The organism is Streptomyces sp. BB1-1-1, from assembly GCF_031597775.1.
GTDB classification, from domain to species: Bacteria; Actinomycetota; Actinomycetes; order Streptomycetales; family Streptomycetaceae; genus Streptomyces; species Streptomyces thinghirensis.
The window spans coordinates 3,224,255-3,281,295 of record NZ_CP134203.1 but is presented as its reverse complement, the minus strand read 5'-3'; the positions used below and the strand labels follow the sequence as shown (position 1 = coordinate 3,281,295).

Here is a 57,041-nt window from a genome sequence, read left to right as displayed (position 1 = left end):
GGGTTCACGCGAGAGTCCGGCTTCCCGCAGAAGTCCCATCTCGCGACCGCCGAGAAGACGGCCATCGCCGACCTCGCCGCGGGCTTCGTCGAAGAAGGCGAGGCCATCGTGGTCGGGGCGGGTACCACAACGCAGGAGCTGGCGCGCCGGCTCGCGCGGGTGCCCGGGCTGACCGTCGTCACCAACTCGCTGCTGGTGGCCCAGGCCCTCGCCCATGCCAACCGGGTCGAGGTCGTGATGACCGGTGGCACCCTCCGGGGGTCCAACTACGCCCTCGTCGGGTCGGGTGCCGAGCAGTCCCTGCAAGGCTTGCGGGTCTCCAAGGCCTTCCTGTCCGGAAGCGGGCTGACGGCCGAGCGGGGCCTGTCCACGTCCAACATGCTGTCGGCGTCCGTCGACCGCGCGCTGGTGCAGGCGGCCGCCGAGGTCGTGGTCCTCGCCGACCACTCCAAGCTGGGCACGGACACCATGTTCCAGACCGTGCCCACGGACGTCATCACCCGCCTGGTCACGGACGAGCCGCCCGCCCACGACGACCGGGCCGCCACCGAGCTCCAGGCCCTGGCCGACCAGGGCGTGCAGATCGCCGTGACCGGCGCGTCGGGGGGTGCGACGACGACCGGCCCAGGGGGACCGGGGGCCTCCGGAAATGATGCCGTCCCGGCGCGTCAGCAGCGCCGGGACGTGCCGCTTCCGGGGCCGCGCCGTCAGGTCCCGGGCGCGGCGGCTGGCCTGCGCTCGGCCACGGCCCTGGGTGAGCAGAACGCCGGGGCGGAACGGGCGCGCGTCGCGGATCTGCGCCGACGCTGAGCCACCGCACGGTCCGTCGCGTCCCCGGCACCAAAAGCGGGGCGCCCGGCGGACCGTTGTGGTCCACCGGGCGCCCCGGACGTCGCGTGCGCTCGCTCAGTCCTTGATCTCGCAGATGGGGGCGCCGGAGGTGACGGAGGCGCCGACCTCGGCGCCCAGGCCCTTGATGGTGCCGGACTTGTGGGCGTTGAGGGGCTGTTCCATCTTCATGGCCTCCAGGACGACGATCAGGTCGCCTTCCTGGACTTCCTGGCCTTCCTCGACGGCGATCTTGACGATGGTGCCCTGCATCGGGGAGGCGAGGGTGTCGCCGGATGCGGCGGGGCCGGACTTCTTCGCCGCGCGGCGCTTGGGCTTGGCGCCGGCCGCGAGACCGGTGCGGGCCAGGCTCATGCCCAGGCTGGAGGGGAGGGAGACCTCCAGGCGCTTGCCGCCGACCTCGACGACGACGGTCTCCCGGCCGATCTCGTCGTCCGCCTCCGTGTCCGCGGGGGCGGTGAAGGGCTTGATGTCGTTGACGAACTCCGTCTCGATCCACCGGGTGTGGACCGTGAAGGGGTCGGTCGAGCCGGTCAGTTCCGGGGCGAAGGCCGGGTCCTGGACGACCGTGCGGTGGAAGGGGATGGCGGTGGCCATGCCCTCGACGGTGAATTCTTCCAGGGCGCGGGAGGCGCGCTGGAGGGCTTCGGCGCGGGTGCGGCCGGTGACGATGAGCTTGGCCAGCAGCGAGTCCCAGGCCGGGCCGATGACCGATCCGGACTCGACGCCGGCGTCCAGGCGGACGCCGGGGCCGGTGGGCGGGTCGAAGAGGGTGACGGTGCCGGGGGCGGGGAGGAAGCCCCGGCCGGGGTCCTCGCCGTTGATGCGGAACTCGAAGGAGTGGCCGCGCAGCTCCGGGTCGTCGTAGCCGAGTTCCTCGCCGTCGGCGATGCGGAACATCTCGCGGACCAGGTCGATGCCCGCGACTTCCTCGGTGACCGGGTGCTCGACCTGGAGGCGGGTGTTGACCTCCAGGAAGGAGATCGTGCCGTCGGTGCCGACCAGGAACTCCACCGTGCCGGCGCCGACGTAGCCGGCCTCCTTCAGGATGGCCTTGGAGGACGCGTACAGCTCGGCCAGCTGCTCCTGGGACAGGAACGGGGCGGGGGCCTCCTCCACCAGTTTCTGGTGGCGGCGCTGGAGGGAGCAGTCACGGGTGGAGACGACGACCACGTTGCCGTGGGTGTCGGCCAGGCACTGGGTCTCCACGTGGCGGGGCTTGTCGAGGTAGCGCTCGACGAAGCACTCGCCGCGGCCGAACGCGGCCACCGCCTCACGGACCGCCGAGTCGTAGAGCTCGGGGACCTCTTCCAGGGTCCGGGCGACCTTGAGGCCGCGGCCGCCGCCGCCGAAGGCGGCCTTGATCGCGATGGGCAGGCCGTGTTCCTTGGCGAAGGACACGACCTCCTCCGCGCCCGAGACCGGGTCCGGGGTGCCCGCGACCAGCGGGGCGCCGGCGCGCTGGGCGATGTGGCGGGCGGCGACCTTGTCGCCCAGGTCGCGGATGGCGTGCGGGGGCGGGCCGATCCAGATCAGACCCGCGTCCAGGACCGCCTGGGCGAACTCCGCGTTCTCGGAAAGGAATCCGTAGCCGGGGTGGATGGCGTCCGCGCCCGACTCGCGCGCGGCCTTGAGGACCTTGGCGATGTCCAGATAGCTGGTGCCGGGGGTGTCACCACCCAGGGCGAACGCCTCATCAGCGGCGCGGACATGCAGAGCGTCCCGGTCCGGGTCCGCGTAGACGGCCACGCTCGCGATCCCGGCGTCCCGGCAGGCCCGGGCCACACGGACAGCGATTTCGCCACGATTGGCGATGAGCACCTTGCGCACGATTGAGGCTCCCTCCTTGAAACAAGCCGAGTTTAGGGACTGCCGACACGGCACTTCGACCCGTCCCCAATGGTGAGCTTGCCCACACGGAGTGTGACTTGAGGCTCGCTCGACCCGCGAAATCCCTTGTCGTACCGCGATACGCAGGACTCCTCGGGGAAACCCTAGCCTCCCGATGTGGGCAAGGTCTCTGTAAGAGGGTGCTGCGGGCCACTCCGTTTCTTTGTGGAGTCCCTACGAATGGCCCAATGATTCTTTGCTCGCCGCAGACCCCTTGTCGCGAGGTTTACCCGTGAGTAGCGTTCTGGATGTCTCGAACGTACTTGGGGTAACAGCTGTCCTGTGCGGGCAGCGGTCGAAAGTGGGTGGGGACCGGTGACGGTGCGCAGGCCGGTGGCGTGGATCGTGGCGGTCGTGCTCTTCGCGGAGGCGGTCGGCGTCGCGGCGCTGAACTGGTTCCTCGGGATCGTCGTCGACCGGCAGGACATGTCCCTGGCCGGTCTCGACCCGGACATGATGTCCGTGTCCTCGAAGATCGGCGGTGTCGTCTTCGGGCTCTACTTCGCGCTGTGCGGGCTGGTGGCCCTGCTCGTGGCGTTGCGCGACCGGGCGCCCGTCGGCCTCGGCCGGGTCCTGCTGATCAGCGCGGCCGTGGTGCACGGGGTGCTGGGTGCCTTCACCTGGGGACTGGTCGGCTGGCACGTCTTCCTCTTCATGATCCTCGCCCTCGCCCTCATCGTGCTGCTGCTGATGACCTACGACGCCCGCGAGGAACCCGCGGCCGGGCAGCGGCCCGAGGAGGGCATGGGTGGCGAGGGCTCCCCGGTCAGTCCTCCGCCGGCGCCCACAACTCCGTGATGCCGACCCCGAGGTCGGCGAGCAGCCGGCGTACGAGGGGCAGGCTGATGCCGATCACGTTCCCGTGGTCGCCCTCGATGCCGTCGATGAACGGGGCCGAGCGGCCGTCCAGGGTGAACGCCCCGGCGACGTACAGGGGCTCGCCGGAGGCCACGTAGGCCGCGACCTCCTCGTCGGTCGGCTCGCCGAAGCGGACGACGGTGGAGGCGGTGGCCGAGACGTGGCGGCCGGAGGCGGTGTCCCAGACGCAGTGGCCGGTCTGCAACGTGCCCGCCCGGCCGCGCATCGCCTTCCAGCGGGCCGTGGCCTCCTCGGCGTCCGCCGGCTTGCCGAGCGCCTGGCCGTCCAGGTCGAGCACCGAGTCGCAGCCGATCACCAGGGCGCCGTGCACCTCGGGCTTCGCGGCCACGACGGACGCCTTGGCCTCGGCGAGGGCGAGGGCCAGCTCGGCGGGGGTGGGCGCGGTGACGGCGTCTTCGTCGACGCCGCTCACGAGCACCTCGGGGGCGAGCCCGGCCTGGCGGAGCAGGCCGAGCCGGGCCGGGGACTGGGAGGCGAGGACGAGCCGCCTGCGGGGCTGAGCAGTCATGGGATCAGGTTAGTCACCCGGGCGGGGGCGGATCACCTCAAGCCGATCACGATCATCGCGAGAACCATGGCCAGCGCCAGGAAAACGCTGAGCCGCCGCAGCATGTCCTGCATGTCGCGCAGTTCCTTGGGCGGCTCGTTCTCGGGGTCGGACCAGAGCATGCCACTAAGCGTGGGGCTTCAGCGGTGGGGGCGCCTGAGTAGAGGTACTCAAATAGGCGCCCCCCGTTGTCCCTCCGTGCGCGGTTCCCCGCGCCCCTGGGTTGGCTGCGCTCAGGCCGGCCAGTAAGTGCGGCCCCAGGACGCCGGGCCCGGGTGAGGGAGCCGGTGGGACGCGATGCGGGACGGGTCGGACCACGCGTCGTGCGGGGGCTCGGCGCCGGACGGCTCGGCGGCTGCCGTCGCGGCGCGGGCGCGGACCACCGCCAGGGCGGCGGCCAGCTCCTCGGGGGTGGGGTTGCCCCGTACCACCTTGATCGTCACAGCGGCTCCTTAGAGGGGGATGTTGCCGTGCTTCTTCGGGGGGAGGGATTCCCGCTTCGTACGCAGCTGACGCAGGCCGCGGACGATGTGGCGGCGGGTGTCGGACGGCATGATCACCGCGTCGACGTAGCCGCGTTCGGCCGCCGTGTAGGGGTTGAGGAGGGCGTCCTCGTACTCCTGGATCAGGCGGGCGCGGGTGGCCTCGGCGTCGTCACCGGCCTCGGTGATGGTGCGGCGGTGCAGGATGTTGACCGCGCCCTGGGCGCCCATGACGGCGATCTGGGCGGTGGGCCAGGCGAGGTTCAGGTCGGCGCCCAGGTGCTTGGAGCCCATGACGTCGTAGGCGCCGCCGAAGGCCTTGCGGGTGATGACCGTGATCAGGGGGACGGTGGCCTCGGCGTAGGCGAAGATCAGCTTGGCGCCGCGGCGGATGATGCCGTCGTGCTCCTGGTCGACGCCCGGGAGGAAACCGGGGACGTCCACGAAGGTGATGACCGGGACGTTGAAGGCGTCGCAGGTGCGCACGAAGCGGGCGGCCTTCTCGGACGCGGTGATGTCCAGGCAGCCGGCGAACTGCATCGGCTGGTTGGCGACGATGCCGACCGGGCGGCCCTCGACGCGGCCGAAGCCGGTGAGGATGTTCGGCGCGTACAGCGGCTGCGTCTCGAAGAACTCGGCGTCGTCGAGGACGTGCTCGATGACGTTGTGCATGTCGTACGGCTGGTTCGCCGAGTCCGGGACGATCACGTCCAGCTCGGCGTCCTCGTCCGTGACCGTGAGGTCGGCCTCCTCCGGGAAGGCGGGCGGGTCGGAGAGGTTGTTGGACGGCAGGTACGACAGCAGCTGCTTGACGTACTCGATGGCGTCCTTCTCGTCGCCGGCCATGTGGTGGGCCACGCCGGAGGTGGAGTTGTGGGTGCGGGCGCCGCCCAGCTCCTCGAAGCCGACGTCCTCGCCGGTGACGGTCTTGATGACGTCGGGGCCGGTGATGAACATGTGGCTGGTCTGGTCGACCATGACCGTGAAGTCGGTGATCGCGGGGGAGTAGACCGCGCCGCCCGCGCACGGGCCGACGACCAGGCTGATCTGCGGGATGACGCCGGAGGCGTGGGTGTTGCGGCGGAAGATCTCGCCGTAGGCGCCGAGGGAGGCCACGCCCTCCTGGATGCGGGCGCCGCCGGAGTCGTTGATGCCGATGACCGGGCAGCCGGTCTTCAGCGCGAAGTCCATGACCTTGACGATCTTCTGGCCGTAGACCTCGCCCAACGCGCCGCCGAAGACGGTGAAGTCCTGCGAGAAGACCGCGACGGGGCGGCCGTCGACGGTGCCGTAGCCGGTCACGACGCCGTCGCCGTAGGGGCGGTTGGCGTCGAGGCCGAAGTTGGTGGAGCGGTGCCGGGCGAACTCGTCCAGCTCGACGAAGGACCCCTCGTCGAGGAGGAGGTCGATGCGCTCACGGGCCGTCAGCTTGCCCTTGGCGTGCTGCTTCTCGACGGCGCGTTCCGAACCGGCGTGCGTCGCTTCCTCGATACGGCGCCTGAGATCCGCGAGCTTGCCCGCGGTCGTGTGGATGTCGGGCTGCTGCTCTTCCGGCTCGGACATCGGGATGCGGCTCCCTGCCTGCTCAAAAGGGGGGACGGTTACTCATCCGTAGAGTAGTAGGGGGCCTTCCGATCGGCAGTGCGGTGTTTCCCACACCTAGTGTGGGTTGCATGACGCCCCGAGATGCCTCTGACTCCCCGAACAACCGGTGGTCCGACCTGGACCGGCCGCCCCTCAACACCACGGCCCTGCGCCGGGGGCTGGTGCGGGAGGGAGGGCTGTGGCGGCAGGTGGACGTGGTGCAGCGCACCGGCTCCACCAACTCCGACCTCGTGGCCCGTGCCGCCGAGGGGGACCTGGACGAAGGGGCCGTCCTCGTCGCCGAGGAGCAGACCGCCGCGCGTGGCCGCCTTGACCGGCAGTGGACGGCACCGGCCCGCTCCGGGCTCTTCTTCTCCGTACTGCTGCGGCCCGCCGAGGTGCCGGTGACCCGCTGGGGCTGGCTGCCGCTGCTCACCGGCGTCGCGGTGGCGACGGGGCTCTCCCGGGCGGCGGGTGTCGATACGGCCCTGAAGTGGCCCAACGACCTGCTGGTGACGGTCGGCGACGAGGAGCGCAAGGCGGGCGGCATCCTCGCCGAGCGGGCCGGGGACGACGGGGTCGTCATCGGTGTGGGCATCAACGTCACCCTCCGGGCCGACGAACTCCCGGTGCCGCGGGCCGGGTCCCTGGCGCTGGCCGGGGCCGTGAACACCGACCGGGATCCGCTGCTGCGGGGAATACTGCGTTCGCTCGAGGACTGGTACGGGCGCTGGCGGGCGGCCGAGGGCGACCCGGCGGCCAGCGGGCTCCAGGAGACGTACGCGGCGGGGTGCGCGACGCTCGGCCGGGTGGTGCGGGCGGAGCTTCCGGGGGAGCGGTCCATCGTGGGGGAGGCGGTGGCCGTGGACGGGGACGGGAGGCTCGTGCTGGCCACCGAGGCGGGAGTGCAGGAGCCGGTGGGGGCGGGGGACATCGTGCACTTGCGGTTGGCTTGAACGCGCCCACCCGTGCGGCGGGCCGCGGCCGCACGCTCGCCGGGAGTGAGCTGGGGCACACCTGACGTAAAGTTGGGGCCGGTCGAACCTGACCGCAGCAGATCGGAAGGGCAGCAGGCGTGACCGTCGACGACACGGGCTCCGGCGCGGACGGGGGCGGCCGGGTGGACCCCGAGCCCGACCCGGAGTCCGCCGACTCCGGCGAGGACCCGCTCGCGCTGCGCCTCGAAGGGCTCATTCTGGGCGCCGAGCGCCGCTACACCCCCTTCCAGGCCGCCCGCAGCGCGGGCGTCTCCATGGAGCTGGCCTCCCGTTTCTGGCGGGCCATGGGCTTCGCCGACATCGGCCAGGCCAAGGCGCTCACCGAGGCGGACGTCCTCGCCCTGCGGCGCCTGGCCGGTCTGGTGGAGGCGGGGCTGCTCAGCGAGGCCATGGCCGTGCAGGTGGCGCGGTCCACGGGGCAGACCACCGCCCGGTTGGCCGAGTGGCAGATCGACTCCTTCCTGGAGGGTCTGACCGAGCCTCCGGAGCCCGGGATGACCCGCACCGAGGTGACGTATCCCATCGTCGAGCTGCTCCTGCCCGAGCTGCAGGAGTTCCTCGTCTACGTCTGGCGGCGCCAGCTCGCCGCCTCGGCCGGCCGGGTCGTCCAGGCCGGTGACGACGAGGAGATGGTGGACCGGCGTCTCGCGGTCGGCTTCGCGGACCTGGTCGGCTTCACCCGGCTGACCCGCCGGATGGAGGAGGAGGAGCTCGGCGAGCTGGTCGAGGCCTTCGAGACCACCTGCGCCGACCTGGTGGCCGCACGCGGCGGGCGGCTGATCAAGACCCTCGGCGACGAGGTGCTCTACGCCGCGGACGACGCCGGTACGGCCGCCGAGATCGCGCTGCGTCTCATCGAGACGATGGCGAACGACGAGACCATGCCGGAACTGCGCGTCGGCATCGCCTTCGGCACGGTGACCACCCGGATGGGCGATGTCTTCGGCACGACGGTCAACCTGGCCTCCCGGCTCACCTCGATAGCTCCCCGGGACGCCGTCCTCGTCGATGCCGCCCTCGCGGAGGAGCTGATCCGTACGCGCGACGCCCCGGCCTCGGAGGCGGCGGCCGCCGAGGAGGCCGCCGCGGCGGAGAAGGAGGGCGTGGAGCCGCCGGCGTACCGCTTCGCGCTCCAGCCGATGTGGCAGCGGCCGGTGCGCGGTCTCGGCGTGGTGGAGCCGTGGCTGCTCACGCGGCGGGGCGGCGGCGGGGAGTCGTAGGGCCTGCTGCGCGGCAGGGGGACGGCGGGACGGCGGGAGTCGCCGGGCCTGCCCGGTGTCCGTCAGCCGTCGCCGTCGAGCAGGTCCACGCACAGGCCGACGACCGGCACGCACAGACCCGGAGGGCCCGGCTCCGGCGTCGGCGCGGGCGGCGTGCCGCGGTCCGGGGGCGGGGTCGGCGCGGGGCGCGGTGCGGGGGTGTCCGGCCGCGGTGGCCGCGAAGATTCCGGAGGCCGTGGCGGCCGCGGGGCGTGAGCGGGCGGCGGAGCCTTGTCGTCCGTGTCCGGGGGGTCCGGGACGGCCGTCGCGGAGGGGAGCGCGGCCGAGGGGCCGCTCGCGAACGGCCCCGGCCCCGGTATGAGACCCGGTCCCGGGGTGCCGCTCAGACCGCCCATGGCCGAAGTCGCCGACGGGCTCACCCCGGGCGGACCGGCGGTGCTCGCGGCGGCGGGTGTCGTCGCCGGGTCCGGCGCGGTGCCCTGAACCCCGCCCGTGTCCACGCGCGGCCCGGCCTCGGCGCCGTACCCGTCCACGTCGCCGCCGCCGGGCCCGGGCAGCAGGCGTACGAGGCTCAGGGCGCCCGCCGCCAGTGCGAGGCCGCCGGCGGTGAGTACCGCCTTGCGGGGGCGGGGCCTGCGGTGCCGGCCACGATTTCCCCACGGGTGCTGCGGTTTCGCCGGTGTGCCGGTCGTGCCGCTCGTCGTCATGATCCCTCCCCGGTGCGCACGCGCCCCCCCTGCGCCGTGGCGGAGCGACGCTACGGGCTGCCGTGGGCCAGGACACGCCGGTCGGCCGGATGTCACCCGAACGGGTAAGCGGGGCGGGGTGGCGAGCGGGCGCGTCCGGCCTTTCGCCGCGGGGGTCCGCCTGCGATGATCGGGTGGTCGACTTGTTAACACGCGTTAACCGGAGGGTGTCATGAGCGAGGAGCGGTTCGGAGAGTTCGTCCTGGTGCGGCGGCACGGGGACGGACATGTCGCGGAGCTCGCGCTCGACCGGCCGAAGGCCATGAACGCCGTCTCGACCGCGATGGCCCGGTCCGTCGGCGCGGCGTGCGCGGCGCTGGGCGAGGACCGGAGCGTACGGGTGGTGGTGCTGACCTCGACCCACGAGCGCGCGTTCTGCGTCGGGGCCGACCTGAAGGAGCGCAACTCCTTCTCCGACGCCGACCTGCTGCGGCAGCGGCCGGTGACGCGGGGCGCCTACACCGCGGTGCTGGAGCTGCCGGTGCCGACGATCGCGGCCGTGCACGGGTTCGCGCTGGGCGGCGGGTTCGAGCTGGCGCTGTCGTGCGACGTGATCGTGGCCGACCCCACGGCGGTGGTGGGGCTGCCCGAGGTGTCGGTCGGGGTGATTCCGGGCGGCGGCGGTACGCAGCTGCTGCCGCGGCGGGTGGGGGCGGCGCGCGCCGCCGAGCTGGTGTTCACGGCGCGGCGGGTGGCGGCCGAGGAGGCGCGCGAGCTGGGGCTCGTGGACCAGCTGGTGGACGAGGGCCGGGACCGGGAGGAGGCGCTGGACCTCGCCTCCCGGATGGCCGCGAACTCGCCCGTGGGGCTGCGGGCGGCCAAGCGGGCGCTGCGGCTCGGGCACGGTCTTGACCTGCGGGCCGGGCTGGAGGTCGAGGACGCGGCGTGGCGGGCGGTGGCGTTCTCGGGGGACCGGGCCGAGGGGGTGGCGGCGTTCAACGAGAAGCGGGCGCCGCGGTGGCCGGGGGAGTAGGCCCGCTGGTGGCCGGGGGAGTAGCCCCGCTGGTCCGTCTCCCCGGCCGTCCGGTGTCCGCATCGCAGGTGGGCGCCCCGTTCGCCCCGCTTGAGTCCCGTTTCGACCCGAATCTCCCTAGCCTGGAGTGATGGGTGACGACAGGCGGCTCGCGGCCGTGGTGGCACTGGCGCAGGGCATGGCCGCCGCGCACAGCTCGCGCGAGGCGTGGCGGGCGGCGGCCCTCGGTGCCTGCCTGGCGCTCGGCGGCAGCTTCGCCGCGCTGTCGGTGTGGGAGCGCGAGCTGGGCCGGCTCCGGGTCCTCGTGAACGTCGGCCGGCGGGCCGAGGGCGAGGAGGAGTTCCCGGAGGACGAGTCCTACCCGGTGCACCAGTTCGCCGAGATCACCGAGTTCCTGCACGAGCGCTGGGCCGGCGGCGGTGAGCCCGACGCCTGGGTCGAGACGGCCGAGGGGCCCGCCGCCGGGCGTCCCGGCTACGTCCACCAGCGCGTCGCCGCGCTGCGGCGCCGGGGGCGCGGCTGCTGCGTGGTCGCGCCGATCGTGCTGCACGGCCGCGCCTGGGGCGAGCTGTACGTGGCCCGTCCGGTGGGGGAGCGGGTCTTCGAGCGGCCCGACGCCGACTTCGCCACCGTGCTGGCCTCGGTCGTCGCCGCCGGTATCGCCCAGACCGAGCGGCTTGAGGAGGTCCGGCGCCTCGCGTACACCGACGCGCTCACCGGGCTGGCCAACCGCCGCGCCGTCGACACGGCGCTGGACGAGGCCGTCGAGCGGCACCGCAGGGAGGACGTCGTCGTCAGTCTCGTCGTATGCGATCTGAACGGCCTCAAGCGGGTGAACGACACGCACGGGCACGCCGTCGGCGACCGGCTGCTGGAGCGTTTCGGGTCGGTGCTGTCGCTGTGCGGGGCGATGCTGCCGGGGGCGCTCGCGGCGCGGCTCGGCGGGGACGAGTTCTGTCTGCTCGCGGTCGGGCCGTCCGCCGACGAGGTGGTCAAGGCGGCCGAGGAGCTGTGCCGCCGCGCGGCCGAGCTGGAGCTGGGGGACGGCGTGGCCTGCGGGGTCGCGTCCACGGAGGACCCCGTCGGGCCGGTGCGCTCCGCCCGCAGGCTCTTCCGGCTCGCCGACGCCGCCCAGTACCGGGCCAAGGCCGAACGGTCCGCCGGGCCGGTCGTCGCCGGTCGCGAGGGGCCCGACGACCCCGTCGTGCGGCTCGCGGACGAGCCGTCGCGGGAGGAGGGCGGGGAGCGCCGGCGGTTCCGCGGGCGGCACTCGCCGTGACGCCGGCCCGGTAAGGGGCGCAAGCGGCGCGCATCCGTGACGTACCCCCTCGTGACATCATCGAATTCACTGCGTACGCTCCTGAATATGGATATGCACACTGTGGTGGTGGGGACGTCCGGGGTCACCGTGTCCGACGTCCTCGCCGTGGCGCGGGCCGGCGCCCGGGTCGAACTCTCCGACGAGGCGGTCGCCGCCCTGGCCGCGGCCCGCGGCATCGTGGACGCGCTGGCCGCCAAGCCCGACCCCGTGTACGGCGTGAGCACCGGTTTCGGCGCCCTGGCGACCCGGCACATCAGCCCCGACCTGCGGGCCCAGCTGCAGCGCAACATCGTCCGCTCGCACGCCGCCGGGATGGGCCCGCGCGTCGAGCGCGAGGTGGTCCGCGCGCTGATGTTCCTGCGGCTGAAGACCGTCTGCTCCGGGCACACCGGCGTCCGCCCCGAGGTCGCGCAGACCATGGCCGACGTGCTCAACGCCGGGATCACCCCGGTCGTCCACGAGTACGGCTCCCTCGGCTGCTCCGGCGACCTCGCGCCGCTCTCGCACTGCGCGCTCACCCTCATGGGCGAGGGCGACGCCGAGGGCCCCGACGGCACCGTGCGGCCGGCCGGCGAGCTGCTCGCCGAGCACGGGATCGCCCCCGTCGAGCTGCGCGAGAAGGAGGGCCTCGCCCTCCTCAACGGCACCGACGGCATGCTCGGCATGCTGGTCATGGCCCTCGCCGACCTCGACACCCTCTACAAGTCCGCCGACATCACCGCCGCGCTGACGATGGAGGCCCTGCTCGGCACCGACCGCGTGCTCGCCCCCGAGCTGCACGCCATCCGCCCGCACCCCGGGCAGGCCGCCAGCGCCGCCAACATGGCCGCCGTCCTCAAGGGCTCGGGCCTCACCGGTCACCACCAGGACGACGCCCCTCGCGTCCAGGACGCCTACTCGGTGCGCTGCGCCCCGCAGGTCGCCGGTGCCGGACGCGACACGATGGCCCACGCTGCTCTCGTCGCCGAGCGCGAGCTGGCCGCGGCCGTGGACAACCCGGTCGTCCTGCCCGACGGCCGCGTGGAGTCCAACGGCAACTTCCACGGCGCCCCGGTCGCCTACGTCCTCGACTTCCTCGCCGTCGCCGTCGCCGACCTCGGTTCCATCGCCGAGCGGCGCACCGACCGGCTCCTGGACAAGAACCGCAGCCACGGTCTGCCGCCGTTCCTCGCCGACGACGCCGGTGTCGACTCCGGTCTGATGATCGCCCAGTACACGCAGGCCGCCCTGGTCAGCGAGCTGAAGCGGCTCGCCGTACCGGCCTCGGCGGACTCGATCCCGTCCTCCGCGATGCAGGAGGACCACGTCTCCATGGGCTGGTCGGCGGCGCGCAAGCTGCGCACGGCCGTCGACAACCTCACCCGCGTGATCGCCGTCGAGCTGTACGCCGCCGCGCGCGCGATCCAGCTCCGCGAGGGACTCACCCCCGCCCCGGCCTCGCAGGCCGTCATCGACGCCGTACGGGCGGCCGGTGTCGAGGGTCCGGGACCGGACCGGTTCCTGGCGCCCGATCTCGCCGCGGCGGACGCCTTCGTGCGTGCCGGGCACCTGGTCACGGCCGCGGAGTCGGTCACCGGGCCGCTGCGCTAGCCGAGCCCGGCTAAGTCGGAGGGGCCCCGTCGGGAGGACGGGGCCCCGCTGCGCTGTCTTCGAAGGGCCTGCCGCCCTCGAACGGTCAAAAAAGCCAAAAGAACGTCAAGCGCTGTCAAAAATCAAGGCGTTCCCGGCGCACCGAATACCCGACGAACCCGGCGCCGAGACCGAGGCAGAGGGCGCCGCCGACGACGTACGGCGTGCTGTCGAAGCTGCCGGTGTCGGCCAGGCGGGCCGTGCCCTCACCGGTGGCCGCCGTGCCCGTGGAAGCGACTCTGGCCTGCTCGGTGACCTGCGGAGACGGGCTCGCGGAAGCGGACTTGAGCACCGGCGTGTCGGGAGTCGCGTTGGCGGACGGGACGAACCACATGGCGCACAGCAGGCCGCCTGCGGCGGCGGCGGTCAGCAACGGTCGGCGAGCGGATGACACGGAATATCGATCCCCTTGTGGCGCTGGCGAATTGGCCGTGTGGGCAGATGTTAGTGAAAGTCGCGGGTCACAGGAAAGTCACGGGAGCGGTCGGCCTTACGCTCCGGGCATGAGCACTCCAGAGACATCACGTTTTGTACGGATTCGCGTCGAGCTCGTTCTCGAGGTCGACGACGACGAGGCCGTCACCGGGGCCGCGCTGCAGGCGCTCGCCGAGGACGCCGACCTGCCCGACGCGGAAAGGGCGCACGCCGAGCGTGCTGTGACGGAGGACACCGCGGAGGCCCTGGCTCACCTCGTGGACCCGTTCGACCTGGTCAGCGCGGTGCCCGGCGTCGAGCTCCAACAGGCCTCCTGGAGCAGCGAGCAGATCGACTACGACCCCGATTCGCCCGAGTGGGACCTGGACGAGGAAGATGGCGACGAGAACGACCCGGAAGACGATGAAATGACGGTCGGCTGACGCAGTGTGGGGAAAAACGTGACCCCGGGCGGCAACCGTCGTCCGGGGTTTCGTCGTCTCAAGGGGCGCACCGGCCGGCCCCCGCGCCGCCCCCGCCTCCGCGGCAAACGTGGTATGCCCCACACCCGTGAGCGATGTGGAACGGGACGAACCGGTCGTAGCGTTGAAGTTCTTGACGGGGAATCTCGGGGTTTCCGGACTCGGCAACGATGGAGAAGCGTGTGATGACGGACGGTAAGCGGCGCAAGGGCCTGGCGGCCGCGTCCGCACTGCTCGGCGGTGTGCTGGTGCTCTCGGCATGTTCCAGTAGCGACGCCGACACCTCCGGGAGCGGGGACGGCAGGACCTCGCAGGCCGAGGCCGACGAGGCGGCGGCCAAGAAGTCGTCCGAGGCCCAGATCAAGATCACGCCCAAGGACAACTCGGACAACGCCTCCATCAACAACTCCGCCGGCGTCACCGTGAGCAAGGGCACGCTCACCGAGGTGAAGATGACCGCCACCGACGGCACCGAGGTCAGCGGCGAGATATCCGCCGACAAGACCAGCTGGAAGCCCAGCGGTCAGCTGGAGCGGGCCACCACCTACAAGCTGACGGCGACCGCGAAGGACTCCGAGGGCCGCGCCGCCCACGAGAACGCGTCGTTCACCACGGTCTCCCAGAAGAACAGCTTCATCGGCACCTTCACCCCGGACGACGGCAAGACCGTCGGCGTCGGCATGCCGGTGTCGATCAACTTCGACAAGGAGATCACCGACAAGGCCGCCGTCCAGAAGGGCATCACGGTCAACACCAGCAGCGGCCAGGAGGTCGCCTGCCACTGGTTCAGCACCCAGCGCATGGACTGCCGCCCGGAGAACTACTGGCAGGAGGGGTCGACCGTCACCCTCAAGCTGGCGCTCGACGGGGTCGAGGGCGCCGAGGGCGTCTACGGCGTCCAGCAGAAGTCGGTCACCTTCAAGATCGGCCGCAACCAGGTCTCGTACGTCGACGCGAAGACCAAGCAGATGAAGATCACGCAGGACGGCAAGACCGTCAAGACGATCCCGATCTCCGCCGGCTCCCCCGAGAACAAGACCTACGAAGGCCAGATGGTCATCTCCGAGAAGTTCAAGGAGACCCGGATGGACGGCTCGACGGTCGGCTTCACCGACGACGACGGCAAGGGTGAGTACGACATCAAGGACGTGCCCCACGCCATGCGCCTGAGCACCTCCGGCACCTTCATCCACGGCAACTACTGGAGCAAGGGCATCTTCGGCAGCGCCAACACCAGCCACGGCTGCGTCGGCCTCGCCGACACCCAGGGCGCCGACGACCCGAACACGCCGGGCGCGTGGTTCTACAACAACTCGATCATCGGTGACGTGGTCGTCGTCCAGAACACCGGCGACAAGACCATCGCCCCGGACAACGGCCTCAACGGCTGGAACATGGACTGGGCCCAGTGGAAGGCGGGTTCGGCGGTCTGACGCCGAACGCACCGCGGCCCACCGCGACTTCGCTTCATCCGGCGCCCGTCGCCCCTCACCGGGGCGGCGGGCGTCCGGCATTCAACCCCGCTGGTACGTAACGGAGTTCGCGCGGACGCGTAACACCGGACGGCGATCACGTAACAGTTGGCAGGCGGTTTCCCGACCGTCCCCGCGACCGCCCTTCGCGCTCTTGAGCGGCTGATCCCCCCTCGCCATACTCCAAGTCCCGGGGGGAGCACACGCGTGCTGGACCACCCCCGGCCGGGTGAACGGGGAATTCTCCCGGTACTTCCGCAAGGGGGAACTTTGCGCAGACAAGTGAAAAAGGCCGGCGCGGCCACGGTCGCCACGGCCGCGGCCGTGGCGCTCGCGGCGGGCATGACCAGCCCGGCAGCGGCGGACGGGGCACGGACGGCGGACGGGGACCGTACAGCGGCCTCGGCGCGGGCCGAGACCGCCCGGACCGATGCCGCGCGGACCGCCTCCGGCACGGCCAGGCACCGCGTCACGCTGATCACCGGCGACCGGGTCGCCGTCGACGCCAAGGGCCGCGTCGTCGGCCTGGAGCGGGCCGAGGGCCGCGAGCACATACCCGTCCAGATCCGCAGGGCCGGCGGGCACACCCTCGTCGTCCCGGCCGACGCCGCCCGCCTGGTCGCCACCGGCAGACTGGACCAGCGCCTCTTCGACATCACCGAGCTGAACAAGGCCACCACCCGCAAGGCCCAGAAGAACGGCCTGAAGGTCATCGTCGGCTACCGGGGCAGCGCGCGGGCCACCAAGGCCGACGTCCGCGACGCGGGCACCCTCCGCCGCGCCCTCACCGCCCTGAACGCCGACGCCGTACAGACCCCGCACGAGAACGCGCCCGAGCTGTGGGACGCGGTGACCGACGGCGAGAAGACCGCCTCCGGCATCGCGCGCGTCTGGCTCGACGGCGTCCGCACGGCCAGCCTCGACAAGTCCGTCCCGCAGATCGGCGCCCCCAAGGCATGGGCCGCCGGCTACGACGGCAAGGGCGTCAAGATCGCCGTACTGGACACCGGCGTCGACACCACCCACCCCGACCTGAAGAACCAGGTCGTCGCGTCCAAGAACTTCTCCGTCTCACCCGACGCCACCGACAAGTACGGCCACGGCACCCACGTCGCCTCCATCGCCGCCGGCACCGGCGCGAAGGCGGGCGCCACGTACAAGGGCGTGGCCCCCGGCGCCAAGCTGCTCAACGGCAAGGTCCTCAGCGACGAGGGCTTCGGCGACGACTCCGGCATCCTCGCCGGCATGGAGTGGGCGGCCGCGCAGGGCGCCGACGTCATCAACCTCAGCCTGGGTGGCGGCGACACCCCGGAGATCGACCCGCTGGAAGCCGAGGTCAACAGGCTCTCCGCGGAGAAGGGCATCCTCTTCGCCATCGCCGCCGGCAACGACGGCGAGTTCGGCGACCGTACCGTCGGCTCCCCGGGCAGCGCCGCCGCCGCCCTGACCGTCGGCGCGGTCGACGACGGGGACAAGCTCGCCTCCTTCTCCAGCACCGGCCCCGGCCTCGACGGCGCCGTCAAGCCCGACGTGACCGCACCCGGCGTCGACATCACCGCCGCCTCCGCCAAGGGCAGCCTCATCGCCCGGGAGGAGGGCGAGAAGCCCGCCGGATACGTCACCATCTCCGGTACGTCGATGGCGACCCCGCACGTCGCGGGCGCCGCGGCCCTCCTCAAGCAGCAGCACCCCGACTGGACGTACGCCGAGCTGAAGGGCGCGCTGACGGGATCGGCGAAGGGCGGCAAGTACACGCCCTTCCAGCAGGGTTCGGGACGCATCCAGGTCGACAAGGCGGTCAAGCAGACCGTGATCGCCGACCCGGTGTCGACCACCTTCGGCACCCAGCAGTGGCCGCACACCGACGACAAGCCGGTCACCAAGCAGCTGACCTACCGCAACCTCGGCACCAAGGCCGTCACGCTGAAGCTGACATCGACCGCCACCGACCCCAAGGGCAAGGCGGCCCCCGCCGGCTTCTTCAAGCTGGGCGCCGGCTCGGTCACCGTCCCGGCGGGCGGCAAGGCCTCCGTGGCCCTCACCGCCGACACCAGGCTCGGCGGCACGGTGGACGGCGCCTACTCGGCGTACGTCACGGCGACCGGCGGCGGGCAGACCGTCCGCACGGCCGCCGCCGTGGAGCGCGAGGTGGAGTCGTACGACGTCACGCTGAAGGCCCTCGGCCGCGACGGCAAACCCACCGCGAACTACGAGACCGACCTGACGGGCGTCTCCGGCCTCGCCACGGACACCTGGTTCACCCCGTACGAGGCCGACGGCACCGTCACCGTGCGCGTGCCCAAGGGCGCCTACATCCTCAACTCCTCGATCCGCGTGAGCGACGACCCGGAGAAGTGGAAGGGCGCCGACTGGATCGCGCAGCCGAAGCTGAACGTCACGAAGAAGACCACCGTCACCCTCGACGCGCGCACCGCGAAGCCGGTGGACATCACCGTGCCGGACAAGGCCGCGAAGTCCGAGTTCGCCTCCGCGGACTTCACGGTGGAGGCGGGCGGCAACAGCTACAGCTACGGCTGGTGGCTGGACTCCTACGCGGGCCTGCGCACCAAGCACCTCGGCCCGCGGATCACCGACGGCTCGGTCAGCCAGCAGTGGGACGGCCACTGGACCAAGGGCGCCAAGGAGCAGTACGACACCGTCGCGGGCGGCCCGGTCGAGCAGCTCGCCACCGGCTACACCCGGCACTACAAGGCGGGCGAACTGGCCACCCTCAAGGCCGGCCTCGGCGCCTCCGCGAGCGGCAAGAAGGGCGCGGTCTCCGCGATCGGCTGGCTGCCCGGCGGTACCGGCGGCTCCTCGATCGGCATCGAGCAGCCCCTGCCCGGCACCCGCACCCTGCACCTGTCCACGGGGAACGGCGTGAAATGGGAGCTCGGCTTCGAGCAGTACGGAGGCCTCGACGCCGACGGCTTCCCGGTCGTCGAGGCCGGTTACACGTTCGGCTCCCCGCAGCGCTACAACGCGGGCAAGAGCTACTCGGCGACCTTCAACACCGCCGTCTTCGGCCCGAGCCTCACCGCGGACTTCGGTCTGTACCGCGACGGCAACGCCATCACCGGCCTGCTCCCGCTGTTCGCCGACGGCAAGGGCCACGCAGGCTCCTCGGCCTTCACCTCGGTCGCCACCACGCTCTACCGCAACGGCACCAAGGTCGGCGCCCACAAGGACCCGCTGTTCGGCGAGGGCGAGTTCAAGGTGCCCTCCGGTGACGCCCGGTACCGGCTGACGACGTCGGTCAAGCGTTCCGCCAAGGTCGCCGCGGCCTCCAGCCGCATCGACGCGAGCTGGACCTTCCGCTCCAAGAAGACGGCCGACCGCACCGAACTACCCGCCTCCACCGCCCGCTTCGCCGCGGCCACCGGCCTGGACAGCAAGGTCACGGCGGGCAAGCAGGTCACCGTCCCGGTCACCGTCGAGGGCGCGGCCGCCGGCCGCAACCTCAAGTCCCTCACGGTGCACGTGTCGTACGACCACGGCAAGACGTGGAAGAAGGTCACCGTGAAGAAGGGCAAGGTCAGCGTCAAGAACCCGGCGAAGGGGAAGTCCCTCTCCTTCCGCGCCAAGATCGTCGACAAGAAGAAGAACGAGTCGGTGATCACGATCTACGACGCGTACCACGGCAAGTAGGCCGCGCCACGCGAACGACCTGGCCGGAGCCCGGCGGCTCCGGCCAGGTCACGTCCGCAGCGAAGCCGCCGCGTCCGTGCCCCAGCTCGCCAGCAGCCGCAGCGCCTCCGCCGACGGTGAGCCCGGCTCGGCGTGGTACGTGATGAACGCCTGCTCGTCGTCGTCGACCAGGCGGAACGTCTCGAAGGACAGGGTCATCTCACCCACCAGCGGATGCCGCATCCGCTTGACGCCGTAGGACTTCTCCTTGACGTCGTGCGTGGCCCACAGGCGCCGGAACTCCTCGCTCTTCACGGACAGCTCGCCGACCAGGGCGGACAGCCGCGGGTCGTCCGGGTGCCGGCCCGCGTCCATGCGCAGGAAGCTGACCATGTCGTGCGCCTTCTGGTCCCAGTCCACGAACAGATCCCGGTAGTCCGGGTTCAGGAAGACCAGCCGCGCCCAGTTCCGCTCCTGGGCGGGCAGCTTGCCCCAGTCGCCGAAGAGGGCCGCCGCCATCCGGTTCCAGGCGAGGATCTCCGACCGCCGGCCGGTCACGTACGCCGGGACCGTGTCGATCGACTCCAGCAGCTGGAGCAGCGCCACCCGTACCGGCTGCTGCGCCCGTGACGCCGCCGCCCGCCTGCGCTGCTGCTGCGGTTTCGCCAGGTGCGTCAGGTGCGCCTGCTCGGCGTCGGACAGCCTGAGCGCGCGGGCGATCGCGTCGAGGACCTCCGCCGACACGTTCCGTCCGTTGCCCTGCTCCAGGCGCGTGTAGTACGCCACGGACACCCCGGACAGCTGCGCCAGCTCCTCCCGCCGCAGCCCCGGTACCCGGCGGTGCCGCCCGTACGACGGCAGCCCGACGTCCTCCGGCTTCAGCCGGGCACGCCGGGTGCGCAGGAACTCGCTCAGTTCGGCACGCCGGTCCAGCTGTCCATCCATGCCCTCCAGTATTGCCGGTCGTATTCCCGGTCGTACGCCCGTGAGCCTGTCCCCGTCAGTGGTACGCACGCTGGTCGTAGGCAAAGCCGTGGTCTGGGTGGATGCCCGCCGGGGCGGCAGGCTGGAGGCATCCCGAAGAAGATCAGTCACGAGGAACCCGGAGAACCCGGCATGACCACTGTCGCCGCGTACGCCGCACCCGCCGCCAAGGCTCCGCTGGAGCGGACCACCATCGAGCGGCGCGAGGTGCGCGAGCACGACGTCCTGATCGACATCAAGTTCGCCGGCATCTGCCACTCCGACATCCACCAGGTCCGCGAGGGCTGGGGCGAGGCCATCTTCCCGATGGTCCCCGGCCACGAGATCGCGGGCATCGTCTCCGAGGTGGGCCCCGGCGTCACCAAGTTCGCCGTCGGCGACCGGGTGGGCGTCGGCTGCATGGTCGACTCCTGCCGAGAGTGCGAGAACTGCCGGGCCGGCCTGGAGCAGTACTGCACCGGCGGCAACGTGATGACCTACAACGGCGTCGGCAAGGACGGCGAGCCGACCTACGGCGGCTACTCCGAGAAGGTCGTCGTCGACGAGAACTTCGTCCTCGGCATCCCCGAGGGCATCGCGCTGGACGAGGCGGCGCCGCTGCTGTGCGCCGGCATCACCACGTACTCCCCGCTCCGGCGCTGGAACGCCGGCCCCGGCAAGAAGGTCGCCGTCGTCGGCATGGGCGGCCTCGGCCACATGGCCGTCAAGCTCGCGCACGCCCTGGGCGCCGAGGTGACGGTGCTCTCGCAGTCCCTGCGCAAGAAGGACGACGGCCTGAAGCTGGGCGCCGACCACTACTACGCCACGAGCGACCCGGCCACCTTCGAGGAGCTGGCCGGCACCTTCGACCTGATCGTCTCGACGGTCTCCGCCCCGCTCGACCTCGGCGCCTACCTGGGGCTGCTGAAGACGGAGGGCGCCCTGGCCAACGTCGGGGCCCCCGAGGAGCCGGTCTCCCTCAACCTGTTCGCACTGCTCGGCGGCGGCAAGACCCTCGCCGGGTCCATGATCGGCGGCATCCGGGAGACCCAGGAGATGCTGGACTTCTGCGCCGAGCACGGCATCGGCGCCGAGATCGAGCTGATCGCCGCGTCCGAGGTCAACGAGGCGTACGAGCGGGTCCTGGCGAGCGACGTGCGGTACCGCTTCGTGATCGACACGGCGACGATCTGACGGGCCGGAAACGTCCTCGGAGATTTCCTCGGGGATTTCCTCGCGAACTTCCTCGGGAGTTTCCTCGGGGTTTTTCCCCGGTCCCTGTCACACAGCCGCGCCGCCCCGGGTCATACCGCCGTAGACACACACGGCGGACGCCCGGACGGGCAGGAGCCAGACAGTGAACCAGACAGCTGTCGACCTGTCCGTCCGGGCGCCAGGACCCTCGGGAGCAGCCATGACGTACCCCTCGTCCCCCACCACCCCCCTCCTGGTCACCGGCGGCACGGGCACCCTCGGCGGCCACGTCGTCCCGCTGCTGCGGGCGGCGGGCCACGAGATACAAATCCTCACCCGGCGCCCCCGCCCGGCCGAGGACGGCGTCACCTACGTCACCGGCGACCTCCTCACCGGCGAGGGCGTCGAGGCCGCCGTCGACGGCGTGCACACCGTCCTGCACCTGGCGGGCGGCCCGAAGGGCGACGACGAGGCGACCCGCACGCTGGTGCGCGCCGCCTCGCACGCGGGCGTACGGCACCTCGTGTACATCTCGGTCGTGGGCGCGGACAGCGTGCCGCTGGCGTGGCTGCGCACCAAGCTCGACTCGGAGCGGGCGATCGCCGACTCGGGCATCGGGTGGACGGTGCTGCGGGCGGCCCAGTTCCACGAGCTGACCCTGACGATGATCGAGAAGATGACCAAGCTGCCGGTCCTGCCCGTCCCGGGCGGCCTGCGCCTCCAGCCGGTCGACTCCCGCGAGGTCGCCGCCCGCCTGGCCGAACTGACCCTCGCGGCACCCGCCGGCCGGGTCCCCGACATGACCGGCCCCGAGGTCCACGACCTGGCCGCCCTGGCCCGCCCGTACCTCGCCCTGCACGCCCGGCGCCGCCGCCCGACGCTGCCCGTACGCATCCCCGGCAAGGCGGGCCGCGCCTACCGCGCGGGGGCGAACCTCACGCTGGAGGGAGCGCGGGTGGGCCGGCGGACGTGGGCGGAGTTCCTGACGGAGCGGGCGGGACGCGGGACGGTGACGGCTGACGCGCGCCGCTCGTGAGCCCGACGCCGGCCGGCGTGCTCGTCAGCGGCGCCGCAGCGACGCGTCCAGCAGCGCGGGCGGGGTGTCGAACTTCTCCTGCGCCGCCAGGTCGGTCCCGGGGGCCACGATCGCGTCGACGGCGTCGAGGACATCGGCGGACAGCACGGTGTCGGCGGCGGCGAGCTGCGCGTGCAGGTGGTCCAGGGTGCGGGGGCCGATGAGCGCGCTGGTCACGGCGGGGTGCGCGGTCACGAATCCGAGCGCGAGCTGGACCATGGTCAGGCCGGCCTCGTCGGCGACCGTGGCCAGCCGCTCGACGGCGTCGAGCCGGGCCCGGTTGGCCGGCAGCGAGGTGTCGAAACGCTCCGGCATGAACGCCGACCGGTGGGTGGCGATCTCCCGGCCCGCCCGCACCGCCCCCGACAGCCATCCCGACGCCAGCGGGCTCCACACCAGCACGCCGAGCCCGTACTCCTCGGCCACGGGCAGCACGTGGCTCTCGATCCCGCGCTGCAGGACGGAGTAGCTGGGCTGCTCGGTGACGTACCGGCTCAGGCGGTGCTCGCGGGCGGCCCACTGGGCCTGGACGATGCGGTAGGCGGGGAAGGTCGAGGAGCCGAAGTAGCGGATCTTCCCCGCGCGCTGGAGGTCGGTCAGGGCCGACAGTGTCTCCTCGTCGCTGGTGGCCGGGTCCCACCGGTGGATCTGGTAGAGGTCGACGTGGTCGACGCCGAGGCGGCGCAGGCTGTTGTCCAGCTCGGTGACCAGCCAGCGGCGCGAGGCGCCCCGGTGGTTGCGCTCCTCGCCCATGGGCATGCTCGCCTTCGTGGCCAGCACGATGTCGTCGCGGCGGCCGGCGATGGCCTTGCCGACCATCTCCTCCGACTCGCCCTGGCCGTACATGTCGGCGGTGTCGATGACGTTGACCCCGCCCTCCAGGGCGGCGTCGACGATGGCGGTGGCCTCGTCCTGGGTGGTGCGCCCGATGCTGCCGAAGTTCATGGCGCCGAGCGCGAGAGAGCTGACCTGGACGCCGGTGCGGCCCAAGGTGCGGTATCGCATGATCGTGTTCCTCCGTCGAGGGAAGGGGACGCGGTGCGCGCGGGCGCACGGCGTGGCACGACGGCTCCGGCCTCTGGCATCATGGCAACCGGAACGCCGTCCCGTTTGACGATACGGAACGGTGTCCCGTTTAGCAACGCCGGTTTTTGGAGGGAACGACGCGATGGCGGACGCCGACGAGGCCGCAGGTCACACCAGCCGCCCCAAACGGGCGGACGCCCGGCGCAACCAGGAGACCCTTCTGGACGCGGCCGCCGCGGTCTTCGTGAGGTCCGGGGTGGAGGCAGCGGTCCGCGACATCGCGGCCGAGGCCGGCGTCGGAACGGCCACGATCTACCGCCACTTCCCGACGCGGGCTGACCTCATCATCGGCGTCTACCGGCACCAGGTGGAGGCCTGCGCCGAGGCCGGCCCGGCCCTGCTGGCGAGCGGCCCGACCCCGTACGACGCACTCGGGCGGTGGATCGACCTCTTCGTCGACTTCCTGGTCACCAAGCACGGACTCGCCGCCGTACTGCAGTCCGACAACGCCGGCTTCGAGGCGCTGCACGCGTACTTCCTCGACCGCCTCGTGCCCGTGTGCACCCGCCTCCTCGACGCCGCGACCGCCTCCGGCGAGATCAGGTCCGACCTGTCCGCCCTGGAACTCATGCGCGGCGTCGGCAACCTCTGCATCGGCGCGGAGAACGACCCGCACTACGACGCGCGCCGACTGGTGGGGGTGCTGGTGGCGGGGTTGCGCCGACCGGACTGACCGGCGCGGCCGGGCGCCGGCGCCGTCACAGGCCGCCCGGATGGTCCGAGAGCCAGTCGCCGTGCCGTTGCCGCAACCGGTCCCGTTCGGCGGGCGTGGCGAGGATGACGTCCGCGCCGCCAGCGCCGCCGGTCGGCGTAGAGGCGTGTGTGGGTGGGGAACTCGGGGTCGGGGTCGTCCTCCCGCCGTGGGGTCGGAAAGCCTTCTGGCCCGGTGGGCGTACTGGACCGGGGGGTCGCTCCCTCACGGTCGCAGGTGGGTGAGCAGTTCGGGCGCGGCAGGATAGGGCTCCTCGCGGGGCAGCAGACGGCTCGCCGGGTCGAGGGCGCCGTCGCGCACGAGCGCGTGGATCTCGTGGGCGAGCGGGGTCACGTCGCGGATGCCGACCGTCCATTCGTCGGCGTACCGCCGTGCGGCCTCGCCGGAGAGGCCGAGTTGCAGGGAGCGGTACGGCAGCGGTTGCAGGCGCAGGTCCCGCTCGGGATCCCACTGGATGCGGGTCGGCGCGCGCTTCAACTGCCGCTGCCAGGTGGCGCGGTCGGGGTGCACCCCGGGAACGTAGCTCGAAAGGCACGCGCCGCGCAGCGCCGACTCGAAGCCGTCACGAGTGATCTCGACGGCCAGCACGGTCTCCTGATCCACTTTCGTGGCCCAGCCGCAGCGGTACATCATCCACAGGAACGACGGCTTGATCCACGTCATCCGGTCGCGCTTCCACGCCGCGGGGAAGCGGCCCTCGCGGACGGCGGGAAGGCCGATCTCCGGGGAGTACGCCTGGTAGACGGTGATGGTGGATGCCGTGTAGGCCGCCCGGATCTCGCGTCGCCGTTCTTCCATGACGTACAGCGTGGAGCCGCGGACCCCCGGTGGCCACCGGTTTTCGTCCGCGGGGCGGTCGGGCGGGCATGGAATCGCCGGGGACCCTCGCGCGTTGAGAAGGTGTGGCCGGGGATGCCGGCGGTGTGCGAGCCGAGTAGCCCGAGTGACCGAACCGACAGATTGTGGAGGGCCGCAATGGCTGCGCAGACGCAGAGGGCCGTGCTTGCGGGTGGGTGCTTCTGGGGGATGGAGGAGCTGATCCGCCGGCTGCCGGGGGTGACGGCGACCCGGGTGGGATACACCGGGGGAGACGTGCCGAACGCGACGTATCGCAACCACGGCACGCACGCGGAGGCCATTGAGATCCTCTTCGACCCCGAGAAGACCGACTTCCGCGCGCTGCTGGAGTTCTTCTTCCAGATCCACGACCCGAGCACCAAGAACCGCCAGGGCAACGACATCGGCCTCAGCTACCGCTCGGCGATCTACTACGTGGAGGACGAGCAGAAGCGGATCGCCGAGGACACGATCGCGGACGTGGACGCCTCCGGGCTGTGGCCGGGCAAGGTCGTCACCGAGGTGGAGCCGGTCGGCCCCTTCTGGGAGGCCGAGCCCGAGCATCAGGACTACCTGCAGCGTTACCCGGAGGGCTACACCTGCCACTTCCCGCGCCCGGGATGGCGGCTGCCCGCACGCGCCGAGGGCTGATCCGTACCCGTGCCGGGAGGCGGCCCGGTCGGCGTTCACCGCCGGGCCGCCCGTCGCGGAACCGTCAGTGGGGGAGTGTCGCCGGGCTGCCGCCGTTCGCCTCGTAGCCCGCGACCGCCAGCGCCCGGTAGACCGCGAACTCCGCCGCCGGGTCGGGGGAGAGGGTCCAGGGCAGGGCACCGACGTGGCCGTCGATGAGTATCAGCTGGTTCATCGCCTCGGCCCAGCGCTCGCCGCGGACCAGGAAGAAGACCAGCAGATGGCGGACGTGCGCCTGCATCGGGTCGCCCTGGCGGGCCGAGTGGACCGCGTGCAGGGCGCCGTGGACCGCCTTGGTGACGACCTCGCTCTGGTAGAAGCCCCTGACCAGGTTGACCTCGGGGAGATGCTCGAAGACCGCGAAGAGCGGCATCGCCGCGAGGAGCGAGCCCTTCGGGGCGCGGGCCGCCGCCGCCTCCGCGAAGGAGTACGCCAGGTCGCGGGAGCCGTGCCACTTCTCGCACCAGTAGTGCAGGGCGGCCAGGTGCGCGCCCATGTGGTCCGGGGCGCGGTCGAGGATCTTCAGCCAGAGCTGCTCGAAGTCCTCGCGCGGGTAGGCGAGCCCGCGGGCGACCGAGAGCTCGACGATGTACGGGATCGGGTCACCGGGGGCGAGCAGCGCCGCCTCACCGCAGGCCGCCTTCGCCTCCTCCATGATGATCCGGAAGTCGTCCGTGCCCGGCGTCGCCGTCCGCCACGCCTGCTGCACCAGGAACTCGGCGTGCACCGCCGCGCCGCCCGCGTCCTTGGGGGCCTCGGCCCGCCACACCCGCAGCCACTGCCCGCCCGGCGTCTCGCCGACGCCACCGGGCCGCTGCCGCAGCTCCAGCGACGCGGCGCCCGCGAAGGCCTGCACCCGCTGCCAGCGCCGCTCACCCTCCGCCTCCGTACCGGCGAGGAGCTGCTGCGCGCCCCGGTAGTCCTGCGTGCGCTGCACCAGGTCCAGGACGTCCAGCAGGTCCTGGTCGGGGCCGGGCATGCGGATGTCCAGCTCCTCCTCGCGCGCGAAGCCGTAGTTCGCGGGGTCCGCCGCGTCCGGGTGGCCGGCGGGTACCAGACCGACCGCGCTCCGTCGGCGCCGCAGAACGGGGAGCAGCACCACAGCCAGCATGGCCAGTGCCATCAGGACCCAGAGAATCTCCATGTCTCAAGCGAACCAGACCGCGCCGACAATTGGCCAACCTGTCCCCCCGCCCTGTGGAAAACGCGCGGAGTCGTCCGCGCCGCTACCCTCGGTGCCCATGAGCGACAGGCACATCAGTCAGCACTTCGAGACGCTCGCGATTCACGCGGGCAACACCGCCGATCCCCAGACGGGCGCCGTCGTCCCGCCGATCTATCAGGTGTCGACCTACAAGCAGGACGGCGTCGGCGGGCTGCGCGGCGGATACGAGTACAGCCGCAGCGCGAACCCGACCCGTACGGCCCTGGAGGACAACCTCGCCGCCCTGGAGGGCGGCCGTCGCGGCCTCGCGTTCGCGTCCGGACTGGCGGCCGAGGACTGCCTGTTGCGTACGCTGCTGCGTCCCGGCGACCACGTGGTGATCCCCAACGACGCGTACGGCGGTACCTTCCGGCTCTTCGCCAAGGTCGCCACCCGGTGGGGCGTGGAATGGTCCGTGGCCGACTCGAGCGACCCCGCCGCCGTGCGGGCCGCGCTGACGCCGAAGACCAAGGCCGTCTGGGTGGAGACGCCCTCCAACCCGCTGCTCGGCATCACCGACATCGCCGCCGTGGCCCAGGTCGCCCGGGACGCCGGGGCCCGGCTCGTCGTCGACAACACCTTCGCCACGCCGTACCTCCAGCAGCCGCTGGCGCTCGGTGCGGACGTCGTCGTGCACTCCCTGACCAAGTACATGGGCGGCCACTCCGACGTCGTCGGCGGCGCGCTGATCGTGGGCGACCGGGAGCTGGGGGAGGAGCTGGCGTTCCACCAGAACGCCATGGGCGCCATCGCCGGGCCCTTCGACTCCTGGCTGGTGCTGCGCGGCACCAAGACGCTCGCGGTGCGCATGGACCGGCACAGCGAGAACGCCACCAAGGTCGCCGAGATGCTCTCCCGGCACGCGCGCGTGACAAGCGTTCTGTACCCGGGGCTGCCGGAGCACCCCGGGCACGAGGTCGCCGCCAAGCAGATGAAGGCGTTCGGCGGCATGGTGTCGTTCCGCGTCGAGGGCGGCGAGGAGGCGGCGGTCGAGGTCTGCAACCGCGCGAAGGTGTTCACGCTGGGTGAGTCCCTGGGCGGTGTGGAGTCGCTGATCGAGCACCCCGGCCGGATGACGCACGCGTCCGCCGCCGGTTCGGCCCTGGAGGTGCCCGCCGACCTCGTGCGTCTCTCGGTCGGTATCGAGAACGTCGACGACCTGCTCGCGGACCTCCAGCAGGCCCTCGGCTAGTCCGACAGCCCGACAGCCCGACAGCCCGACGAGCGGGGTGGGCTCACCAGCCCTCCCAGCCCGTCATGGGTGGGGTCGTCTCCGACGGCGGCTCCACCCAGGGCTGGACGGTCAGCGCCCACACCGTGAACGCCACGGCGGCGGCGCACAGCACCAGCCACATCAGGCGGCGGGCGGCGGTCCTGCGCCGCAGCATGCGGCCGCCGCGGCGCACCGCGTCCGCGTACAGCTCGGGCGGCACCCGGGGCGGCGACTGCTCCATGATCCGCCGTGCGGCGGCCTCTCGCTGGGGGCGGTTCACCGGCGCCTCCCGGTCCCCCACGCGCGCGTGCCCGTGCTGCACGCGGGTGCGCCCGTGCTGCACGCGCGCGTGCCCGTCGTCCCGGCGGCCGTCGTATCGAGTGCCGCGCCCTTCATGGCGTCGCCGCCTTCGCTTCCGCCGCCACCGGGCGGGCCGGTTGCGCGGGCGGGTGCAGCAGGGTGGCCGTCGCACGGTCGCAGATCGTCCGTACGCGTTCCGCGGGCAGGCCCAGCAGGGCGGCCGCCTGTTCCTCGGCGACGCCCTCGTAGAGCCTGAGCACCAGGATCAGGCGTTCCTGCGGGGTGAGCCCGCGCAGGGGGCCGGCGGCGTGCCTGCGGGCCCGGCCGATTCCGCCGCCGTACCGGTGCCAGGCCTCGCGGGCGAAACGGGTGGCCAGGTACTGGCGGGCCCGGTCGTACGGGTCCTCCCCGTGCAGTCGGTCCCAGCACGCGTACGTGTGGGCGAGGGACAGGGCCAGCAGGCGCCGCGCGCGCGGGTTGTCGCCCGGTGGCTCGGCCGTGAGCAGGGTGGCGGCATGCAGCAGCCGCCCTGCCGCGCCCGCGACGAACGCCTCGAACTCCCGGGCCCGGCGGGCACTGTGGAATGCCTGCCGTTCTCGCACCGCGCCTCCCGCCCAGAGGGCGACGACCCCTGAGTCTCGTACGACGACCCCTGGGTCTCATATCAGGCCAGGGGTGGCCCGCCGGTCAAGAGTTCGGTGCGAACCGCCGCGGAAAGGCGGTGGAGGGTGGCTCAGGAGGCCGACGACGACTCCGGGCCCGCCACGCCCGACGGGGCCATACGGGCGGACAGGGCGCCGTTGAAGCGCGCGAGGAGCGCGCAGAACGCCTCGCGCTCCTCCGGTGCCCAGTCGTGGGTCAGTTCGGCCATGAGCTGACGCCGGGAGGACCGGACCTCTTCCAGCCGCGACACGCCGCGCGGGGACAGCTGGAGCACGACCGCGCGCCCGTCCTCGGGGTGCGAGGTCCGCTTGACGAGTCCGGTGTCGACGAGCGGTGCCACCTGCCGGGTGACCGTCGAGGAGTCGATTCCCATGCTCGCGGCGAGCGCCTTGACGCCCATCGGGCCCTCTTTGTCGAGGCGGTTGAGCAGCAGGTATGCGGCGCGGTCCATGGAGTTGCGCACCTGCCCGACCCCGCCGAGCCGGGTCTGTTCGGCACGACGGGCGAAGAGTGCCACCTCGTGCTGGAGCGTCTCGAGAAGACCGGTGTCACCGGCGGTCGTCATGTCCATCGACATTTCAGGTGTTGTGGGCATGGCCGGGGGCTCACTTCGTGGAGGGCTGCTAATTGGGGGACAGGGTACGCGGCCGGGCGGCGAGGCGTACCGGCGCTGCGCAAAGCGGGTCTCGGAGGTTGGTCACAACGGTCCCGGGCGCCCGTGAACTGCGATGCTGGAGGCATGAGCTACAGCACGGCCTCCCTTGTCGGACCCGTCACCCTCGACGACGTGCGCGGTGCCCAGAAGATGCTCTCGGGTGTGGCGCGGGTGACGGCGATGGAGGGCAGCAGGCACCTGTCCCAGCTGGTCGGCGCGCCGGTGCACCTCAAGTGCGAGAACCTCCAGCGGACGGGCTCGTTCAAGCTGCGCGGCGCCTACGTCCGCATCGCCGGGCTGCTGCCCGAGCAGCGGGCCGCCGGTGTGGTCGCGGCGAGCGCGGGCAACCACGCGCAGGGGGTGGCGCTGGCGTCGTCACTGCTCGGGGTGCGCTCGACGGTGTTCATGCCGAAGGGCGCCCCGCTGCCGAAGATCAGCGCGACCCGGGACTACGGCGCCGAGGTGCGGCTGCAAGGTCAGGTGGTCGACGAGACGCTGGCCGCCGCGCAGGAGTACGCGGAGCGGACCGGCGCGGTGTTCATTCACCCCTTCGACCACCCGGACGTCATCGCGGGCCAGGGCACGGTCGGGCTGGAGATCCTGGAGCAGTGCCCCGAGGTGCGGACCGTCGTGGTCGGTATCGGCGGGGGCGGGCTGGCGGCCGGGATCGCGGTCGCGGTGAAGGCGCTGCGGCCGGACGTGCGGATCGTGGGCGTCCAGGCGGAGGGCGCGGCGGCGTATCCGCCGTCACTTGCGGCGGGGCGCCCGGTGGCCGTCGAGCATCCGGCGACGATGGCCGACGGCATCAAGGTGGGGCGGCCCGGTGACGTGCCGTTCGGGATCGTCGGCGAGCTGGTGGACGAGGTCCGTACGGTCTCCGAGGACGAGCTGTCCACCGCGCTGCTGCTGTGCCTGGAGCGGGCCAAGCTGGTCGTGGAGCCGGCCGGGGCGTCTCCGGTGGCGGCGTTGCTGAGTGAGCCCGGTGCCTTCGAGGGACCGGTGGTGGCGGTGCTGTCCGGCGGCAACGTGGACCCGGTGCTGATGCAGGGCGTGCTGCGGCACGGCATGGCCGCGCAGGGCCGCTACCTGGCGGTCCGGCTGCGTCTGACGGACCGTCCCGGCGCCCTCGCCACGCTTCTCGGGGTGTTGTCAGTGGTCGACGCTAACGTCCTCGATGTGAGCCACGTCCGGACCGATCCGCGGCTCGGGCTCACGGAGGCGGAGGTCGAGCTGCACCTGGAGACGAAGGGCCCGGAGCACTGCGCCGAGGTCGGCCGGGCGCTGCGGGAGGCGGGCTATCCCGTCATCGGCTGACCCGTCATCGACTTGGGTCACTCGTTCGAGCAATTCCATTGTGAGACGCGATACATCGCGTTATGGTGTGTCGTAATTCGCTCGCTGCGCCGAGCGAAACGTACAAACCTAGGCTTTCCGACGAATCCCCGACGACGTGGAGACTCATATGCCAGGCGCCATCTATGCCGAAGGCCTGGTGAAAACCTTCGGCGACGTAAGGGCTCTGGACGGCGTCGACCTCGACGTTCCCGAAGGCACGGTCCTGGGCCTGCTCGGGCCGAACGGCGCGGGCAAGACGACCGCCGTCCGCTGCCTCACGACCCTGCTGCGTCCCGACAGCGGCAAGGCGGTCGTCGCGGGCATCGACGTGCTCAAACAGCCCAACGAGGTACGGCGGTCGATCGGCCTCTCCGGCCAGTTCGCGGCCGTCGACGAATACCTGACCGGCCGGGAGAACCTCCAGATGGTCGGTCAGCTCTACCAGATGAGAGCCAAGGCCGCGAAGGCCCGGGCCGGCGAGCTGCTCGAACAGTTCCACCTCGCGGACGCCGCCGACCGCCCGACGAAGACCTACTCGGGAGGCATGCGCCGCCGGCTCGACCTGGCGGCCGCCCTGGTCGTCTCCCCGCCCGTCATGTTCATGGACGAGCCGACGACCGGCCTCGACCCGCGCAACCGCCAGGAGCTGTGGGAGGTCATCAAACAGCTGGTCGCCGGCGGGACGACCCTGCTGCTGACCACCCAGTACCTGGAGGAGGCCGACCACCTCGCGCACGACATCGCGGTCGTCGACCACGGCCGCGTCATCGCCCGCGGCACCTCCGACCAGCTCAAGGCCCGCACCGGCGGAGAGCGCGTCGAGGTCGTGGTCCACGAGCGCGAGCACATGGCGACGGCCGCCGAGGTGCTCGGAGGGTTCGGCAAGGGCTCGACCACCGTCGAGGAGCACACCCGCAAGCTCACCGTCCCCGTCACCGGCGGCGCCAAGCTGCTCGCCGAGGTCATCCGGGAACTCGACACCCGCGGTATCGAGATCGACGACATCGGCCTGCGCCGCCCCACCCTCGACGACGTCTTCCTCTCCCTCACCGGCCATGTGGCCGAGGTGAAGGAGAACGGCCTCGCGGCCGACGCCGGCCGCGAGGACGAGGACGCCGGCCACAAGGGCGCATTCCACAAAGACGAGCAGGAGGCCGCCAAGTGAGCGCCGCCACCGACGCCGCTCGAGCCGCGGCGCCCACGAACCCCCTCGGCCAGTCCGTCCGGGACTCCCTGGTCATCGCCCGCAGGAACCTGATCCGGATGACCAGGATCCCCGAGATGTTGCTGTTCGGGGTCATCCAGCCGGTCATGTTCGTCGTCCTGTTCACCTACGTCTTCGGTGGCTCCATCAGCATCGGCGGCTCCACCGACCCGCAGCTGTACAAAGAGTTCCTGATGGCCGGGATCTTCGCGCAGACCGTCACCTTCGCCACGGCCGGCGCGGGCGCGGGCATCGCGGACGACATGCACAAGGGGCTGATCGACCGCTTCAGGTCGCTGCCGATGGCACGGGGGGCCGTCCTCACCGGACGTACGCTCGCCGACCTCGTGCAGACCACCCTCACGATCCTCGTGCTCGCGGGAGTCGCCCTGATCGTCGGCTGGCGCGCCCACGAGAACATCGGCAAGGTTCTCTGCGGCTTCCTGCTCCTGCTCCTGCTCGGCTACGCCTTCTCCTGGATCGGAGCCCTGATCGGCCTGTCCGTGCGGACCCCGGAGGCGGCGACCTCGGGCGGGCTGATCTGGCTGTTCCCCCTGACGTTCATCTCGAACGCCTTCGTGCCGGTCACCGGTATGCCGACGTTCCTCCAGCACGTTGCCGAGTGGAACCCCTTCAGCGCGACGGTGGCGGGTGCCCGTGAACTCTTCGGGAACACGATGCCGGGCGTCCCGAAGACGGTCACAGGTGCGTGGCCGATGGAGCACCCGATCTGGGCGTCGCTGATCTGGTCCGTGCTAATCATCGCTGTCTTTCGCACGCTGGCCGTGCGGAAGTACCGGTCGGCGGCAGGATGAGTGCAAATTTGGACCGGCGCCCGGCGTGAAACAGAGGAACAACACGAGGCCCAGAGCTGGCTTGGCATGCTCTGGGCCTCGTGTTGTGGGCGACGTCAGCAGAACAGCTTGTACGGCGTGCTGCCCGTCCACCTGGTCTTCCCGTCGTAGACCACAGCGGCATACGTGGTCATGTTGCCGCACGCTGGCTTCGGAGCGGACACTCTGTGGGTGCCAGCGTTGAGCGACTTGCAGCCGGACGCGACCGTTCGGGTGCCGTCGACCATGATCGTGGTTCCCTTCAGGTCGGGCAGCCACCGCCGGATCGTCTCCGCGACCTCGTCCGCGTTCAGGCCCTCGGGGACGTTGGCCGTGAAGCTCACGGCGTTGTCGGCGTACTCGTTCTGGTAAAGCGCCTGGAAGGCGAGGAGCTGGTCAAGGCTCAGAGTGTCCTGCGACCTCACGATCTTGGGGTCCACGCCCAACGCTTCGATCTTGGCGACGAGCTTGTCCTTCGTTGGGATCGTCACGACGAGAGTGTTGCCGTTCCGGTCGTAGATGCACTTTTCCACGTGGTAGCCCTGGGCCATAAAGCCCTCGGCCTGGGCGACCCCTTCGAGTCAGGGCATCGAGAAGCGGATGCGCCGGTTGAAGGTGCGGGCGTGGATGGCGTGGCCGCCCTGGGTGACGCCCGGCATCGTGCCGGTCGGCGCCATCGTCCTACTCGCGGGTCTGCTCGCGGACCGTGTCAGCGCCACGGTGCAGGCCTGCCGGGAGCTGTTCGGCAACCCGGGCGTCGTGCCGTGCGACGCCTGGCCGATGCGGCATCCCGTCTGGGCCTCGGTGATCTGGTCCGTTCTGATCATCGCGGTCTTCCGGACCCTGGCGGTGCGCAAGTACCGCTCGGCCGCCACATGACGACGAGCCCCCGGCGTCACCGGGACGCCGGGGGCTCGTCAACGACAGACGGCCGGGTGTACTACCGGCCGGGGGAGGGAGCCTGGTCAGCCGTTGTAGGGCTCGGCCTTGAGGATCTTCACGGACGCCGGCTTGCCGTTGGGCAGCTCGTACTGCGCGTCCTCGCCGACCTTGTGGCCCATGACGCCCGAGCCCAGCGGGGACTGCGGCGAGTAGGTCTCGATGTCCGAGCTCGCGTACTCGCGCGAGGCGAGCAGGAAGGTCAGCGTGTCGTCCTCGTCACCGTCGAAGGCGATCGTGACGACCATGCCGGGCGCCACCGCGCCGTCCGCGGCCGGAGCCTCACCGACCTTGGCGCTCTCCAGCAGCTGGGTCAGCTGGCGCACGCGGAGCTCCTGCTTGCCCTGCTCCTCCTTGGCCGCGTGGTACCCGCCGTTCTCGCGCAGGTCCCCCTCCTCACGGGCCGCGGCGATCTTGGCAGAGATCTCGGTGCGCGCAGGACCAGTAAGGTATTCAAGCTCCTCCTTGAGCTTGTTGTACGCCTCCTGGGTCAGCCAGGTGACGTTCTCGCTGGTCTGGGTCACGGGTGCTCCTCGTTGGTACTGGGAATACAAATCAACGCCCTACCCAGAAGGATGTTCCTTCACGGAAGGGCGAAACCACGAGCCTAACAATTCAGTGGCCAAAGGGGGAGGACATAAGCCACCAGATTCATGTCACCGCAGGTCAGCGCCCATGTATTCGCGCCGACCGGGCTCTGCGGGATCAGTCCGCGTGGCAGCCGAGCAGCTCGGCCGTCGTACCGGCGGCCTTGGTCCGCAGGGTGACGACCTTGTCGATGCGCGTGGAGTCCCCGTCGAAGCGGAAGTCGGCCCGGCCCACCTCGTCGCCGTCCTCCGCCTGGGAGCGCACCGTGCAGTAGCCGGCGACACCGGCGTCCTTGCGGACCTCCAGGTGAACCTGCACCGAGTCCTCGGCGAGCTCGAACCCGATCAACTCGCCGCTGATCTTGTTCTGTCCGACGTAGTGGTAGCCGAACCAGCCGATCACGGCGAGCAGGACGGCACCGAGCACGGCACCGACGATCTTGAGCGTGCGGTCGGCCCGTTCGTCCGAGGAGCGGCCGTACCGGCTCTCGGGCGTCTGCGTGCTCGCCGTACTCATGATCGTCCTCTCGGCAGGAGCGGGACGGGCGTGTCCCGAAAGGGGCCCCCGGCACCCGGTCTTCCCGGGCTCCGGAATTATTCGGCTCCCGATTCGGTCACTATAGAAGCCGCCGATTGCGCCGACGCACACGGGCGCCGACTGACCGAGGATTGAGTCTTGACTGACCAGCTGCGATTGATGGCCGTGCACGCCCACCCCGACGACGAGTCGAGCAAGGGCGCGGCCACCATGGCGAAGTACGTGTCCGAGGGGGTGGACGTGCTGGTGGTGACCTGCACGGGCGGGGAGCGCGGCTCCATCCTCAACCCCAAGCTCCAGGGCGACGCGTACATCGAGGAGAACATCCACGAGGTGCGCAAGAAGGAGATGGACGAGGCCCGGGAGATCCTGGGCGTGGGGCAGGAGTGGCTCGGCTTCGTCGACTCCGGCCTGCCCGAGGGCGACCCGCTGCCGCCGCTGCCGGAGGGCTGCTTCGCCCTGGAGGACGTCGACAAGGCGGCCGGTGAGCTGGTGCGGAAGATCCGCTCCTTCCGTCCCCAGGTGATCACCACCTACGACGAGAACGGCGGCTATCCGCACCCCGACCACATCATGACCCACAAGATCACCATGGTGGCCTTCGAGGGCGCGGCCGACACCGAGAAGTACCCGGAGAGCGAGTACGGGACGGCGTACCAGCCGCAGAAGGTGTACTACAACCAGGGCTTCAACCGCCCGCGCACCGAGGCGCTGCACAGCGCGCTGCTGGAGCGCGGCCTGGAGTCGCCCTACGGGGACTGGCTCAAGCGCTGGTCGGAGTTCGAGCGCAAGGAGCGCACGCTCACCACGCACGTGCCCTGCGCCGACTTCTTCGAGATCCGGGACAAGGCGCTGATCGCGCACGCCACGCAGATCGACCCCGACGGGGGCTGGTTCCGGGTGCCGATGGACATCCAGAAGGAGGTCTGGCCCACCGAGGAGTACGAGCTCGCGAAGTCCCTCGTGGATACCTCCCTCCCCGAGGACGACCTCTTCGCGGGCATCCGGGACAATGCCTGACATGAGTGCAAGCGCAAGCATGGCAATGACGCACCTCGTCACTCTCGCCGAACTCGACGAGGACAAGGTCACGCCCGGTGTCCTCGGGTTCATCGTCTTCGCGGTGATGGCCCTGGCGGTGTGGGGGCTGATGCGGTCCATGAGCCGGCACATGGGGAAGGTGGACTTCAAGGAGGCGCCGGACGCTGACGCGGAGGCGGAGGCCTCCGGCCGGGTGGGGCCGCGGAAGGGCTGACCCGGCCTCCCGGTGCCCGGCGCGGGTCTGAACGCCGGGTGGGTGACGCGGCCCGGCGTTGCGGGGTGCCGCTGCGCCCACCCGTGCCGCCCCAGCGGCACGACTGCCCGCAGCGGGGCGCGCGACTGCCCGCAGTGGGGCGGCGCGGCTGCCCGCAGTGGGGCGGCGCGGCTGCCCGCAGTGGGGCGGCGCGGCTGCCCGCGCCTAGGCGGTTGTCACCGCCACCCCCATCACCTCCCGGGCCTGGCGGTTCGGGACCATGCCCAGGTGCCAGGCCTGCCAGCCGGATTCCAGTTGGACGCCGCGTTCCAGGAGGAGCTGGTACGCCTCGATGTAGTCGTCCAGCTTGGCGTCCCGGGCCGGGTGGTGGGCGCGGGACAGCTGGGCGAGTTCCTCCTGCGCCACCGCCGTGCCGACCTCCACGCCGCCCGGAGCGGCGTACGGCAGGAGGGTGCAGCGCAGGAAGCGGGCCCAGTCGTCGCCCCGCCGGTCGCCGTACGCCGCGAAGAGTGCCGCCGCCTCGTCGCAGAGCGCCAGCGCCTGCGGCGTACGGGCGTTGCCCGCGTCCACCACCGCCAGCTCCAGGCAGGTCCACGCCTCGCCGTGGCCGACGCCGATGCGCTGGAAGTCCGCGCGGGCGTCGACCAGGAGCTGCCGGGCGAAGCCGGAGTTGCGGAGCGAGCCGGTCTGGGCGGCGCGCTGGTCGCGGGTGACCCGCGCCGAGTGGTGCCGGGCGCAGGCCAGGCCGTACACGTCGCGCATCCGGGAGAACATCGTGCGGGAGCGTTCCAGCGCACGCACCGACTGGTCCAGGGCGCCCGTGTCCTCCAGCGCATGGCCCAGGTAGTAGATGCTCCACGCCTTGCCGCGCGCGTCCTCGTTCTCGCGGTGCCGGGTCGCCGCCTGCCGCAGCTCCTCCACCGCCGCGGACACGTCACCGTCCATCAGCCGGGCCCGCGCCAGCTGGGTCAGTGCCCACGCCTCGCCGCGGGCGTCCTGGGTGCGGCCGTACAGCGCCAGGGCCGTGCGCAGGTCCGTCTCCGCGCGCGGTACGTCGCCCATGCGCAGGTGCAGCTGGCCGAGCTGGAAGTGGGCCCACGCCTGGCCGTGCACCGACTCGCCCGCGCGGTGCAGCACCAGTGACTCCGTGAGCAGGTCCAGGGCCTCCGCCAGCCGGGCCCGGTCGCGCTGCACCGCCGCCAGCGCGTGCAGTGTCCAGGCCCGGTCCGTGTCCAGCTCGGGCGAGGCCTGGAGGTCCAGCGCCTCCCGCAGTTTCGCCGCCGCCTCGGTCAGGTTGCCCTGGTGGTGCAGCGTGATGCCCAGCGAGCACAGCGCGCGGGCCGCCCCCGCGTCGTGGTGGGCCTCCATGTACAGGTCGACCACGGAGGTGAGCGTCGTCCGCGCCTTGTCCAGCTCGCCGAGCTGCCGGGCCGCGATACCGGTACGCCACTGCACCGAACGCACCAGCAGCCCCTGGTCCACGGACTGCGCCAGCTCGCTGATCTCACCCAGCCGGTAGAGGTCGCCGCGCAGCAGGCAGTAGTCGCACAGCGCGCCCAGCAGGTTCAGCACCGCGCCCTGGTCGACGCCCTCCGCGTGTCTGAGCGTCGCCGTGATGAAGCTCGACTCGTCGTCCAGCCAGCGCAGTGCCTCGTCCAGGGACGTGAAGCCGTAGCTGCCGAACTGGTTCGAGCGGGTCGACATGTTGCCGTCGACCAGGCGCAGTACCGAGTCGGCCAGCTCGGCGTAGTTGGCGATCAGCCGTTCCTGCGCCGCCGTCCGCTCGGCCGGCTCCTCCTCGTCGGCGAGCCGGGCCCGGGCGAAGGCGCGCACCACGTCGTGCAGCCGGTAGCGGCTGCCCCGGACGTGGTCGAGCAGACCCGCGCGCGACAGCGCCGCCAGCTGCCGCGTCGCCTCCGTCTCGTCCGTGGCCAGCAGCGCGGCGGCGGCAGCGGCCCCCAGCGAGGTGCGGCCGGCCAGCGCCAGCCGGCGCAGCAGCCGCCGGGCCGGCTCCGGCTGGTCGGTGTAGCGCAGCCACAGCGCCCGTTCGACCGGCTCCACCGGCCCGTAGGCGCCCAGGTCGGTCGCCAGGGCGCGGGCGGAGCGCGGTCCCAGCGACGACCCCGCCACCCGCAGCGCCAGCGGCAGGCCGCCGCACAGCTGCCGGATCCCGTCGGTGGACTCGGCGTCGTAGGGCCCCGACGCGTCCTGGGCGGCCGCCCCCAGCAGTTCCTCCGCGCCCGCCGCGTCCAGTGCCTCGACCGGGAGGTCGTACACCCGGGCGGGCAGGTCGGGCGGCAGCCGGAGTGCCTCCCGTGCGGTGACCAGCACCAGGCTGTCCGACCGCTCCGGCACCAGCGTGCGTACCTGCTCGGCGTCCGAGGCGTCGTCCAGGACCACGGTGACCGGGACGCCCGTCAGGTGCTGGTGGTACAGCTCGCTGAGCCGCTTGACCTGCTGGTCCGCCGAGGACCGCTCGCGGAACAGCAGTTGCTCGCGGGGCGCGCCGAGCCGGTTCAGCAGATGCAGCAGGGCGTCCCGCGTGCTCAGCGGCGACTCGTCGCCCGACGCGGGACCGTCCCCGCGCAGATCGACCACGCACGCCCCGCGGAAGTAGTCCCGCAGCTCATGGGCGGCACGCACCGCGAGCGTCGTACGGCCGCTGCCGGGCACCCCGTGCAGCACGACCACCGTCGGCTTCGTCTCCGTGCTCGCGCGGGCCGCCTGCACCCACTGCCGCAGCCGCGCCATCTCCTGTCGCCGGCCCGCGAAGGTGCCCTCCGGCTCCGGGAGGTGGGCGAACGACTGTTCCAGCGCGCTGCGTCCCCGGGCCGCGGCGCTCTTGTCGGCGCCCCGCAGCTTCGGCCCGGTCTTCTTCGGCCCGGTGGACGCGGCGAGCATCCGCTGCTGGTCCAGGAACGGCCGGATGCCGCGTACCTCCAGCGCCGTCAGCCACTGCAACCGCAGCTGCTCGGGCCCGCCGGGCTGGCTGACGGCCCCGGCGCGGTGGTGGACGGCCGGTACGTGCGAGCCGACGACCTTCACCACGGTCGCCGCGGCGCCGACGACCCCGACGGTGACTCCCGCGCCCACCGCCGTGCCCGTGCCGGTGCCGAGCGCCATGTCGGCCACCACCGCGGCGACCGCCGCCACGGCGGCCACCAGCAGGGGAGTGCCGGCGCCCTCGCGGGCGTAGCGCTGCCGGAAGGTGAGCTGGCCGGCCGCCGCCTCGTCGAGGGCGCGGGTGTAGGCCTCGTACTCCTCGGCGGCCGTGCCCGCCATCGCGTCCAGCGACCCGCGCGCCCGGGACAGCAGCACGTTCCCGTCCGTGCGCCCGCCCGAGCGCCGTACCTCCTCCTCCACGGCCCGCCTCAGTAGCCGCTCGGCCTCCGACCGATGACTGTCCCGCATGTCGCGCCCCCTCCGGCGGCATCGGTGTCACCCGGGCGTCCCCAGACCTCGCTGGGTCTCTCCCGGCCCATCCCCGGGTCCTTCCCCAGTTGTGCCTCGGTCAAGTGTCCTGCGATGGGGAGACCCTGGGGAGGGGTCGGCCTCCAGGGTCTCCCCCACAGGCCCGGGACAGTCGACGAATTCCCCTCTTGACCCCGGTGACCGCGGCCACTAATTTGCGAAGGAAGTACACCCATGACTACCGAGAGGAGGCGACCGCCGGATGTACACCAACTCCGATCTGGGTCGCCTCGCCCGCCGCACGGTGTGGGTCTCGGGCCGGGTCGCGCACGGCTGCTGAGCACGCCGTCCTGCTGTGCCCGTAAGCGGCACATCTCGCGTTTCCCCTTCACCACTTCACGGCATGCCCCTGTCGCGTGCCGATGTGCGCTCGCTTCTCCTGTGCGGCGCGTCCGAACACAGAAAGCTGCCTGAAATTGGCGAACACGATGAATCGACCCGTCCCGAGTCGAAATGAAGGTCTGTCATGGTAGCGGCACGGATCACGGTCAACGGTGAAGAGACGCCGATCGCACCGGCCGCACCGCACACCACGGTGCTGGACTTCCTGCGCGACCGCGGCCTCACCGGCACCAAGGAGGGTTGTGCCGAGGGTGAATGCGGCGCCTGCTCGATCCTCGTGGCCCGCCCCGGGGTGAACAAGCCCACCGACTGGGTGCCGGTCAACGCCTGCCTGGTTCCGGTCGCGGCGCTCGACGGTCAGGAGGTCGTCACCTCCGAAGGTCTCGCCACCGCCGGCGGGCCGGGCACGCCGCCCACCCTGCACCCGGTGCAGGAGGAGATGGCGGTCCGCGGCGGCTCCCAGTGCGGCTACTGCACGCCGGGTTTCGTCTGCAGCATGGCCGCCGAGTACTACCGGCCCGACCGCTGCGCGCACGCGGCCGTCGGCGCTGACGACTCCGTCGACACCGACGTCGAGCACGGCCCGAACGGCTTCGATCTGCACGCCCTCAGCGGAAACCTGTGCCGCTGCACCGGTTACCGCCCGATCCGCGACGCGGCCTTCGCCGTCGGCACGCCCACCGACGAGGACCCGCTGGCGCGGCGTCGTGAGCAGTCCCCGCCCGCGCCGGTCGCCACCGAATACCACCAGGACGACCGCGAGTTCCTGCGGAAGAGCACCCTGGCCGAGACGCTGCGGTTGCTGCGCGAGCGGCCGGACGCGGTGGTGGTCGCCGGAAGCACCGACTGGGGCGTCGAGGTCAACATCCGCTCCCGCCGCGCGGATTGCGTCGTCGCCATCGACCGGCTGCCCGAACTGCGGGAACTGCGGACCGAGTCCGACCACATCGAGATCGGGGCGGCACTGACGCTCACCGAGATCGAGCGCCGCCTCGACGGTACGGTCCCGCTGCTGGGGGAGTTGTTCCCGCAGTTCGCGTCCCGGCTCATCCGCAACGGCGCGACCCTGGGCGGAAACCTGGGGACCGGCTCGCCCATCGGCGACAGTCCGCCGGTGCTGCTCGCGCTGGAGGCGTCGGTGGTGCTGGCCGGGGCCGACGGTGAGCGTGAGGTTCCGCTCGCGGACTACTTCACCGGCTACCGGCAGAGCGTGCGCCGCCCCGGCGAGCTGATCCGCGCGGTGCGTGTCCCGCTGCCGCTGTCGCCGGTCGCGGCCTTCCACAAGATCGCCAAGCGGCGCTTCGACGACATCTCCAGCGTGGCGGTCGCCTTCGCGCTCGACATCGAGTCGGGGGTCGTCCGCAAGGCGCGCATCGGTCTGGGCGGCGTGGCCGCCACTCCGGTCCGCGCGCTCGCCACCGAGGCGGCCCTGGAGGGCAGGCCGTGGGCGGCGGAGACCGTCGAGGCCGCGGCCGAGGTGCTGCGGGCCGAGGGCACGCCGATGAGCGATCACCGCGCCAGCGCCGACTACCGCTCCGCGATGCTCGGCCAGAGCCTGCTGAAGCTGTACGCACAGACCACCGAGGCGGTGCCGTCATGAGCCAGTTGTCCGAGCGTCCCGAAAAGCCCGTCGTCGGCGTCCCGATGCCGCACGAGAGCGCCGTCCAGCACGTCACCGGCACCGCGCTGTACACCGACGACCTGGTCCAGCGCACCAAGGACGTGCTGCACGCGTACCCCGTCCAGGTCATGAAGGCCCGCGGCCGGGTCACGGCACTGCGTACCGGGCCCGCGCTCGCCGTGCCGGGCGTGGTGCGTGTGCTGACCGGGGCCGACGTGCCCGGCGTCAACGACGCCGGCATGAAGCACGACGAACCGCTCTTCCCCGACGAGGTCATGTTCCACGGCCACGCGGTCGCCTGGGTGCTCGGCGAGACCCTGGAGGCGGCCCGGCTCGGTGCGGCGGCCGTGGAGGTGGAGCTGGAGGAGCTGCCTTCCCTGATCACGCTGCAGGACGCCATCGCGGCGGGCAGCTACCACGGCGCCCGGCCCGTCATGACCCACGGCGACACCGACGCCGGCTTCGCCGACTCCGCGCACGTGCTCACCGGCGAGTTCCAGTTCTCCGGTCAGGAGCACTTCTACCTGGAGACGCACGCGGCGCTCGCGCAGATCGACGAGAACGGGCAGGTGTTCATCCAGAGCAGCACCCAGCACCCGTCGGAGACCCAGGAGATCGTCTCCCACGTGCTCGGTGTGCCCTCCCACGAGGTGACCGTGCAGTGCCTGCGGATGGGCGGCGGGTTCGGCGGCAAGGAGATGCAGCCGCACGGCTTCGCGGCCGTCGCCGCGCTCGGCGCCAAGCTGACCGGGCGGCCGGTCCGGTTCCGGCTCAACCGGACCCAGGACCTGACCATGTCCGGCAAGCGGCACGGGTTCCACGCCACCTGGAAGATCGGCTTCGACGCCGAGGGCCGTATCCAGGCCCTGGACGCCACGCTGACCGCGGACGGCGGCTGGAGCCTGGACCTGTCCGAGCCGGTGCTGGCCCGGGCGCTGTGCCACATCGACAACACCTACTGGATTCCCAACGCGCGCGTCGCCGGTCGCATCGCCAAGACCAACACGGTCTCCAACACCGCCTTCCGCGGCTTCGGCGGACCGCAGGGCATGCTGGTGATCGAGGACATCCTGGGCCGCTGCGCGCCGCGGCTCGGCCTGGACCCCAGGGAGCTGCGGGAACGCAACTTCTACCGGCCGGGCCAGGGCCAGACGACACCGTACGGGCAGCCCGTCACGCAGCCCGAGCGGATCTCCGCCGTCTGGCAGCAGGTCCTGGACAGCGGCGGCGTCGCCGACCGCGAGCGCGAGATCGCCGCCTTCAACGCCGCGCACCCGCACACCAAGCGGGCCCTGGCGATCACCGGCGTCAAGTTCGGCATCTCGTTCAACCTCACCGCCTTCAACCAGGGCGGCGCGCTGGTGCTGATCTACAAGGACGGCTCCGTCCTGATCAACCACGGCGGCACCGAGATGGGCCAGGGCCTGCACACCAAGATGATGCAGGTGGCCGCGACCACGCTGGGCATCCCGCTGCACAAGGTGCGCCTCGCCCCGACGCGGACCGACAAGGTGCCCAACACCTCCGCCACCGCGGCCAGTTCCGGCGCGGACCTCAACGGTGGGGCGATCAAGAACGCCTGTGAGCAGCTGCGCGAGCGGCTGCTGCAGGTGGCGGCGAGCCGGCTGGGGTCGAACGCCTCGGACGTGCGCATCGTCGAGGGCGTCGCGCGCACCCTGGGCAGCGACGAGGAGCTGGCCTGGGACGACCTCGTGCGCACCGCGTACTTCCAGCGGGTGCAGCTGTCGGCGGCCGGCTACTACCGGACCGAGGGGCTGCACTGGGACGCGAAGAGTTTCCAGGGCTCGCCGTTCAAGTACTTCGCCATCGGCGCGGCCGCCGCCGAGGTCGAGGTGGACGGCTTCACCGGCGCGTACCGCCTGCGGCGGGTGGACATCGTGCACGACGTCGGCGACAGCCTCTCCCCGCTGATCGACATCGGTCAGGTCGAGGGCGGTTTCGTGCAGGGCGCGGGCTGGCTGACGCTCGAGGACCTGCGCTGGGACACCGGTGACGGTCCCCACCGCGGCCGGCTGCAGACCCAGGCGGCGAGCACGTACAAGCTGCCGAGCTTCTCGGAGATGCCCGAGGAGTTCAACGTCACGCTGCTGGAGAACGCCACCGAGGAGGGCGCGGTGTACGGGTCCAAGGCGGTGGGCGAGCCTCCGCTGATGCTGGCGTTCTCGGTGCGGGAGGCGTTGCGGCAGGCCGCCGCCGCCTTCGGGCCGAGTGGGGTCGGTGTCGAGTTGGCCTCGCCGGCGACGCCGGAGGCGGTGTACTGGGCGATCGAGTCGGCCCGCCGGGGCGCCGGCTCGCACAACGGCCGGGCCCGCGACGGGTCCGCCGCCGACGGCCACGCCGGAAACGGGCACGCCGACAGCGGAGTCCGGACCGACGCAGAAGTGCTGAGCGGTGCCTGACATGACATGGGTCGCCGCGGTCGCGCGGTTGCGGGCACGCCGGGAGGCCGGCGTGCTGGTGACCGTCGCGACCGTGCGCGGCCACGCCCCGCGCGACGCCGGTGCGAAACTCGTCGTGGGGCGGACCGGGACGTGGGGCTCCATCGGCGGCGGCAACGTCGAGGCCGTCGCGATCGACCGGGCCCGGGAGATGATCGCCGCGTCCAGGCCGGGACCGGAGCTGATCGACTTCGCCCTGAACGACAAGGTGACCAACCAGCACGGCGTGCAGTGCTGCGGCGGCACGGTCTCGGTACTGCTGGAACCGCTGCCGGTGGTACGGGCTGTGGCCGTCTTCGGCGTCGGGCACGTCGGGCTCGAGCTGGCGCGCGTCCTGGCCCGCCAGGACCTCGACCTCCACCTGGTCGACAACCGCTCCGACATGCTCACCGAGGAGCGGCTCGATGTGCTGGCGGACGCGGTGGCGCAGGTGCACGTGCATCACACGCCGCTGCTGCCCGAGGAGGTGCTGGACCGGTTGCCGCACGGCACCCACATCCTGATCATGACCCATGACCACGCCGAGGACGCCGCGCTGTGCGACGCCGCCCTGCGCACCACTCACCTCGGTTCCATCGGGCTGATCGGATCGGCGGCCAAGTGGGTGCGGTTCCGTAAGCGTCTGGCCACCGAGGGCGGTCATGACGAGGCCACCATCGACCGGATCAAGACCCCGATCGGGCTGGCCGACATCACCGGCAAGGAACCCGCGACGATCGCCGTGAGCGTCGCGGCGGATCTGCTGCGCACCTTCGAGACCGAGGGCGTCGACCCCGGACCGACACCTTCCGCACGCCGGTCCGACTGACGAAAGCACGACCACTGAGCCGCCGGCTCCCGCGAGGGAGCCTCTTCGTGGTGCCGGCTGCCCCGTCCGCGCGTCCCGTCACCGTGGCGTATCGGCGGGGCGGCGGCGCGTGCGCGAGGATGGAGGTATGCCGAACCGACTTGCGCAGGCGACGTCCCCGTACCTCCTCCAGCACGCGGAGAACCCGGTCGACTGGTGGCCATGGGAGGACGCCGCCTTCGAAGAGGCCCGGCGCCGCGACGTACCCGTCCTGCTGAGCGTCGGCTACTCCGCGTGCCACTGGTGCCACGTGATGGCGCACGAGTCCTTCGAGGACGGCCCCACGGCCGACTTCCTCAACTCCCACTTCGTGAGCGTCAAGGTCGACCGCGAGGAGCGTCCCGACGTCGACGCCGTCTACATGGAGGCCGTGCAGGCGGCGACCGGGCAGGGCGGCTGGCCCATGACCGTGTTCCTCACCCCGGACGCCGAGCCCTTCTACTTCGGCACCTATTACCCGCCCGAGCCCCGGCACGGCATGCCGTCCTTCCGCCAGGTGCTCCAGGGCGTCGGGCAGGCCTGGGCGGAACGGCGGGACGAGGTCACCGAGGTCGCGGGGAAGATCGTGCGGGACCTCGCCGGGCGGGAGATCTCCTACGGCGACGCGCGGCCGCCCGGGGAGGCGGAGCTCGGACAGGCGCTGCTCGGGCTGACCCGGGAGTACGATCCGCAGCGCGGCGGATTCGGCGGGGCGCCGAAGTTCCCGCCGTCCATGGTGGTCGAGTTCCTGCTGCGCCACCACGCCCGCACCGGCGCCGACGGCGCCCTGGAGATGGCGCGCGACACCTGCGAGCGGATGGCGCGCGGCGGGATCTACGACCAGCTGGGCGGCGGCTTCGCCCGTTACTCCGTCGACCGCGAGTGGGTGGTGCCCCACTTCGAGAAGATGCTCTACGACAACGCCCTGCTGTGCCGCGTCTACGCCCATCTCTGGCGGGCCACGGGCAGCGAGCTGGCCCGCCGCGTCGCCCTGGAGACCGCCGACTTCATGGTGCGTGAACTGCGCACCGCGGAGGGCGGCTTCGCCTCCGCGCTGGACGCGGACAGCGACGACGGCACGGGCCGGCACGTCGAGGGCGCGTACTACGTGTGGACGCCCGCGCAGCTCACCGAGGTCCTCGGGGCCGACGACGCCGCACTCGCCGCGCAGTATTTCGGCGTGACCGAGGAGGGCACCTTCGAGCACGGGTCCTCGGTGCTGCAACTGCCGCAGCAGGAGGGCGTGTTCGACGCCGAGCGGATCGCCTCGGTCAGGGAGCGGCTGCTGGCCGCGCGGGGCGGGCGTCCCGCCCCGGCCCGGGACGACAAGGTGGTCGCCGCCTGGAACGGCCTCGCGATCGCCGCGCTCGCCGAGACGGGCGCCTACTTCGAGCGCCCCGACCTGGTGGAGGCCGCCGGCGCCGCCGCCGACCTGCTCGTGCGGCTGCACCTCGACGAGCAGGCCCGGCTCTTCCGCACCAGCAAGGACGGCCGGGCGGGCGCCAACGCGGGGGTGCTGGAGGACTACGCCGACGTGGCGGAGGGCTTCCTCTCGCTCGCGTCGGTCACCGGGGAGGGCGTCTGGCTGGACTTCGCCGGGCTGCTGCTCGATCACGTCCTCACCCGCTTCACCGACGAGTCCGGCTCCCTCTACGACACCGCGGCCGACGCCGAGCAACTGATCCGCCGCCCCCAGGACCCCACCGACAACGCCACCCCGTCCGGCTGGACCGCGGCCGCGGGCGCCCTGCTGTCCTACGCCGCGCACACCGGCTCGGAGCCGCACCGCACCGCCGCCGAGCACGCCCTCGGCGTGGTGAAGGCGCTCGGCCCGCGGGTCCCGCGCTTCGTCGGCTGGGGGCTGGCCGCCGCCGAGGCGCTGCTCGACGGCCCGCGCGAAGTCGCCGTCGTCGGGCCGGGGCAGGACGACAGCGCCGCGAAGGGCCTGCACCGCACGGCGCTGCTGGGGACGGCGCCCGGAGCGGTCGTCGCCTTCGGCGCCGCGGGGAGCGACGAGTTCCCCCTGCTCGCCGACCGGCCCCTGGTGGACGGGGCACCGGCCGCGTACGTCTGCCGGAACTTCACCTGTGACGCGCCGACGACCGACCCGGAGCGGCTGCGTGCCGCGCTGCGCGGGGCCTTGAACAGCTAAAACGACATAAACGGAAGCATCCGGAACGCGCCCGGCGGGCGAATTGTTCAGACCCGGTCCTCATTGTGAGGAAACACGCTCTTCACCCAAACACCTTATGGGTTTCACAGGTTGCCCCTAATCTCTTCACCGTGACGCGGCGGAGCGGGCGCCCGATTCGGGTTGCTCCGCCGCGCAGGGGGAGTTCAAAGATCTGGGGGGATCTTTCTTGCTTACGTCCGTCTTCATCGCTGCCGTTTCACTGGCACTTTTCTGGATGGCGGCGTTCACGCTGTGGTGGCAGATGCACGCCTGGCGTACGCCGGAGGTACTCGCCTCCACCCGGTTCAGCCGGCCCGACGGCGACGAGCACGTGTCGTTCTCGCTGCTCCTGCCCGCGCGGCACGAGCAGGCCGTGCTCGACCACACCATCCAGCGGCTGCTGACCTCGTCCCACACCGACTTCGAGATCATCGTGATCGTCGGACACGACGATCCGGAGACCACCGCCGTCGCCGAGAAGGCCGCCGACCGCGATCCGCGCGTCCGGGTCGTCGTCGACACCCACGAGAAGAAGAACAAGCCGAAGGCCATGAACACGGCGCTGCCGCACTGCCGCGGCGACGTCGTCGGGGTCTTCGACGCCGAGGACCAGGTCCATCCCGAACTGCTCGCCCACGTCGACCACGCCTTCCGCACCACCGGCGCCGACGTCGTGCAGGGCGGGGTCCAGCTGATCAACTTCCACTCCAGCTGGTACAGCCTGCGCAACTGCCTGGAGTACTTCTTCTGGTTCCGCTCCCGGCTGCACCTGCACGCGCAGAAGGGGTTCATCCCGCTCGGCGGCAACACCGTCTTCGTCCGCACCGAAGTGCTCCGGGCGGCCGACGGCTGGGACCCGAACTGCCTGGCCGAGGACTGCGACCTCGGCGTCCGGCTCTCCAGCATCGGCAAGAAGGTCGTCGTCGCCTACGACTCCGACATGGTGACCCGGGAGGAGACCCCGGGCTCGCTGGTCTCCCTGCTCAAGCAGCGCACCCGCTGGAACCAGGGCTTCCTCCAGGTGTACCGGAAGAAGGACTGGAAGCAACTGCCCACCTTCACCCAGCGGTTGCTGGCCCGCTACACCCTGATGACGCCCTTCCTGCAAGCCTTCACCGGCGTCATCATCCCGCTCAACGCGGCCATCGCGCTCTTCCTGGACGTGCCCGTCGGCATCGCCTTCGTCACCTTCCTGCCGGCCGTCACCGCCCTGGTCACCTTCGTCTTCGAGGTCGTCGGGCTGCACGACTTCGGCAAGCAGTACGGCCTGCGGGTCCGCTTCACGCACTACCTGAAGCTGATCGTCGGCGGCCCCTTCTACCAGGTACTCCTCGCCGGGGCCGCCGTCCGCGCCGTATGGCGCGAGCAGCGCGGCCGCAACGACTGGGAGCTGACCAGCCACGTGGGCGCGCACCTCGCGCCCGTGGAACGAGAGGACGTTCCCGCGTGACCTCCACCCTCCCCGCGGCGACCGGCACCAAGGTCCCCGCGCAGCGCCGGCCTGCCCACGACACCGGCCCGGCCCCCGAACCGAAGGCGCCGCCGGGCCGCCTGCGCTCCTCGCGCCCCGACCTGCTGCTGTGCGGCGGGCTCCTCGTGGCGATCATGCTCGTGCAGGGCTGGAACATCTCCGACTACCCGACCCTCAGCGACGACGAGGGCACCTACCTCGCCCAGGCCTGGGCCGTCCAGCAGGGCGAGGGCCTGGCCCACTACACCTACTGGTACGACCACCCGCCGCTCGGCTGGATCCAGATAGCCGTGCTGACCTGGATCCCCGCGCTGCTCAGCCCCGAGTCGATGACGGTCGGCGCCATGCGCGGCGTGATGCTGATCGTCAGCGCCGTCTCCGCCGTCCTCGTCTACGTCATCGCCCGCCGCCTCTCCCTGCCCCGCTGGGCGGCCGGGCTCGCCATGGCCCTCTTCGGCCTCTCCCCGCTGTCCGTGGTCCTCCAGCGGGAGATCTTCCTCGACAACCTCGCGGTGATGTGGACGCTGCTGGCCTTCGCGCTGGCCGCCTCCCCGAGCCGCCACCTGTGGCACCACTTCGGCGCGGGCATCGCCGCCGCCACGGCCGTGCTCACCAAGGAGACGATGCTCGTCGTCCTACCCGCCCTGCTGGTCACCATGTGGCGGCACAGCCACCGGGACACCCGCAAGTTCGCGCTGACCGGCGCCGTCACGGCCTGCGCCCTCATCGGCTTCTCGTATCCGCTGTTCGCCCTGCTCAAGGGCGAGCTGCTGCCGGGCAGCGGGCACGTCTCCCTGTGGGAGGGCATCGAGTACCAGCTGACCCGCCCCGGCTCCGGTTTCATCCTCGACGAGGGCTCCGGCTCGTGGGGCGTCCTCCAGTCCTGGCTCTACTACGACCGCGTCCTGCCGCTCGGCGGCCTCGCCGGGGCGCTGCTCCTGCTGGCCACCTGGCGCTGGTCGGTCACCGCGCGGGCGCTCGCCGGACCGGCCCTGACGGTCGCGATCCTCGCCGGCCTCGCCCTGCGCCCCACCGGCTACCTGCCCGCGATGTACGTCATCCAGGCCCTGCCCTTCCTCGCCCTGGTCCTGGCAGGCGGCGCGGCGAGCGTCGTCCACGCGGTACTGCGCAGATGGCGCACCGAGGCCGAGAAACGAGGGCTCACCATCGGCCGGTACGCGCTCGCCGGCGTCCTGGTGCTGGCCGCCGGCGCCTACGTCGTACCCCGCTGGTACGACGGCGACCGCACCGCGGTCACCGCCGACGCCAACGCCCCCTACGAGGCCGCCGCCGACTGGCTGGCGACCGAGGTGCCGAACCCGGAGGACACCCGCGTCCTCGTGGACGACGCCCTGTGGCTGGACCTCGTGCACGCCGGATACGAACCCGGCCTCGGCGTCATCTGGTTCTACAAGGCGGACCTCGACCCGGCGGTGACCAGGACGATGCCGGGCGGCTGGCGCGACATCGACTACGTGGTCGCCTCCCCGACGGTGCGGCGCGACGCGGTCGACCTGCCCAACGTCAAGGCCGCCATGAACCATTCGGCCCCGGTCGCCGTCTTCGGCACCGGCGCGGACCGCATCGAGATCCGCCGCATCCAGCCCTCCGGAGCCGCCCGATGAGCCACGAGTCCACCGTCCCCGACGAGCTGGGACGTCCGGCCGTAGGCGCCTCGGAGGTGCCCGAGCCGGGCGCCGTCACCATCGTCGTACCGACCTTCAACGAGGCGGGGAACGTACGGCGGCTGCTGCGCCTGATCACCGAGTCCGTCCCCGCCCGGCTGCCCTGCGAGGTCGTCTTCGTGGACGACTCCACCGACGACACCCCGGACGTGATCCGCGAGGCGGCGCTCGACTGCCCCTTCCCGGTCACCGTCCTGCACCGGGACGAACCGGCCGGCGGGCTCGGCGGCGCGGTCGTCGAGGGCATGAAGGCGGCCGGGTCGGACTGGATCGTCGTCATGGACGGCGACTGCCAGCACCCGCCCTCCCTGGTGCCGGAGCTGGTCGCCACCGGCGAGCGGGCGGGCGCCGGACTCGTCGTCGCGTCCCGCTACATCAAGGGCGGCAGCCGCGCCGGGCTGGCGGGCAGCTACCGGATCGCCGTCTCGCGCGCGGCGACCTGGCTGACCAAGGCGCTCTTCCCGCGCCGGCTGCACGGCGTCAGCGACCCGATGAGCGGCTTCTTCGCCATCCGCCGCAGCGAGGTCACCGCCGAGGTACTCAAGCCCCTCGGCTACAAGATCCTCCTCGAACTGGCCGTCCGCAGCCGCCCCCAGGCGGTCACCGAGGTGCCGTTCGTCTTCGAGGAGCGGTTCGCCGGGGAGTCCAAGTCCACGGCGCAGGAGGGGCTGCGTTTCCTGCGCCACCTGGCCGGACTGCGCACCACCTCGCCGCTGGCCCGCATGGTCGCCTTCGGGCTGATCGGCCTGAGCGGCTTCGTGCCGAACCTGGCCGCGCTGTGGGCGCTGACCGAGGCGGGCGTGCACTACCTGCCCGCGGAGATCGTCGCCAACCAGTTCGGCGTGGCCTGGAACTTCCTGCTCCTGGAGCGGCTGCTCTTCCGTGACCGGCGCCGGCACCGGCACTGGGCCGACCGGACCCTGCGGTTCGGGCTGATCGCCAACGCCGACCTGGTGCTGCGCATACCGCTGATCGCCCTGCTCGTCGGGGAGTTCGGGCTGACCGTGCTGCCGGCCACCGCCCTGGCCCTCGTCATCACCTTCGTCCTGCGCTTCGCCGGGACGGAGGCGCTCGTGTACCTCCCGCGCCGACGCCGTACGGCCCGCACAGCAAGGAGTGAGGCATGAGAACCAGACCCCGAAGGAGAACCTCCGCCCTTCTGGCGGTGTCCGCCCTCACCGGCGGGCTCCTCCTCACCGCGCCCCAGCCCGCCTCCGCCGCCAACCTCATCAAGAACCCCGGCTTCGAGACCGCAGGCACCGGCGACATGCCGTACTGCTGGTCGAAGTCCGGCTGGGGCGACAACGACTTCACCTTCGAGACGGTCGCCGACGCCCACTCCGGCAGCAAGGCCATGAAGGTCGAGCTGACCCGCCGGGCCGAGGGCGACCGCAAGGCCCTGATCACCGAGTCCACCGAGTGCGCGCCGGTGGTGACGGAGGGCAAGCAGTACGACCTGTCCCTCTGGTACAAGTCGACGACTCCGGACACCTCCCTCACGCTCTTCCGGCACGACCCCGCCGCCGGCTGGCAGTACTGGACCGACCTCAAGACCCTGGACCTGGCCGCCGACTGGACCGAGGCGAGTGTCCGCACGCCCGAGGTCCCGGCCGGCACCGACCGCATCAGCTGGGGCGTCTCCGTCTACGGCACCGGCTCGGCGACCACCGACGACTACACGATGGAGCAGGTCGCCGACCCGGTCCCGGACCCGGAGTGCACGGGCACCGCCGAGGAGTGCGCGAACGGCCGCTGGGACGTGCTGCCCACGCAGAACCCGGTCCGCTCCATGCACTCCGTCGTCCTGCCGGGCGGCAAGGTGCTGCTGATCGCGGGTTCCGGCAACGACCCGGAGATGTTCGAGGCGGGCACCTTCACGTCGGCGGTCTACGACCCGGGGACCGGCGACTACGAGACGATCCCGACGCCCAAGGACATGTTCTGCGCCGGGCACGTGCAGCTCAAGGACGGCCGCGTCCTCGTCATGAGCGGCAACAAGGGCTATCCGTCCGCGGACGGCACGGTCGGCTACCAGGGCTACAAGGACTCGTACATCTTCGACCCGGAGACCGAGACCTACGTCAAGACCAACGACATGAACGACGGCCACTGGTACCCGTCGGCGACCATCCTCGGCAACGGCGACGTCATCTCCTTCGGCGGCCTGCGCGAGGACTCCACCGGGTCGGTGACGGCCGACCTGTGGTCCGACGAGCAGCAGAAGTGGCTGCCGACCTGGCAGGTCAACCAGACCTGGTCGTACTGGGGCCTGTACCCGTCGATGATCCTGATGCAGGACGGGCGGCTCTTCTACTCGGGCAGCCACGTCTTCGGCAACAACATCCCGGGCACCGGTTCGGCGATCTACGACTACGACGCCAACAGCATCACCCAGGTGCCGGGCCTCCAGGACAAGGACGTGCGCGACCAGTCCGCCAGCGTGCTGCTGCCCCCGGCGCAGGACCAGAAGGTGCTGACCATCGGCGGCGGCAACATCGACTCCAACCCGGACGCCAACCGCCTGACCGACATCATCGACCTCAAGGAGCCCAACCCGACGTACGTGGCCGGGCCCCCGCTTCCGCAGGGCACCGTCGACCTCGGCAACGGCCCGGTCCCGCAGACCGGCGACCAGGGCAAGATGTACGTCTCCACCGTCCTGCTGCCCGACGGCACGGTGCTGGAGACCGGCGGCGCCCTGCACAACCGGGCCAACCCGGTCTTCGAGACGTCGATCTTCGACCCGGAGACGGAGACCTTCGACCCGGTGGCCGTGGACCCGGAGGCGCGCGGCTACCACTCCTCGGCGTTCCTGCTGCCCGACGGGCGCGTGATGACGACCGGCGACAACCCGGGCAACGGCTCCTGGAACCGCGACGTGTCGATCTACACCCCGCCCTACCTGCTCAGGGGCGAGCGTCCGGCGATCACCTCGGTCATCGACACCGAGTGGAACTACGGCGACACCCAGCGGATCACCGTGGACCGGCCCATCGCCAAGGCGGAGCTGATCCGCCCGGCCGCCGTGACGCACTCCTCGGACCCGAACCAGCGGTTCGTGGACCTGCCGCTGTCGGTGGACGGCGACAACGTCGACCTGAACGTGACGAGCAACCCGAATCTGGCCCCGCCCGGCTGGTACATGCTCTTCGCGGTCGACGCGAACGGCGTGCCGTCGGTGGCGAAGTGGGTGCACCTCGACGGCCCGCAGGCGCTCAGCACCAAGGACGCCGCCGCGCACGTCCACTCCTTCGCCGACGCCCCGTCCGGCAAGGTCGCGGGACCCGGCGAGAAGCGTGAGTCGCACCCGGTCGGGCCCACCGTCTCCGGCTGCGACCGGCACTACGGCTCCGCCAACGTCTGCGTGCCGACCGCCTTCCCGGAAGAGGTCGAGGCGACGACGGCCGACCGCTGCGCCTGGCTCGAGGAGCACGACTACGGACGCCTGAAGGTCAACGGCAAGGACGACCCGCTGAAGCTGGACCGCGACCGCGACGGCGTCGCCTGCGGGAAGGGGGACGTGCGCGGGAAGAAGCGCTAACGCTCCCGCCGCGACTCGGTGAGGGCGCGCTCCACGATGGCCTCCAGCTGCTCGTGGTGCGCGCCCTTCCAGTACGCGCGCCCGCACGCGAGGCACTGCGCGAACACGTCGTACGACCGCTCGGTCCCGCCCTTGAGCTGGTCCGCCACCTCGTCCTTGGTGGCCTCCTTCAGCAGTCCGTTGCAGGCGGTGCACCTGGTCCACGGGCGCAGCTCGGGCCGGAACCGGTCCAGGGCCTCCCGGAGCTGGTCTTCGGGCCGGGTGCTGTAGACGTAGGCGCCGGCCCACAGTTCGCGGCGGCGCAGCAGGCCGCGGTCGCGGCTGAGCATGACCCGTTTCTCGGCCGCCGACAGTGCCGCGAGCGCCGGGTCGCCGAGGTCCGTCGACTCGTACGCCGTGTCCACGCCGAGCAGCCGCAGCCGGCGGGCGAGGGTGCCGAGGTGCACGTCGAGCAGGAAGCGCAGGGGAGCGCCCGGGACCCGCTGGGGGCGTTCCACGGGCCGTACGCTCACGGACTCGCCGCCGGTGGGGACGTGTCCGGGCGGCACCTCGCGGCCGTCCACGAGGAGCGTGCCGACCTCGGTCAGCGGAACGCCGAGGGACTCGACGACATGGCCGAGGGTGGAGACGCCGTCGGTGGCCGCGCGGGCGGCGCCGGTGGGGCGGGCGCGCGGCACGAACAGGTGCAGTTCGGGGGCGAACTCGACGTGGATCTCGGGACCGTTCACCCGGTCAGGATGCCATGGGGCAGGGGCGTGGCCTCAGCCTTTTCCGGGAGCCGGCAGACCGTGCTCCAGGACGTCCAGGGCGCGTTCGACCAGGTCGGCCAGGTTCTCCTCGTGGTCGTGCTCGGCCCAGTACCGCGAGACCTCCAGCAGGCCGCCGACCAGGGACATGGAGAGGACCCGCACCTCCAGGCCCTCGGGGGCGAGGCCGGTGCGGTCGGCGATGGCGCGGCCGAGCAGGCGGCCGGTGACCGACATGCTCTCCAGCATCCGCGAGCGCACCGCGGGCACCTCCGCCAGCAGCCGTGCCCTCAGCCGGGTCAGCTCGGCTTCCTCGCCGGCGCCGTGTTCGACGGCCTTGCGCATGACGTGCCGCAGGGAGGCCGGCCACGGCTCGTCGGCGGGCCGGGCGGCCAGCTCCGCCGCCATGACCGGGTCGTACTCGTCCGTGAGGACGATGTCCTCCTTGGCCGGGAAGTAGCGGAAGAGAGTCGACGGCGACACTTCGGCGCGGTCGGCGATCTGCTCCGTCGTCGTCGCGTCGTACCCCTGCTCCCGGATCAGCGCGTAGGCCGCGGCGCGGATGGCCTCGCGGGTCCTGGCCTTCTTCCGCTCCCGCAGACCGGGCGACCGGGGGCCGTCGGCGGGGGAGCGGGGGGAGCGGGGGCGTGCGGCCGTCATGGGGTCATTGTCGGCCACGGGGCGGCGCGGAGCCGCCGGGTGATGCACGGGACGTTACGCGGAGCGCCTAGTACGCGACCAGCGAGATCCCCACGTAGTGCGCGATGAAGGCCGCCAGCGTGAAGGAGTGGAAGACCTCGTGGAAGCCGAACCAGCGCGGTGACGGGTTGGGCCGCTTGAGGCCGTAGATCACGCCGCCCGCGCTGTAGAGCAGCCCGCCCGTGATCACCAGGACGAGGACGGCGATGCCGCCGGCCCGCATGAACTCGGGGAGGTAGAACACGGCCGCCCAGCCCATGGCGAGGTAGCAGGGGGTGTAGAGCCAGCGCGGGGCGCCGACCCAGAAGACGCGGAAGAGGATGCCCGCCGCCGCGGCGGCCCAGATGCCCCACAGCAGCCACTGGCCCTTGGCCTCCGGCAGCAGGAGCATCGTGAGCGGGGTGTAGGTGCCCGCGATGATCAGGAAGATGTTGGCGTGGTCGAGACGGCGCAGTACGCCGTCCATCCGCGGGCTCCAGTCGCCCCGGTGGTAGAGCGCGCTGACGCCGAACAGCAGGCAGGCCGTCAGGACGTAGATCCCGCAGGCGATGCGTGCTTCGGTCGACTCGGCGAGGGCGGTGAGGACCAGGCCCGCGACGAGGACGGCCGGAAACATGCCGAGATGCAGCCAGCCGCGCAGCTTCGGCTTGACCGGATGCGGCAGGGAGAGCGCTACGGGACCGCGGCCGTCGGCGGGCGTGTCCCTGGGCGCGTCGGAGGCGGACGCAGTCATGGGGGCATCGTACCTACGGGACCGTAAGTTACGCATCAGTACGGACGGTCGTGGGTGGTGAGTGGTCATCGTCTCATGGGGTACCCGGCGACGCACCCCCGTAAAGCCCCGATGTGGGCACGTGGCGATCCTCACGCCGCTCAGGTGTGACGCCCTCTGGACAGATGGGCGCTCACGTCGGATGATCAAATGAGTGCGGTCGACACCGGATGAGCGCCCAAGAGGTCAACGTCACGCATCCGGGTCGCAGCCCCCACGGGGCCTCCAAACAAAAAACCCCTCATTTAGGAGCAATCGTGGCGCGCGACATCGCTGCTCCCCCCGTCCCCACCAACCACCAGGAGCTGATCTCGTGGGTGAACGAGATCGCCGAACTGACCCAGCCGGACGAAGTGGTCTGGTGTGACGGATCCGAGGCCGAGTACGAGCGCCTGTGCGGGGAGCTCGTCGAGAAGGGCACCTTCCGCAGGCTCGACCCGATCAAGCGCCCCAACTCGTACTACGCGGCCTCCGACCCCTCCGACGTCGCGCGCGTCGAGGACCGGACCTTCATCTGCTCCGCCAAGGAGGAGGACGCCGGCCCGACCAACCACTGGAAGGACCCCGCCGAGATGCGGGCCATCTTTACCGGAGAAGGAAACAGCTTCACCGGTGAGAAGGGCGAGGGCGGCCTGTTCCGCGGCTCCATGCGCGGCCGGACCATGTACGTCGTGCCCTTCTGCATGGGCCCGCTCGGCTCCCCGCTCTCCGCGCTGGGCGTCGAGATCACCGACTCCGCGTACGTCGCCGTCTCCATGCGCACCATGACCCGTATGGGACAGCCGGTCCTGGACGAGCTGGGCGACGACGGCTTCTTCGTCAAGGCCGTGCACACCCTC

General features: G+C 71.7%; 50 protein-coding genes and 1 pseudogene (2 of these 51 running past the window's edge). 30 read left to right on the top strand and 21 right to left on the bottom strand.

What is annotated here, in order from left to right; genetic code table 11:
- Positions 1-810, top strand: partial view of a DeoR/GlpR family DNA-binding transcription regulator gene (locus tag RI578_RS14950; RefSeq protein WP_310871564.1) — the 3' portion only. It extends 180 nt beyond the left edge of the window; the window shows 810 of its 990 coding nt (coding positions 181-990); the start codon falls outside the window, past its left edge; its stop codon occupies positions 808-810.
- Between the two features lie 96 nt (positions 811-906).
- Here the strand turns inward: RI578_RS14950 and RI578_RS14945 are convergent, their stop codons facing one another.
- Entirely contained in the window at positions 907-2,679 is a 1,773-nt protein-coding gene (locus RI578_RS14945) for a biotin carboxylase N-terminal domain-containing protein (RefSeq protein ID WP_310871563.1), read from the bottom strand.
- A 375-nt stretch (positions 2,680-3,054) separates the two neighbouring features.
- On the opposite strand from RI578_RS14945, the gene RI578_RS14940 reads away from it, so the two are divergent.
- Entirely contained in the window at positions 3,055-3,537 is a 483-nt protein-coding gene (locus RI578_RS14940) for a hypothetical protein (protein ID WP_310871562.1), read from the top strand.
- Here RI578_RS14940 and RI578_RS14935 read toward each other — a convergent pair.
- From RI578_RS14935 to RI578_RS14920, 4 genes are all read right to left on the bottom strand, one after another.
- Positions 3,506-4,126: a nucleoside triphosphate pyrophosphatase gene (locus RI578_RS14935; protein ID WP_310871561.1), complete on the bottom strand. Its 621-nt coding sequence runs from the start codon at positions 4,124-4,126 to the stop codon at positions 3,506-3,508. The two genes, RI578_RS14940 and RI578_RS14935, sit on opposite strands and share 32 nt — an antisense overlap.
- Before the next feature lie 32 nt (positions 4,127-4,158).
- Complete coding sequence (mmpB, locus tag RI578_RS14930) at positions 4,159-4,287, bottom strand: morphogenic membrane protein MmpB (protein ID WP_086724589.1); 129 nt, start codon at positions 4,285-4,287, stop codon at positions 4,159-4,161.
- A 111-nt stretch (positions 4,288-4,398) separates the two neighbouring features.
- Positions 4,399-4,608: an acyl-CoA carboxylase epsilon subunit gene (locus RI578_RS14925; protein ID WP_310871560.1), complete on the bottom strand. Its 210-nt coding sequence runs from the start codon at positions 4,606-4,608 to the stop codon at positions 4,399-4,401.
- A 9-nt stretch (positions 4,609-4,617) separates the two neighbouring features.
- On the bottom strand, positions 4,618-6,210 hold the full coding sequence (locus RI578_RS14920) for an acyl-CoA carboxylase subunit beta (protein ID WP_310871559.1): 1,593 nt from the start codon (positions 6,208-6,210) through the stop codon (positions 4,618-4,620).
- A gap of 110 nt (positions 6,211-6,320) precedes the next feature.
- Between RI578_RS14920 and RI578_RS14915 the strand changes: the two genes are divergently transcribed.
- Together RI578_RS14915 and RI578_RS14910 are read left to right on the top strand one after the other, a co-directional pair.
- Positions 6,321-7,187, top strand: a complete 867-nt coding sequence (locus tag RI578_RS14915) for a biotin--[acetyl-CoA-carboxylase] ligase (RefSeq protein WP_310871558.1) — start codon at positions 6,321-6,323, stop codon at positions 7,185-7,187.
- 119 nt (positions 7,188-7,306) lie between these two features.
- Positions 7,307-8,449: an adenylate/guanylate cyclase domain-containing protein gene (locus RI578_RS14910; protein WP_310871557.1), complete on the top strand. Its 1,143-nt coding sequence runs from the start codon at positions 7,307-7,309 to the stop codon at positions 8,447-8,449.
- 62 nt (positions 8,450-8,511) lie between these two features.
- Here the strand turns inward: RI578_RS14910 and RI578_RS14905 are convergent, their stop codons facing one another.
- Positions 8,512-9,156: a hypothetical protein gene (locus RI578_RS14905; protein ID WP_310871556.1), complete on the bottom strand. Its 645-nt coding sequence runs from the start codon at positions 9,154-9,156 to the stop codon at positions 8,512-8,514.
- Between the two features lie 211 nt (positions 9,157-9,367).
- On the opposite strand from RI578_RS14905, the gene RI578_RS14900 reads away from it, so the two are divergent.
- The 3 genes from RI578_RS14900 to hutH all read left to right on the top strand — a co-directional run bounded on the left by RI578_RS14900 (position 9,368) and on the right by hutH (position 13,079).
- Positions 9,368-10,168 carry an enoyl-CoA hydratase-related protein gene (locus tag RI578_RS14900; protein ID WP_310871555.1) on the top strand — a complete coding sequence of 267 codons (801 nt, stop codon included), beginning with the start codon at positions 9,368-9,370 and terminating at the stop codon, positions 10,166-10,168.
- A gap of 130 nt (positions 10,169-10,298) precedes the next feature.
- Complete coding sequence (locus RI578_RS14895; RefSeq protein ID WP_310871554.1) at positions 10,299-11,447, top strand: diguanylate cyclase domain-containing protein; 1,149 nt, start codon at positions 10,299-10,301, stop codon at positions 11,445-11,447.
- Between the two features lie 93 nt (positions 11,448-11,540).
- Complete coding sequence (hutH, locus tag RI578_RS14890) at positions 11,541-13,079, top strand: histidine ammonia-lyase (RefSeq protein ID WP_310875767.1); 1,539 nt, start codon at positions 11,541-11,543, stop codon at positions 13,077-13,079.
- A gap of 115 nt (positions 13,080-13,194) precedes the next feature.
- Here hutH and RI578_RS14885 read toward each other — a convergent pair whose 3' ends face one another.
- Positions 13,195-13,512, bottom strand: coding sequence for a hypothetical protein (locus tag RI578_RS14885; RefSeq protein ID WP_310871553.1), 318 nt, complete (start codon positions 13,510-13,512; stop codon positions 13,195-13,197).
- 109 nt (positions 13,513-13,621) lie between these two features.
- On the opposite strand from RI578_RS14885, the gene RI578_RS14880 reads away from it, so the two are divergent.
- From RI578_RS14880 to RI578_RS14870, 3 genes are all read left to right on the top strand, one after another.
- Complete coding sequence (locus RI578_RS14880; protein ID WP_310871552.1) at positions 13,622-13,975, top strand: hypothetical protein; 354 nt, start codon at positions 13,622-13,624, stop codon at positions 13,973-13,975.
- A 224-nt stretch (positions 13,976-14,199) separates the two neighbouring features.
- Positions 14,200-15,447, top strand: coding sequence for an Ig-like domain-containing protein (locus RI578_RS14875; protein ID WP_310871551.1), 1,248 nt, complete (start codon positions 14,200-14,202; stop codon positions 15,445-15,447).
- A gap of 309 nt (positions 15,448-15,756) precedes the next feature.
- Positions 15,757-19,134, top strand: a complete 3,378-nt coding sequence (locus tag RI578_RS14870) for a S8 family peptidase (RefSeq protein WP_399060193.1) — start codon at positions 15,757-15,759, stop codon at positions 19,132-19,134.
- Positions 19,135-19,182: 48 nt separating this feature from the next.
- Here RI578_RS14870 and RI578_RS14865 read toward each other — a convergent pair whose 3' ends face one another.
- On the bottom strand, positions 19,183-20,058 hold the full coding sequence (locus RI578_RS14865) for a helix-turn-helix transcriptional regulator (RefSeq protein WP_310871550.1): 876 nt from the start codon (positions 20,056-20,058) through the stop codon (positions 19,183-19,185).
- A gap of 171 nt (positions 20,059-20,229) precedes the next feature.
- On the opposite strand from RI578_RS14865, the gene RI578_RS14860 reads away from it, so the two are divergent.
- Both RI578_RS14860 and RI578_RS14855 read left to right on the top strand, forming a co-directional pair.
- Positions 20,230-21,270 (top strand): NAD(P)-dependent alcohol dehydrogenase, encoded by a 1,041-nt coding sequence (locus tag RI578_RS14860; RefSeq protein WP_310871549.1) that lies wholly within the window; start codon positions 20,230-20,232, stop codon positions 21,268-21,270.
- 220 nt (positions 21,271-21,490) lie between these two features.
- On the top strand, positions 21,491-22,306 hold the full coding sequence (locus RI578_RS14855; RefSeq protein WP_310871548.1) for an NAD(P)H-binding protein: 816 nt from the start codon (positions 21,491-21,493) through the stop codon (positions 22,304-22,306).
- 24 nt (positions 22,307-22,330) lie between these two features.
- On the opposite strand, the gene RI578_RS14850 is transcribed toward RI578_RS14855, so the two are convergent.
- Positions 22,331-23,350 carry an aldo/keto reductase gene (locus tag RI578_RS14850; RefSeq protein ID WP_310871547.1) on the bottom strand — a complete coding sequence of 340 codons (1,020 nt, stop codon included), beginning with the start codon at positions 23,348-23,350 and terminating at the stop codon, positions 22,331-22,333.
- A gap of 163 nt (positions 23,351-23,513) precedes the next feature.
- Between RI578_RS14850 and RI578_RS14845 the strand changes: the two genes are divergently transcribed.
- Positions 23,514-24,104 carry a TetR/AcrR family transcriptional regulator gene (locus tag RI578_RS14845; protein WP_310871546.1) on the top strand — a complete coding sequence of 197 codons (591 nt, stop codon included), beginning with the start codon at positions 23,514-23,516 and terminating at the stop codon, positions 24,102-24,104.
- Positions 24,105-24,347: 243 nt separating this feature from the next.
- Here RI578_RS14845 and RI578_RS14840 read toward each other — a convergent pair whose 3' ends face one another.
- The gene (locus RI578_RS14840; RefSeq protein ID WP_310871545.1) at positions 24,348-24,941 is read right to left on the bottom strand and encodes a DUF4291 domain-containing protein; all 594 of its coding nucleotides are present in this window, start codon (positions 24,939-24,941) and stop codon (positions 24,348-24,350) included.
- Positions 24,942-25,118: 177 nt separating this feature from the next.
- On the opposite strand from RI578_RS14840, the gene msrA reads away from it, so the two are divergent.
- Entirely contained in the window at positions 25,119-25,631 is a 513-nt protein-coding gene (gene msrA / locus RI578_RS14835; RefSeq protein WP_310871544.1) for a peptide-methionine (S)-S-oxide reductase MsrA, read from the top strand.
- A gap of 64 nt (positions 25,632-25,695) precedes the next feature.
- On the opposite strand, the gene RI578_RS14830 is transcribed toward msrA, so the two are convergent.
- Positions 25,696-26,814, bottom strand: a complete 1,119-nt coding sequence (locus RI578_RS14830; RefSeq protein ID WP_310871543.1) for a hypothetical protein — start codon at positions 26,812-26,814, stop codon at positions 25,696-25,698.
- Positions 26,815-26,911: 97 nt separating this feature from the next.
- Here RI578_RS14830 and RI578_RS14825 point away from each other — a divergent pair, with 97 nt between their 5' ends.
- Entirely contained in the window at positions 26,912-28,066 is a 1,155-nt protein-coding gene (locus tag RI578_RS14825; RefSeq protein WP_310871542.1) for a cystathionine gamma-synthase, read from the top strand.
- A gap of 43 nt (positions 28,067-28,109) precedes the next feature.
- Here the strand turns inward: RI578_RS14825 and RI578_RS14820 are convergent, their stop codons facing one another.
- The 3 genes from RI578_RS14820 to RI578_RS14810 all read right to left on the bottom strand — a co-directional run bounded on the left by RI578_RS14820 (position 28,110) and on the right by RI578_RS14810 (position 29,627).
- Positions 28,110-28,367, bottom strand: a complete 258-nt coding sequence (locus tag RI578_RS14820) for a hypothetical protein (RefSeq protein WP_310871541.1) — start codon at positions 28,365-28,367, stop codon at positions 28,110-28,112.
- A gap of 112 nt (positions 28,368-28,479) precedes the next feature.
- Positions 28,480-28,989, bottom strand: a complete 510-nt coding sequence (locus tag RI578_RS14815; protein ID WP_310871540.1) for a sigma factor-like helix-turn-helix DNA-binding protein — start codon at positions 28,987-28,989, stop codon at positions 28,480-28,482.
- A gap of 131 nt (positions 28,990-29,120) precedes the next feature.
- Entirely contained in the window at positions 29,121-29,627 is a 507-nt protein-coding gene (locus RI578_RS14810) for a MarR family transcriptional regulator (RefSeq protein WP_310875765.1), read from the bottom strand.
- A gap of 162 nt (positions 29,628-29,789) precedes the next feature.
- Here RI578_RS14810 and ilvA point away from each other — a divergent pair, with 162 nt between their 5' ends.
- From ilvA to RI578_RS14795, 3 genes are all read left to right on the top strand, one after another.
- Entirely contained in the window at positions 29,790-31,019 is a 1,230-nt protein-coding gene (ilvA, locus tag RI578_RS14805; protein ID WP_310871539.1) for a threonine ammonia-lyase, read from the top strand.
- A gap of 148 nt (positions 31,020-31,167) precedes the next feature.
- Positions 31,168-32,205, top strand: coding sequence for an ATP-binding cassette domain-containing protein (locus RI578_RS14800; RefSeq protein WP_310871538.1), 1,038 nt, complete (start codon positions 31,168-31,170; stop codon positions 32,203-32,205).
- Positions 32,202-33,059 (top strand): ABC transporter permease, encoded by an 858-nt coding sequence (locus RI578_RS14795; RefSeq protein WP_310871537.1) that lies wholly within the window; start codon positions 32,202-32,204, stop codon positions 33,057-33,059. Before RI578_RS14800 ends, RI578_RS14795 begins: the two co-directional genes overlap by 4 nt.
- Positions 33,060-33,154: 95 nt before the next feature.
- Here RI578_RS14795 and RI578_RS14790 read toward each other — a convergent pair whose 3' ends face one another.
- Entirely contained in the window at positions 33,155-33,568 is a 414-nt protein-coding gene (locus tag RI578_RS14790; RefSeq protein WP_310871536.1) for a hypothetical protein, read from the bottom strand.
- Positions 33,569-33,788: 220 nt separating this feature from the next.
- Between RI578_RS14790 and RI578_RS14785 the strand changes: the two are divergent.
- Positions 33,789-33,956: pseudogene (locus RI578_RS14785) on the top strand (ABC transporter permease); the annotation flags it as partial.
- An 86-nt stretch (positions 33,957-34,042) separates the two neighbouring features.
- Here the strand turns inward: RI578_RS14785 and greA are convergent.
- Positions 34,043-34,540, bottom strand: a complete 498-nt coding sequence (greA, locus tag RI578_RS14780) for a transcription elongation factor GreA (protein ID WP_055418146.1) — start codon at positions 34,538-34,540, stop codon at positions 34,043-34,045.
- Positions 34,541-34,721: 181 nt separating this feature from the next.
- Positions 34,722-35,120: a DUF4307 domain-containing protein gene (locus RI578_RS14775; RefSeq protein WP_310871535.1), complete on the bottom strand. Its 399-nt coding sequence runs from the start codon at positions 35,118-35,120 to the stop codon at positions 34,722-34,724.
- A gap of 180 nt (positions 35,121-35,300) precedes the next feature.
- Here RI578_RS14775 and mca point away from each other — a divergent pair, with 180 nt between their 5' ends.
- Positions 35,301-36,161, top strand: a complete 861-nt coding sequence (mca, locus tag RI578_RS14770) for a mycothiol conjugate amidase Mca (protein ID WP_310875764.1) — start codon at positions 35,301-35,303, stop codon at positions 36,159-36,161.
- Positions 36,154-36,396 (top strand): hypothetical protein, encoded by a 243-nt coding sequence (locus tag RI578_RS14765; protein WP_310871534.1) that lies wholly within the window; start codon positions 36,154-36,156, stop codon positions 36,394-36,396. The genes mca and RI578_RS14765 overlap by 8 nt, the downstream gene beginning before the upstream one ends.
- A 204-nt stretch (positions 36,397-36,600) precedes the next feature.
- Here the strand turns inward: RI578_RS14765 and RI578_RS14760 are convergent, their stop codons facing one another.
- Positions 36,601-39,807 (bottom strand): tetratricopeptide repeat protein, encoded by a 3,207-nt coding sequence (locus tag RI578_RS14760; RefSeq protein WP_310871533.1) that lies wholly within the window; start codon positions 39,805-39,807, stop codon positions 36,601-36,603.
- 526 nt (positions 39,808-40,333) lie between these two features.
- Here RI578_RS14760 and RI578_RS14755 point away from each other — a divergent pair.
- From RI578_RS14755 to RI578_RS14720, 8 genes are all read left to right on the top strand, one after another.
- Entirely contained in the window at positions 40,334-41,809 is a 1,476-nt protein-coding gene (locus RI578_RS14755; protein ID WP_310871532.1) for an FAD binding domain-containing protein, read from the top strand.
- On the top strand, positions 41,806-44,250 hold the full coding sequence (gene xdhB, locus RI578_RS14750) for a xanthine dehydrogenase molybdopterin binding subunit (RefSeq protein ID WP_310871531.1): 2,445 nt from the start codon (positions 41,806-41,808) through the stop codon (positions 44,248-44,250). Before RI578_RS14755 ends, xdhB begins: the two co-directional genes overlap by 4 nt.
- Position 44,251: 1 nt before the next feature.
- Positions 44,252-45,097 (top strand): xanthine dehydrogenase accessory protein XdhC, encoded by an 846-nt coding sequence (gene xdhC, locus RI578_RS14745; protein ID WP_310871530.1) that lies wholly within the window; start codon positions 44,252-44,254, stop codon positions 45,095-45,097.
- Between the two features lie 127 nt (positions 45,098-45,224).
- Positions 45,225-47,267, top strand: coding sequence for a thioredoxin domain-containing protein (locus tag RI578_RS14740; RefSeq protein ID WP_310871529.1), 2,043 nt, complete (start codon positions 45,225-45,227; stop codon positions 47,265-47,267).
- 208 nt (positions 47,268-47,475) lie between these two features.
- On the top strand, positions 47,476-48,738 hold the full coding sequence (locus RI578_RS14735; protein WP_310871528.1) for a glycosyltransferase: 1,263 nt from the start codon (positions 47,476-47,478) through the stop codon (positions 48,736-48,738).
- A complete protein-coding gene (locus RI578_RS14730) occupies positions 48,735-50,384 on the top strand; it encodes a phospholipid carrier-dependent glycosyltransferase (protein ID WP_310871527.1) in 1,650 nt (549 codons plus the stop codon). The genes RI578_RS14735 and RI578_RS14730 overlap by 4 nt, the downstream gene beginning before the upstream one ends.
- Positions 50,381-51,571 (top strand): glycosyltransferase, encoded by a 1,191-nt coding sequence (locus RI578_RS14725; protein WP_310871526.1) that lies wholly within the window; start codon positions 50,381-50,383, stop codon positions 51,569-51,571. The genes RI578_RS14730 and RI578_RS14725 overlap by 4 nt, the downstream gene beginning before the upstream one ends.
- Positions 51,568-53,985, top strand: a complete 2,418-nt coding sequence (locus RI578_RS14720; RefSeq protein ID WP_310871525.1) for a galactose oxidase-like domain-containing protein — start codon at positions 51,568-51,570, stop codon at positions 53,983-53,985. The genes RI578_RS14725 and RI578_RS14720 overlap by 4 nt, the downstream gene beginning before the upstream one ends.
- Here the strand turns inward: RI578_RS14720 and RI578_RS14715 are convergent.
- From RI578_RS14715 to RI578_RS14705, 3 genes are all read right to left on the bottom strand, one after another.
- On the bottom strand, positions 53,982-54,713 hold the full coding sequence (locus RI578_RS14715; protein ID WP_310871524.1) for a Mut7-C RNAse domain-containing protein: 732 nt from the start codon (positions 54,711-54,713) through the stop codon (positions 53,982-53,984). The two genes, RI578_RS14720 and RI578_RS14715, sit on opposite strands and share 4 nt — an antisense overlap.
- Before the next feature lie 33 nt (positions 54,714-54,746).
- A complete protein-coding gene (locus RI578_RS14710) occupies positions 54,747-55,391 on the bottom strand; it encodes a TetR family transcriptional regulator (RefSeq protein WP_310871523.1) in 645 nt (214 codons plus the stop codon).
- Positions 55,392-55,458: 67 nt separating this feature from the next.
- Positions 55,459-56,163 carry a hemolysin III family protein gene (locus RI578_RS14705; protein WP_310871522.1) on the bottom strand — a complete coding sequence of 235 codons (705 nt, stop codon included), beginning with the start codon at positions 56,161-56,163 and terminating at the stop codon, positions 55,459-55,461.
- Positions 56,164-56,459: 296 nt separating this feature from the next.
- On the opposite strand from RI578_RS14705, the gene RI578_RS14700 reads away from it, so the two are divergent.
- Positions 56,460-57,041 carry the start of a phosphoenolpyruvate carboxykinase (GTP) gene (locus RI578_RS14700; RefSeq protein WP_310871521.1) on the top strand. 1,269 nt of this gene lie beyond the right edge of the window, so 582 of the gene's 1,851 nt are visible here — the first part of the coding sequence; its start codon is at positions 56,460-56,462; its stop codon lies beyond the right edge, outside the window.

Bases quoted from the DNA above. Each gene is read 5' to 3' on its own strand.
- RI578_RS14840 (WP_310871545.1), bottom strand. From the start codon at position 24,941: ATGGAAGAACGGCGACGCGAGATCCGGGCGGCCTACACGGCATCCACC.
- mmpB (WP_086724589.1), bottom strand. From the start codon at position 4,287: ATGCTCTGGTCCGACCCCGAGAACGAGCCGCCCAAGGAACTGCGCGAC.
- RI578_RS14905 (WP_310871556.1), bottom strand. From the start codon at position 9,156: ATGACGACGAGCGGCACGACCGGCACACCGGCGAAACCGCAGCACCCG.
- RI578_RS14765 (WP_310871534.1), top strand. From the start codon at position 36,154: ATGCCTGACATGAGTGCAAGCGCAAGCATGGCAATGACGCACCTCGTC.
- msrA (WP_310871544.1), top strand. From the start codon at position 25,119: ATGGCTGCGCAGACGCAGAGGGCCGTGCTTGCGGGTGGGTGCTTCTGG.
- RI578_RS14845 (WP_310871546.1), top strand. From the start codon at position 23,514: ATGGCGGACGCCGACGAGGCCGCAGGTCACACCAGCCGCCCCAAACGG.
- RI578_RS14830 (WP_310871543.1), bottom strand. From the start codon at position 26,814: ATGGAGATTCTCTGGGTCCTGATGGCACTGGCCATGCTGGCTGTGGTG.
- RI578_RS14855 (WP_310871548.1), top strand. From the start codon at position 21,491: ATGACGTACCCCTCGTCCCCCACCACCCCCCTCCTGGTCACCGGCGGC.
- ilvA (WP_310871539.1), top strand. From the start codon at position 29,790: ATGAGCTACAGCACGGCCTCCCTTGTCGGACCCGTCACCCTCGACGAC.
- RI578_RS14740 (WP_310871529.1), top strand. From the start codon at position 45,225: ATGCCGAACCGACTTGCGCAGGCGACGTCCCCGTACCTCCTCCAGCAC.
- RI578_RS14710 (WP_310871523.1), bottom strand. From the start codon at position 55,391: ATGACGGCCGCACGCCCCCGCTCCCCCCGCTCCCCCGCCGACGGCCCC.
- RI578_RS14915 (WP_310871558.1), top strand. From the start codon at position 6,321: ATGACGCCCCGAGATGCCTCTGACTCCCCGAACAACCGGTGGTCCGAC.
- xdhB (WP_310871531.1), top strand. From the start codon at position 41,806: ATGAGCCAGTTGTCCGAGCGTCCCGAAAAGCCCGTCGTCGGCGTCCCG.
- RI578_RS14900 (WP_310871555.1), top strand. From the start codon at position 9,368: ATGAGCGAGGAGCGGTTCGGAGAGTTCGTCCTGGTGCGGCGGCACGGG.
- RI578_RS14720 (WP_310871525.1), top strand. From the start codon at position 51,568: ATGAGAACCAGACCCCGAAGGAGAACCTCCGCCCTTCTGGCGGTGTCC.
- RI578_RS14775 (WP_310871535.1), bottom strand. From the start codon at position 35,120: ATGAGTACGGCGAGCACGCAGACGCCCGAGAGCCGGTACGGCCGCTCC.
- RI578_RS14860 (WP_310871549.1), top strand. From the start codon at position 20,230: ATGACCACTGTCGCCGCGTACGCCGCACCCGCCGCCAAGGCTCCGCTG.
- RI578_RS14810 (WP_310875765.1), bottom strand. From the start codon at position 29,627: ATGTCGATGGACATGACGACCGCCGGTGACACCGGTCTTCTCGAGACG.
- RI578_RS14850 (WP_310871547.1), bottom strand. From the start codon at position 23,350: ATGCGATACCGCACCTTGGGCCGCACCGGCGTCCAGGTCAGCTCTCTC.
- RI578_RS14935 (WP_310871561.1), bottom strand. From the start codon at position 4,126: ATGACTGCTCAGCCCCGCAGGCGGCTCGTCCTCGCCTCCCAGTCCCCG.
- hutH (WP_310875767.1), top strand. From the start codon at position 11,541: ATGCACACTGTGGTGGTGGGGACGTCCGGGGTCACCGTGTCCGACGTC.
- RI578_RS14895 (WP_310871554.1), top strand. From the start codon at position 10,299: ATGGGTGACGACAGGCGGCTCGCGGCCGTGGTGGCACTGGCGCAGGGC.
- RI578_RS14825 (WP_310871542.1), top strand. From the start codon at position 26,912: ATGAGCGACAGGCACATCAGTCAGCACTTCGAGACGCTCGCGATTCAC.
- RI578_RS14800 (WP_310871538.1), top strand. From the start codon at position 31,168: ATGCCAGGCGCCATCTATGCCGAAGGCCTGGTGAAAACCTTCGGCGAC.
- RI578_RS14920 (WP_310871559.1), bottom strand. From the start codon at position 6,210: ATGTCCGAGCCGGAAGAGCAGCAGCCCGACATCCACACGACCGCGGGC.
- RI578_RS14875 (WP_310871551.1), top strand. From the start codon at position 14,200: ATGACGGACGGTAAGCGGCGCAAGGGCCTGGCGGCCGCGTCCGCACTG.
- RI578_RS14725 (WP_310871526.1), top strand. From the start codon at position 50,381: ATGAGCCACGAGTCCACCGTCCCCGACGAGCTGGGACGTCCGGCCGTA.
- mca (WP_310875764.1), top strand. From the start codon at position 35,301: ATGGCCGTGCACGCCCACCCCGACGACGAGTCGAGCAAGGGCGCGGCC.
- RI578_RS14880 (WP_310871552.1), top strand. From the start codon at position 13,622: ATGAGCACTCCAGAGACATCACGTTTTGTACGGATTCGCGTCGAGCTC.
- RI578_RS14760 (WP_310871533.1), bottom strand. From the start codon at position 39,807: ATGCGGGACAGTCATCGGTCGGAGGCCGAGCGGCTACTGAGGCGGGCC.
- RI578_RS14755 (WP_310871532.1), top strand. From the start codon at position 40,334: ATGGTAGCGGCACGGATCACGGTCAACGGTGAAGAGACGCCGATCGCA.
- RI578_RS14705 (WP_310871522.1), bottom strand. From the start codon at position 56,163: ATGACTGCGTCCGCCTCCGACGCGCCCAGGGACACGCCCGCCGACGGC.
- RI578_RS14865 (WP_310871550.1), bottom strand. From the start codon at position 20,058: ATGGATGGACAGCTGGACCGGCGTGCCGAACTGAGCGAGTTCCTGCGC.
- xdhC (WP_310871530.1), top strand. From the start codon at position 44,252: ATGACATGGGTCGCCGCGGTCGCGCGGTTGCGGGCACGCCGGGAGGCC.